At 73.5% G+C, this 53,499-nt stretch carries 61 protein-coding genes and 3 tRNA genes (1 of these 64 running past the window's edge); 36 read left to right on the forward strand and 28 right to left on the reverse strand.

All coding sequences use genetic code 11. The features are described from left to right. The 3 genes from M8C11_RS20265 to M8C11_RS20275 all read right to left on the reverse strand — a co-directional run. On the reverse strand, positions 1–70 hold the 5' end (the start) of the coding sequence (locus tag M8C11_RS20265; protein WP_252452001.1) for a hypothetical protein. It extends 230 nt beyond the left edge of the window; the window shows 70 of its 300 coding nt (coding positions 1–70); it begins with the start codon at positions 68–70; its stop codon lies off the left edge, out of view. A gap of 130 nt (positions 71–200) precedes the next feature. Beyond that, entirely contained in the window at positions 201–1,679 is a 1,479-nt protein-coding gene (locus M8C11_RS20270) for an endo-1,4-beta-xylanase (RefSeq protein WP_252452003.1), read from the reverse strand. Positions 1,680–1,968: 289 nt separating this feature from the next. After that, on the reverse strand, positions 1,969–2,400 hold the full coding sequence (locus tag M8C11_RS20275; RefSeq protein ID WP_252452006.1) for a helix-turn-helix domain-containing protein: 432 nt from the start codon (positions 2,398–2,400) through the stop codon (positions 1,969–1,971). Between the two features lie 116 nt (positions 2,401–2,516). Here M8C11_RS20275 and M8C11_RS20280 point away from each other — a divergent pair, with 116 nt between their 5' ends. Further along, complete coding sequence (locus tag M8C11_RS20280; protein WP_252452009.1) at positions 2,517–3,431, forward strand: NADP-dependent oxidoreductase; 915 nt, start codon at positions 2,517–2,519, stop codon at positions 3,429–3,431. Here M8C11_RS20280 and M8C11_RS20285 read toward each other — a convergent pair. The 8 genes from M8C11_RS20285 to M8C11_RS20320 form a co-directional block, all read right to left on the reverse strand. Next, positions 3,413–6,577, reverse strand: a complete 3,165-nt coding sequence (locus tag M8C11_RS20285) for an ATP-binding protein (protein WP_252452012.1) — start codon at positions 6,575–6,577, stop codon at positions 3,413–3,415. The two genes, M8C11_RS20280 and M8C11_RS20285, sit on opposite strands and share 19 nt — an antisense overlap. Next, entirely contained in the window at positions 6,577–7,218 is a 642-nt protein-coding gene (locus tag M8C11_RS20290) for a hypothetical protein (protein ID WP_252452015.1), read from the reverse strand. The genes M8C11_RS20285 and M8C11_RS20290 overlap by 1 nt, the downstream gene beginning before the upstream one ends. After that, the gene (locus M8C11_RS20295; RefSeq protein WP_252452017.1) at positions 7,205–8,197 is read right to left on the reverse strand and encodes an endonuclease domain-containing protein; all 993 of its coding nucleotides are present in this window, start codon (positions 8,195–8,197) and stop codon (positions 7,205–7,207) included. Before M8C11_RS20295 ends, M8C11_RS20290 begins: the two co-directional genes overlap by 14 nt. 111 nt (positions 8,198–8,308) lie before the next feature. Next, a complete protein-coding gene (locus M8C11_RS20300; protein ID WP_252452019.1) occupies positions 8,309–9,103 on the reverse strand; it encodes an ABC transporter permease in 795 nt (264 codons plus the stop codon). Then, positions 9,100–10,005: an ABC transporter ATP-binding protein gene (locus M8C11_RS20305; protein WP_252452022.1), complete on the reverse strand. Its 906-nt coding sequence runs from the start codon at positions 10,003–10,005 to the stop codon at positions 9,100–9,102. Before M8C11_RS20305 ends, M8C11_RS20300 begins: the two co-directional genes overlap by 4 nt. Then, the gene (locus tag M8C11_RS20310; protein ID WP_252452025.1) at positions 10,002–10,373 is read right to left on the reverse strand and encodes a hypothetical protein; all 372 of its coding nucleotides are present in this window, start codon (positions 10,371–10,373) and stop codon (positions 10,002–10,004) included. Before M8C11_RS20310 ends, M8C11_RS20305 begins: the two co-directional genes overlap by 4 nt. Further along, complete coding sequence (locus M8C11_RS20315) at positions 10,373–10,975, reverse strand: helix-turn-helix domain-containing protein (RefSeq protein ID WP_244933151.1); 603 nt, start codon at positions 10,973–10,975, stop codon at positions 10,373–10,375. The genes M8C11_RS20310 and M8C11_RS20315 overlap by 1 nt, the downstream gene beginning before the upstream one ends. Positions 10,976–11,046: 71 nt before the next feature. Continuing rightward, positions 11,047–11,508, reverse strand: a complete 462-nt coding sequence (locus tag M8C11_RS20320) for a MarR family transcriptional regulator (RefSeq protein WP_252452028.1) — start codon at positions 11,506–11,508, stop codon at positions 11,047–11,049. Positions 11,509–11,601: 93 nt separating this feature from the next. On the opposite strand from M8C11_RS20320, the gene M8C11_RS20325 reads away from it, so the two are divergent. Continuing rightward, positions 11,602–12,693, forward strand: coding sequence for an epoxide hydrolase family protein (locus tag M8C11_RS20325; RefSeq protein WP_252452031.1), 1,092 nt, complete (start codon positions 11,602–11,604; stop codon positions 12,691–12,693). A 9-nt stretch (positions 12,694–12,702) separates the two neighbouring features. Here the strand turns inward: M8C11_RS20325 and M8C11_RS20330 are convergent, their stop codons facing one another. Next, a complete protein-coding gene (locus M8C11_RS20330; RefSeq protein ID WP_047892877.1) occupies positions 12,703–13,188 on the reverse strand; it encodes a carboxymuconolactone decarboxylase family protein in 486 nt (161 codons plus the stop codon). Between the two features lie 167 nt (positions 13,189–13,355). On the opposite strand from M8C11_RS20330, the gene M8C11_RS20335 reads away from it, so the two are divergent. Together M8C11_RS20335 and M8C11_RS20340 are read left to right on the forward strand one after the other, a co-directional pair. Continuing rightward, positions 13,356–14,237 (forward strand): RNA polymerase sigma-70 factor, encoded by an 882-nt coding sequence (locus M8C11_RS20335; protein ID WP_252452033.1) that lies wholly within the window; start codon positions 13,356–13,358, stop codon positions 14,235–14,237. Positions 14,238–14,263: 26 nt separating this feature from the next. Then, on the forward strand, positions 14,264–14,557 hold the full coding sequence (locus tag M8C11_RS20340; RefSeq protein ID WP_252452035.1) for a hypothetical protein: 294 nt from the start codon (positions 14,264–14,266) through the stop codon (positions 14,555–14,557). Positions 14,558–14,567: 10 nt separating this feature from the next. Here M8C11_RS20340 and M8C11_RS20345 read toward each other — a convergent pair whose 3' ends face one another. Beyond that, entirely contained in the window at positions 14,568–15,341 is a 774-nt protein-coding gene (locus M8C11_RS20345; RefSeq protein WP_252452037.1) for an SAM-dependent methyltransferase, read from the reverse strand. Between the two features lie 115 nt (positions 15,342–15,456). Here M8C11_RS20345 and M8C11_RS20350 point away from each other — a divergent pair, with 115 nt between their 5' ends. Continuing rightward, the gene (locus M8C11_RS20350) at positions 15,457–15,939 is read left to right on the forward strand and encodes a hypothetical protein (protein WP_252452039.1); all 483 of its coding nucleotides are present in this window, start codon (positions 15,457–15,459) and stop codon (positions 15,937–15,939) included. On the opposite strand, the gene M8C11_RS20355 is transcribed toward M8C11_RS20350, so the two are convergent. Then, complete coding sequence (locus tag M8C11_RS20355; protein WP_252452041.1) at positions 15,912–18,287, reverse strand: glycoside hydrolase family 65 protein; 2,376 nt, start codon at positions 18,285–18,287, stop codon at positions 15,912–15,914. The two genes, M8C11_RS20350 and M8C11_RS20355, sit on opposite strands and share 28 nt — an antisense overlap. Positions 18,288–18,396: 109 nt before the next feature. After that, positions 18,397–19,173: an A24 family peptidase gene (locus tag M8C11_RS20360; RefSeq protein WP_252452043.1), complete on the reverse strand. Its 777-nt coding sequence runs from the start codon at positions 19,171–19,173 to the stop codon at positions 18,397–18,399. A gap of 570 nt (positions 19,174–19,743) precedes the next feature. Between M8C11_RS20360 and M8C11_RS20365 the strand changes: the two genes are divergently transcribed. The 12 genes from M8C11_RS20365 (at position 19,744) to M8C11_RS20420 (ending at position 28,795) form a co-directional block, all read left to right on the forward strand. Beyond that, on the forward strand, positions 19,744–20,310 hold the full coding sequence (locus M8C11_RS20365; protein WP_252452045.1) for a hypothetical protein: 567 nt from the start codon (positions 19,744–19,746) through the stop codon (positions 20,308–20,310). Continuing rightward, positions 20,304–21,257 carry a hypothetical protein gene (locus M8C11_RS20370; protein ID WP_252452048.1) on the forward strand — a complete coding sequence of 318 codons (954 nt, stop codon included), beginning with the start codon at positions 20,304–20,306 and terminating at the stop codon, positions 21,255–21,257. Before M8C11_RS20365 ends, M8C11_RS20370 begins: the two co-directional genes overlap by 7 nt. Continuing rightward, positions 21,254–21,922: an SAF domain-containing protein gene (locus M8C11_RS20375; RefSeq protein WP_252452051.1), complete on the forward strand. Its 669-nt coding sequence runs from the start codon at positions 21,254–21,256 to the stop codon at positions 21,920–21,922. The genes M8C11_RS20370 and M8C11_RS20375 overlap by 4 nt, the downstream gene beginning before the upstream one ends. Continuing rightward, complete coding sequence (locus M8C11_RS20380) at positions 21,922–22,755, forward strand: ParA family protein (RefSeq protein WP_252452054.1); 834 nt, start codon at positions 21,922–21,924, stop codon at positions 22,753–22,755. The genes M8C11_RS20375 and M8C11_RS20380 overlap by 1 nt, the downstream gene beginning before the upstream one ends. Further along, positions 22,745–24,283 (forward strand): CpaF family protein, encoded by a 1,539-nt coding sequence (locus M8C11_RS20385; RefSeq protein ID WP_120572241.1) that lies wholly within the window; start codon positions 22,745–22,747, stop codon positions 24,281–24,283. Before M8C11_RS20380 ends, M8C11_RS20385 begins: the two co-directional genes overlap by 11 nt. After that, a complete protein-coding gene (locus tag M8C11_RS20390) occupies positions 24,226–25,179 on the forward strand; it encodes a type II secretion system F family protein (RefSeq protein ID WP_374668778.1) in 954 nt (317 codons plus the stop codon). Before M8C11_RS20385 ends, M8C11_RS20390 begins: the two co-directional genes overlap by 58 nt. Before the next feature lie 108 nt (positions 25,180–25,287). Beyond that, positions 25,288–26,151 carry a type II secretion system F family protein gene (locus M8C11_RS20395; protein ID WP_252452056.1) on the forward strand — a complete coding sequence of 288 codons (864 nt, stop codon included), beginning with the start codon at positions 25,288–25,290 and terminating at the stop codon, positions 26,149–26,151. Positions 26,152–26,174: 23 nt separating this feature from the next. Beyond that, on the forward strand, positions 26,175–26,384 hold the full coding sequence (locus M8C11_RS20400) for a hypothetical protein (protein ID WP_013283462.1): 210 nt from the start codon (positions 26,175–26,177) through the stop codon (positions 26,382–26,384). Beyond that, on the forward strand, positions 26,384–26,866 hold the full coding sequence (locus M8C11_RS20405) for a TadE family protein (protein ID WP_120574049.1): 483 nt from the start codon (positions 26,384–26,386) through the stop codon (positions 26,864–26,866). The genes M8C11_RS20400 and M8C11_RS20405 overlap by 1 nt, the downstream gene beginning before the upstream one ends. Beyond that, the gene (locus M8C11_RS20410; protein WP_128136582.1) at positions 26,863–27,336 is read left to right on the forward strand and encodes a TadE/TadG family type IV pilus assembly protein; all 474 of its coding nucleotides are present in this window, start codon (positions 26,863–26,865) and stop codon (positions 27,334–27,336) included. The genes M8C11_RS20405 and M8C11_RS20410 overlap by 4 nt, the downstream gene beginning before the upstream one ends. Continuing rightward, positions 27,333–27,764 carry a pilus assembly protein TadG-related protein gene (locus tag M8C11_RS20415; RefSeq protein ID WP_120572243.1) on the forward strand — a complete coding sequence of 144 codons (432 nt, stop codon included), beginning with the start codon at positions 27,333–27,335 and terminating at the stop codon, positions 27,762–27,764. The genes M8C11_RS20410 and M8C11_RS20415 overlap by 4 nt, the downstream gene beginning before the upstream one ends. Positions 27,765–27,778: 14 nt before the next feature. Further along, positions 27,779–28,795, forward strand: a complete 1,017-nt coding sequence (locus tag M8C11_RS20420) for a LysM peptidoglycan-binding domain-containing protein (protein ID WP_252452059.1) — start codon at positions 27,779–27,781, stop codon at positions 28,793–28,795. A gap of 1 nt (position 28,796) precedes the next feature. Here the strand turns inward: M8C11_RS20420 and M8C11_RS20425 are convergent, their stop codons facing one another. Continuing rightward, positions 28,797–29,648 carry a Rieske 2Fe-2S domain-containing protein gene (locus tag M8C11_RS20425; protein WP_151499229.1) on the reverse strand — a complete coding sequence of 284 codons (852 nt, stop codon included), beginning with the start codon at positions 29,646–29,648 and terminating at the stop codon, positions 28,797–28,799. A 110-nt stretch (positions 29,649–29,758) separates the two neighbouring features. Between M8C11_RS20425 and M8C11_RS20430 the strand changes: the two genes are divergently transcribed. From M8C11_RS20430 to M8C11_RS20440, 3 genes are read left to right on the forward strand one after another with little or no spacing between them, the layout of a single operon-like run. After that, a complete protein-coding gene (locus M8C11_RS20430; protein ID WP_252452062.1) occupies positions 29,759–29,968 on the forward strand; it encodes a type II toxin-antitoxin system VapB family antitoxin in 210 nt (69 codons plus the stop codon). Continuing rightward, positions 29,965–30,390 carry a PIN domain nuclease gene (locus tag M8C11_RS20435; protein WP_252452065.1) on the forward strand — a complete coding sequence of 142 codons (426 nt, stop codon included), beginning with the start codon at positions 29,965–29,967 and terminating at the stop codon, positions 30,388–30,390. The genes M8C11_RS20430 and M8C11_RS20435 overlap by 4 nt, the downstream gene beginning before the upstream one ends. A gap of 40 nt (positions 30,391–30,430) precedes the next feature. Continuing rightward, positions 30,431–31,195: a crotonase/enoyl-CoA hydratase family protein gene (locus M8C11_RS20440; RefSeq protein ID WP_121685911.1), complete on the forward strand. Its 765-nt coding sequence runs from the start codon at positions 30,431–30,433 to the stop codon at positions 31,193–31,195. 4 nt (positions 31,196–31,199) lie between these two features. Here the strand turns inward: M8C11_RS20440 and M8C11_RS20445 are convergent, their stop codons facing one another. Further along, entirely contained in the window at positions 31,200–32,684 is a 1,485-nt protein-coding gene (locus M8C11_RS20445; RefSeq protein ID WP_252452068.1) for an NAD(P)/FAD-dependent oxidoreductase, read from the reverse strand. 92 nt (positions 32,685–32,776) lie between these two features. Here M8C11_RS20445 and M8C11_RS20450 point away from each other — a divergent pair, with 92 nt between their 5' ends. Next, positions 32,777–33,877 (forward strand): serine hydrolase, encoded by a 1,101-nt coding sequence (locus M8C11_RS20450; protein WP_252452071.1) that lies wholly within the window; start codon positions 32,777–32,779, stop codon positions 33,875–33,877. 295 nt (positions 33,878–34,172) lie between these two features. On the opposite strand, the gene M8C11_RS20455 is transcribed toward M8C11_RS20450, so the two are convergent. Both M8C11_RS20455 and M8C11_RS20460 read right to left on the reverse strand, forming a co-directional pair. Next, the gene (locus M8C11_RS20455; protein WP_252452074.1) at positions 34,173–35,495 is read right to left on the reverse strand and encodes a deoxyribodipyrimidine photo-lyase; all 1,323 of its coding nucleotides are present in this window, start codon (positions 35,493–35,495) and stop codon (positions 34,173–34,175) included. Next, the gene (locus tag M8C11_RS20460; RefSeq protein ID WP_252452077.1) at positions 35,492–36,418 is read right to left on the reverse strand and encodes a phytoene/squalene synthase family protein; all 927 of its coding nucleotides are present in this window, start codon (positions 36,416–36,418) and stop codon (positions 35,492–35,494) included. Before M8C11_RS20460 ends, M8C11_RS20455 begins: the two co-directional genes overlap by 4 nt. Before the next feature lie 64 nt (positions 36,419–36,482). On the opposite strand from M8C11_RS20460, the gene M8C11_RS20465 reads away from it, so the two are divergent. The 8 genes from M8C11_RS20465 to M8C11_RS20500 all read left to right on the forward strand — a co-directional run bounded on the left by M8C11_RS20465 (position 36,483) and on the right by M8C11_RS20500 (position 42,007). Continuing rightward, positions 36,483–37,637, forward strand: coding sequence for a polyprenyl synthetase family protein (locus M8C11_RS20465; RefSeq protein ID WP_252452081.1), 1,155 nt, complete (start codon positions 36,483–36,485; stop codon positions 37,635–37,637). 29 nt (positions 37,638–37,666) lie between these two features. Then, complete coding sequence (gene crtI, locus M8C11_RS20470; protein WP_252452084.1) at positions 37,667–39,148, forward strand: phytoene desaturase family protein; 1,482 nt, start codon at positions 37,667–37,669, stop codon at positions 39,146–39,148. Next, positions 39,145–39,738: an isopentenyl-diphosphate Delta-isomerase gene (gene idi / locus M8C11_RS20475; protein WP_252452087.1), complete on the forward strand. Its 594-nt coding sequence runs from the start codon at positions 39,145–39,147 to the stop codon at positions 39,736–39,738. The genes crtI and idi overlap by 4 nt, the downstream gene beginning before the upstream one ends. Further along, entirely contained in the window at positions 39,728–40,675 is a 948-nt protein-coding gene (locus M8C11_RS20480) for a MerR family transcriptional regulator (protein WP_252452090.1), read from the forward strand. Before idi ends, M8C11_RS20480 begins: the two co-directional genes overlap by 11 nt. A 76-nt stretch (positions 40,676–40,751) precedes the next feature. Further along, the gene (locus tag M8C11_RS20485) at positions 40,752–41,534 is read left to right on the forward strand and encodes a polysaccharide deacetylase family protein (protein ID WP_252452093.1); all 783 of its coding nucleotides are present in this window, start codon (positions 40,752–40,754) and stop codon (positions 41,532–41,534) included. Positions 41,535–41,677: 143 nt separating this feature from the next. Next, positions 41,678–41,750 (forward strand) — tRNA-Glu (locus M8C11_RS20490). Between the two features lie 33 nt (positions 41,751–41,783). Then, a tRNA-Asp gene (locus M8C11_RS20495) sits at positions 41,784–41,857 on the forward strand. 76 nt (positions 41,858–41,933) lie between these two features. Then, positions 41,934–42,007: transfer RNA gene (locus M8C11_RS20500), tRNA-Phe, on the forward strand. A gap of 114 nt (positions 42,008–42,121) precedes the next feature. Here M8C11_RS20500 and M8C11_RS20505 read toward each other — a convergent pair. Continuing rightward, on the reverse strand, positions 42,122–43,018 hold the full coding sequence (locus M8C11_RS20505; protein ID WP_252452096.1) for a LysR family transcriptional regulator: 897 nt from the start codon (positions 43,016–43,018) through the stop codon (positions 42,122–42,124). 79 nt (positions 43,019–43,097) lie between these two features. Here M8C11_RS20505 and M8C11_RS30590 point away from each other — a divergent pair, with 79 nt between their 5' ends. Genes M8C11_RS30590 through M8C11_RS20520 form a run of 3 tightly spaced genes read left to right on the forward strand, consistent with a single transcriptional unit; the run spans position 43,098 to position 44,527 of the window. Beyond that, a complete protein-coding gene (locus M8C11_RS30590; RefSeq protein ID WP_252452099.1) occupies positions 43,098–43,922 on the forward strand; it encodes an NAD(P)-binding domain-containing protein in 825 nt (274 codons plus the stop codon). Beyond that, complete coding sequence (locus M8C11_RS20515) at positions 43,922–44,332, forward strand: RidA family protein (protein ID WP_252452102.1); 411 nt, start codon at positions 43,922–43,924, stop codon at positions 44,330–44,332. The genes M8C11_RS30590 and M8C11_RS20515 overlap by 1 nt, the downstream gene beginning before the upstream one ends. A gap of 12 nt (positions 44,333–44,344) precedes the next feature. After that, positions 44,345–44,527 carry a hypothetical protein gene (locus tag M8C11_RS20520; RefSeq protein ID WP_252452105.1) on the forward strand — a complete coding sequence of 61 codons (183 nt, stop codon included), beginning with the start codon at positions 44,345–44,347 and terminating at the stop codon, positions 44,525–44,527. Between the two features lie 91 nt (positions 44,528–44,618). On the opposite strand, the gene M8C11_RS20525 is transcribed toward M8C11_RS20520, so the two are convergent. Then, the gene (locus M8C11_RS20525; protein WP_252452108.1) at positions 44,619–45,056 is read right to left on the reverse strand and encodes an ArsI/CadI family heavy metal resistance metalloenzyme; all 438 of its coding nucleotides are present in this window, start codon (positions 45,054–45,056) and stop codon (positions 44,619–44,621) included. 241 nt (positions 45,057–45,297) lie between these two features. Continuing rightward, a complete protein-coding gene (locus M8C11_RS20530) occupies positions 45,298–46,329 on the reverse strand; it encodes a hypothetical protein (RefSeq protein WP_252452110.1) in 1,032 nt (343 codons plus the stop codon). A 285-nt stretch (positions 46,330–46,614) separates the two neighbouring features. Between M8C11_RS20530 and M8C11_RS20535 the strand changes: the two genes are divergently transcribed. After that, positions 46,615–47,127 carry an SRPBCC family protein gene (locus M8C11_RS20535; protein ID WP_175438591.1) on the forward strand — a complete coding sequence of 171 codons (513 nt, stop codon included), beginning with the start codon at positions 46,615–46,617 and terminating at the stop codon, positions 47,125–47,127. A gap of 6 nt (positions 47,128–47,133) precedes the next feature. Here the strand turns inward: M8C11_RS20535 and M8C11_RS20540 are convergent, their stop codons facing one another. Further along, entirely contained in the window at positions 47,134–47,838 is a 705-nt protein-coding gene (locus M8C11_RS20540; protein ID WP_252452111.1) for a DUF2786 domain-containing protein, read from the reverse strand. Positions 47,839–47,883: 45 nt separating this feature from the next. Beyond that, positions 47,884–48,273: a hypothetical protein gene (locus M8C11_RS20545; protein ID WP_013283438.1), complete on the reverse strand. Its 390-nt coding sequence runs from the start codon at positions 48,271–48,273 to the stop codon at positions 47,884–47,886. 166 nt (positions 48,274–48,439) lie between these two features. Between M8C11_RS20545 and M8C11_RS20550 the strand changes: the two genes are divergently transcribed. After that, positions 48,440–49,777 carry an ABC transporter substrate-binding protein gene (locus tag M8C11_RS20550; protein WP_252452112.1) on the forward strand — a complete coding sequence of 446 codons (1,338 nt, stop codon included), beginning with the start codon at positions 48,440–48,442 and terminating at the stop codon, positions 49,775–49,777. A 58-nt stretch (positions 49,778–49,835) separates the two neighbouring features. Here M8C11_RS20550 and M8C11_RS20555 read toward each other — a convergent pair whose 3' ends face one another. Next, complete coding sequence (locus tag M8C11_RS20555) at positions 49,836–50,579, reverse strand: enoyl-CoA hydratase/isomerase family protein (protein WP_252452113.1); 744 nt, start codon at positions 50,577–50,579, stop codon at positions 49,836–49,838. Beyond that, positions 50,576–51,433 carry a 3-hydroxyacyl-CoA dehydrogenase family protein gene (locus M8C11_RS20560; RefSeq protein WP_252452114.1) on the reverse strand — a complete coding sequence of 286 codons (858 nt, stop codon included), beginning with the start codon at positions 51,431–51,433 and terminating at the stop codon, positions 50,576–50,578. The genes M8C11_RS20555 and M8C11_RS20560 overlap by 4 nt, the downstream gene beginning before the upstream one ends. 163 nt (positions 51,434–51,596) lie before the next feature. Between M8C11_RS20560 and M8C11_RS20565 the strand changes: the two genes are divergently transcribed. After that, positions 51,597–51,884, forward strand: coding sequence for a hypothetical protein (locus M8C11_RS20565; RefSeq protein WP_013283434.1), 288 nt, complete (start codon positions 51,597–51,599; stop codon positions 51,882–51,884). A gap of 42 nt (positions 51,885–51,926) precedes the next feature. Here the strand turns inward: M8C11_RS20565 and M8C11_RS20570 are convergent, their stop codons facing one another. Beyond that, the gene (locus M8C11_RS20570) at positions 51,927–52,703 is read right to left on the reverse strand and encodes a bifunctional 2-polyprenyl-6-hydroxyphenol methylase/3-demethylubiquinol 3-O-methyltransferase UbiG (RefSeq protein ID WP_252452115.1); all 777 of its coding nucleotides are present in this window, start codon (positions 52,701–52,703) and stop codon (positions 51,927–51,929) included. Positions 52,704–52,758: 55 nt separating this feature from the next. Here M8C11_RS20570 and M8C11_RS20575 point away from each other — a divergent pair, with 55 nt between their 5' ends. After that, entirely contained in the window at positions 52,759–53,157 is a 399-nt protein-coding gene (locus tag M8C11_RS20575) for a PPOX class F420-dependent oxidoreductase (RefSeq protein ID WP_120572276.1), read from the forward strand. A 55-nt stretch (positions 53,158–53,212) separates the two neighbouring features. Here M8C11_RS20575 and M8C11_RS20580 read toward each other — a convergent pair whose 3' ends face one another. Further along, on the reverse strand, positions 53,213–53,422 hold the full coding sequence (locus tag M8C11_RS20580; protein WP_007073996.1) for a BldC family transcriptional regulator: 210 nt from the start codon (positions 53,420–53,422) through the stop codon (positions 53,213–53,215). Positions 53,423–53,499 lie beyond the last annotated feature (77 nt).

Here is a 53,499-nt window from a genome sequence, read left to right on the forward strand (position 1 = left end):
CGATGATGTTCGCGTAGACGCGGCCCTGGATGTACCACTCCCGGTCGGCGTCGAAGACCACGATGACCACTGCCGTCTCCGCTCCCCCGCGCGCGGCCGCCGCACACACTCCGATCCAGCCTAATGCTCAGAGACGCGACGGGCGGACCCGATCGTGTTCAGACCGGGCCCGCCCGTCGCGCGCCTTCCGTACGAGGAGGTCAGCTCGCCGCGACGAGCTGGAACCGCTGGTTGGCCTGGCTGTTGCAGTCGTAGATCTGCACCTGCTGGCCGTTACCGGTGCCCCAGACGTCGAGGCAGCGGCCGGACTGGACTCCGGTGATGGTGCCGTTGGAGTTGACGTTCCACTGCTGGTTCGTCTGGCCGTTGCAGCTGTAGATCTGGACGGCCGAGCCGTTGCCGGAGCCGGCGGCGTCCAGGCACATCGTGCCGTACACGGTCAGTTGCCGGCTGGAGGTGTAGGTCCACCGCTGGTTGGTCTGGCCGTGGCAGTCGTAGAGCTGCACCCGGGTGCCGTTGCTCTGCGAGGAGTTCGGCACGTCGATGCACCGGCCGGACTGGTTGCCGACGATCCGGCTGGCGCCGGTGGTCGGCGGCGGCGTGGTCGGCCCGGCGGTCGGGGTCGGTCCGGCGGTCGGCGACGCCGTCCCGGTCGGCGTGGGGTTGGGCGTGGCGGCGTTGAGGGCGTTGAGGACCGAGTTGTACGCGGCCTTCTTGTTGCCGCTGCCGTCGAACAGCAGCGGGTTCTCGTTGGAACGCCACGAGTCGCTGTCGCGGACGCCCCAGACGGTGATGCCGATGCAGCGCGGCACGTTCAGGCACGCCTGGGTCAGCCCGGCGTACTGGCTGGTGGACGAGTTGGTGACGTCGACCTCGGTCAGCGCCACGTCGACGCCGAGGGCGGCGAAGTTCTGCAGCGTGGTCTGGAAGTTGCCCGGCAGCGAGCTGCCGCCGGTGAAGTGGGTCTGGAGGCCGACGCAGTCGATCGGGACGCCACGGGACTTGAAGTCCCGGATCATGTTGTAGACGCCCTGCGTCTTGCCGTACGACCAGTTCTCGATGTTGTAGTCGTTGTAGCAGAGCTTGGTCGACGGGTCGGCCGCCCGGGCGGTGCGGAACGCGACCTCGATCCAGTCGTTGCCGGTGCCCTGGAGGTTGGAGCTGCGGCGGCTGCCGTCCTCGTTGAACGCCTCGTTCACCACGTCCCACGCGGCGAGCTTGCCCCGGTAGTGGGCCATCACGCCGTTGATGTGGTCGATCATGGCCTGACGCAGGTTGCTCCCGTTCAGGCTCTGCATCCAGCCGGGCTGCTGCGCGTGCCAGGCCAGCGTGTGGCCGCGGACCTGGAGACCGCGCTGGGTCGCCCAGTTGTAGATCTGGTCGCCGGAGGAGAAGTTGAACTGGCCCCGCTGGGGCTGCAGCGCTTCCGGCTTCATCTCGTTCTCGGCCGTGATCATGTTGAATTCACGTGCCGCGATGGTGCTGTACGTGGAGTCGCCCAGCCGGTTCGCCGCGATGGCGGTGCCGAAGTAGCGGCCCGACTGTGCCGCGGCGGCACCGAGCGTGCTCGCCGCCGCCTGGGCCAGGCTGGGCACCACGAGCGCGGCACCGGCAAGTGCCAGCGCGCTGGTGACGGCGGCCAGCACCACGCGGTGGCTGCGCCTCGGTAGATGTTTCATGACACTCCTCTGCATATCGGACGATGATGCGCTGGCGATGCCCGGCTGGACGCGGGTGGGAGCCGGCGGTGCGCCCACCCCCGCGTCACTGCCCTGAAACTTTTCGAAGATGTACCGGTAACTTCCCTGGGAAGATATCCGCGACGGCACGATCGGTCAATGTCGATGTCAACGCGAACATGGACTCAACCGGCTGATCAGCGCGGGAGTCCACAGATGTCCGTGAGAACGAAGCGCGACGAGAGCCGCGGCGAGGACCGAAAGTTTCGGAAAATCCTGGCGCGACCGGTCAGCGATCGATCGCGGCGTCGTACCGCTCGCGGTTGGCGTGCACCTCGTCCATGTGCGCCTCGGCCCACACCTTGATGCCGTACGTCAGCCGGTGCAGCGACAGGCCCAGGTCGGTCAGTTCGTAGGTGACAGTCACCGGCACGCTCGGCGTCACGGTGCGGGTGACCAGGCCGTCGCGTTCCAGTGAGCGCAACGTCTGGGTGAGCATCTTCTGGCTGACCCCGGCCAGCCGGCGGGACAGCTCGGAGTAGCGCATGACCTGCGGCTCGACATTGTGATCGGGACCGTCGCGGCCGAGCGCGGCCAGGATCAGCGCCACCCACTTGTCGGAGATCCGGTCCAGGAGTTGCCGGCTCGGGCAGCCGGCGAGGAACGCGTCGTACTCGGCCCGCGCCTGTGCCCGCTTCTGCGCCGCCGTCTGCGTCGGCATCGTCCGCGCCTCCCACCCCGGGGTACCCAACGCACTCCGAAGTGCGTACTTCCCGAAAGAAAGTTACCCCTCCATCGTGGAGCAGGTCAGCCCTCAAGAACAAAGGAGACCCGACCATGGGTACGCGTACCTTCCGCACCGCCGTCGTCCGCACCCCGGGTGGACCCGACGCGATCGAGATCGTCGAAGTCCCGGAGCGCGAGCCGGGGCCCGGCGAGGTCCGGGTGACCGTCGCCGCGGCGGCGGTCAACCCCGTCGACCTCGGAGTGGCGGGCGGCTTCTTCCACTCGCTCGGGCTGATCGACCAGCCGCACCACACCGGTCTGGGCTGGGACTTCGCCGGCACCGTCGACGCCGTCGGCCCGGGCGTGGACCTGACCGCCGGCACCCGGGTCGCCGGTCTGGTGGTCGGGTTCGACCGCGACTACGGCACGTACGCCGAACAGCTCGTCGTGCCCGCGGCCGACCTCGCCGTCGTACCCGATGATCTGGACCTGGCGGCGGCGGCGACAGTGCCGCTCAACGGCCTGGCCGCGGCGCAGGTCGTCGATCTGCTCGGCGAGCCGCCCGCCGTCGGCCGGCTGCTGGTCACCGGCGCGGCCGGCGCGGTCGGCGGCTACGTCCTCGCGCTCGCCCCGGCCCGGGGATGGCGGGTGACCGGCCTGGCGCGGGCCGGGGACGAGAAGTTCGTCCGCAGCCTCGGCGCCGACTTCACCACCGCCGCCGAACCGGGCTGGGACGCGGTCGCCGACGCGGCCGCGTGGCAGGAGCGGGCGCTCGCCCTGGTCCGCGACGGCGGCGTGTTCGTCGGCGTGCGGCCCAACGCGCAGCCGGCCGCCGAGCGCGGCGTCACCGTCCGCGTGATCGAGACCCGCGCCGACGCGGTACGCCTCGCCGACCTGCTCGCCCGAACCGCGGCCGGTGAACTGCCGGCCCGGGTGCACGCGGTGCTGCCGCTGGACCGGGCCGCGGACGCGCACCGGGCGATGGCCGAGGGCGGGGTACGCGGGCGCTACGTGCTGCGCCCCTGAGCGCCGCGTGCCCGGTCCAGCACCTCCTCGACGGTGAGCGGGCTGCGCGGATGGTGGGTGAGCGACAGCGGGGTGCGGATCTTGCGGGGTGCGGCGCCCTCGGCGGCGAGGTAGAACTCGCCCACCGTGAGGCGGGAGATGTCCGGCACGTCGCCGCCCTTCGCCCGGGCCATCTCGCGGGCCGCCTCGATCTGGATCGGGCTGTTCATCAGACCGTAGAGCTGGGTCGCCGCGTTGCCGGGGATGCGGTTGTGCAGCCCTTTCGGCGCCTGGGTGGCGAAGATCAGCCCGAGTCCGTACTTGCGGGCCTGAGCGGCCAGCGCCAGCGTGCTCTGGGTGCACGCGGTCATCGCTCCGGACGGGGCGAACGTCTGCGCCTCGTCCATGATGAGCAGCCCGAGCAGCGGGCGGTCACCGGCCGGGTTCTTCTTGATCCAGGCGAACAACGCCATCTGGAGCTGGTTGACGAAGCTCTGCCGTACGTCGTCGGACGGCAGGCCCACCAGGCTGACCACGGAGACGCGGGCCCGCTTGCCGGGTGCGGGGGTGAGGAGCACGCCGGGGTCCATCGGCGTGCCCTCGCCGCCGAACAGCGGGTCGTTCACCATGGCGGCGGTCAGGGTCTGCGCCAGGCTGAGGCCGATCTTGTCGGCGTCGTCCAGGTCGATGATCCCGTCCGGCAGGTCGGCGAGCGTGTCGACGAGGCCCTGCAACCGCGAGCCGCCGCGTCGGCCGTAGTGCTCGACGGCCTTGCGCAGCACGGCCAGCCCGAGGTGCGCCCGGGTGGCCCGGCCGGTCACCATGGCGCGCGGCGCGAGCGACGCGACGGCCGCCTCGACGGCCTCGGCGAACTCGTCCGGGTCGTCGCGTACGCCGGTGAAGTCGGGCAGCGGCTGGAAGCTCAACGGACGGCCCGAGTTGCGGCGCGGCGTCCAGACGACGACGTCGGTGTGCGCGAGGTAGTCCCGGGCCCGGTCCGCGTCACCCGGTCGCCACTGCGCCGGCGGCTCGGGCCATCCCTCGCCGAGGCGGGCGAGGTCGTTGTTGGGGTCGAGCACGATGGCCGAGACGCCCGCCAGCGCGCACTCCTCGACGATGCGGCGGATGAGGACGGTCTTGCCGGAGCCGGACCCGGCGAAGATCGTGGTGTGCTTGCGCAGCGCCTCCAGCGCCAGCGGCACCGGTTCCCGGTCGTCGTACCCGTGCCCGACGACGAAGGAGGGATCGGCCGGGCCGGTGGCAGCGGTGGCGGGCGGCGCCGGCTCGGCGGGTTCCGGCGGCGGTCCGGCGTCGATGGTCCAGCGGTCCACATCGGCCAGCGCGTGCTGGAGGAACTTCAGCTCCCGGGTCGGCCGGCGCTCGGCCAGCCAGCCCTGAAGGTCCATGGTGGCCTCGGCGAGCATGACCCGCAGCGCGGACAGGATGCGCACGTCCTCGTCGTCGAGGCCGAGCGTCTGACCGCCCGCCTCGGTGAACGCGCCGACCGCCTTGCGGGTGGCCGCGCTCGCCGACCAGGCGCGGTTGCGCAGCAGGAACAGCTTCCGTCGGCCCGATCCGGTGTCGAGGGCGGCGGCCACGCTCGCCTTGCGGAGCCGGGCCAGCGCCGCGTTGCCGTGGTGGTCGTCGCCGATCGCCCGGAAACACCAGTGCACCTGGTCCTCGGTGCGCTCGTCGAGCGTGAGCCGCAGCCGGGCGTGCAGCGGCGGGTCGGTGCTCGGCGGCGGGTCGACGCTGAACGCCTCGCCCGCGTCGCCCCGCTCCAGGATCCAGGCGGTGAGCCCGGCGGCGAGCAGCGGCGGCATCGCCTCGTCCTCGGACGCGCGCCGGAGCGGGCCGGTGACGTCGGCGGCCTCCCGCAGCTCGGCGAACCGGGCGTCGTACCGGTCCATCTCCTCGCCGGTGGCGCTCACCGGGGCGGGCCGGGGCGCGCGCGGCTCGGCCGTGGGCGGCTCGCCGAGCGTGGTCATCTCCCGGACCTGGTCGTCGGCGATGCACTCGCGGATGTGCCGGTCGATCTCGATGAGCAGTTGGCGCGGGGTGAACGCACCGGCCTCGGCGAAGGCGCGCGGGGACACCGGCCACGACGGGTACGGCGGCACGAAACCCGCCTCCCGGTAGCGGAGGGTGAACCGCTTCTCGATGATCGCCCGGGCCAGGTCGGCGTCGTCGATCCGGCGCAGAGGCGAGGCTTCGCGGAACCGGTCGGCCACCGTGTCGGCCGCGGCGGACTTGATGACGGTCCACGAGTTCGGGATGCAGGCGAGCACGGTGAGCGTGCGCCGCGTCGTCTGCCGCAACGCCATCAGGCCGTCCGCCATCCGGGCCAGCATCAGCGCCTGTTCGGGACTCATGGCGGCGGCACCGGCCAGGGCCGGATCGCTCTGGATCGCCAACTGGGCGATGAGCGTGTCGATCTGGTCGATCGCCACGACCGACGGACCGGTGAGGGCGAGCAGCCAGGACAGGTCCTGCACGATCTGCTGGGCCGGGCGCGGAACCCGGCGCATGCCCCAGGCCGCGCGTTCCCCGGCGACCATCTCCTCACCGGAGAGGAAGTAGTTCTCCGCCACGTCGCGGTGGGAGATGTCCTCGGAGGCGCTGAGCGCGAGCGCGCGCGCCGTCTCCTGGCAGGTGCGGGCCGCGTGCCTGTCGAAGTCCCCGAGCCCTTCCAGGAAGGCGTCGAGCGCCGCCCTGGTCAGTTCGGTGTCGCCCATGACGGCCCGGCGCGCCGTGCGTGGTGCCCCCACCATCGCGGACAGCCGCCGCAGCAGCAGTTTGAGCTGCGTCTCGCGACTGCCGGGCACCGGACGGGACAGGCCGTCGAGCATCGCGGCGAGCACGCCGTCCCAGAAGCCACCGGCGTCGAGCAGGCCGACCAGGAAGAAGTAGCCGCCGCGCTCCTGCACCTGCTGGCGGACGACGCCCAGCAGGTGGGTCTTGCCGGATCCGCGCTGGCCCTGGACGACCAGGCCGAGCGGGCTGCCGTGCGGGTTCGACGCGGCCTCGTCCACCCCGGCGAGGACGTCCCGGACGACGGGTACATGCAGGCCGTCGACGTGGAAGGGCAGCGGGCGCCACACGTCGTCGGGCACCGGCGCCCAGTCGAACCGCAGGGCTGCCAGCGCGTTCCGTTCCGCCTCGTTCATCACACGCCGATCGCCAGCAGGTGGTTCTCCTGGCCGCCGAGGCGGAGTGCGGCAGCGGTGTCGGCCCCGGTGAGCGTCTTCTGGTTCGACTCCGGCGCGATGGTGACGCCCTCGGACCGGCTGAGCCGCCGCAGGGCCTCGTCCAGGTGGTCGCGCGGCACGTCGGCGAAGAACGGCCGCAGCCGCCGCAGGCTCACCCAGGCGCCCGGCTCGTCGGCGAGCGCCCGGTACGCGGCGACCACACGCGCCTCCAGCGACCCGGCCGGCTCGGCGGCGGGCGCGCGCACGTCGGTGAGCGCGAACAGTTCGGCGAGCGTCGCGCAGCCGCTGCGCGCCAGGACACGGTCACGCAGGCTCACCTGCAGAGCGGTGAGCGCGGCACCGAGCGCACTCGCGCCCCGCAGCGCGAAGTCCAGGTCGCTCTGCATCCGTACCCAGCCCTTGTCGTCCAGTTGCAGGGCGTACGTCGGCCCGCTCTTGCGGCTGGCGACGTAGTGCAGGCGGGTGAGCTTGTCGCGCTGCGGCTTGCGTACGACCAGGCCGTAGCGGTCCCGCAGTTCGGTGCTCAGCACCTCCCGCGCCTCGGCCATGAGCACGACGAGGATCGCGCTCTCGGATGCGGTCAGGTCATCGCCGGCCATGGTGCCGTCCTTCCGCCAGGTCTCGGCGACGTGCTCGCAGATAGGTGCCGATCTGCGTGACCACGGTGCCGACGTCGTGAATTACTCGGGCGTTGGTGAAACGCAGGACGGCGTAGCCGTCCAGTTGCAGCTGGACGTCACGTTGCCGGTCGGCCTCGAAGCGGACCGGGCGGCAGTGCTCCGGGCCGTCGATCTCCACCACGCACCGCTCGTCCGGCCACACTAGATCCAGGCGTACCGGCGCGGAAAGGCGGTGCGACTGGTAGTTCTGGTTCCATCTCCGCCCGGCCGACCAGCTCTGCGCGGCCAGCGCCGCCTCCAGGCGCTTCTCGGCGTCGCTGCCCGGATGCGGCCGGCCCGCCACCGGCGCGTACCCGGCGGGTCCGGCCGGCGGCGCGACGGGGAACGCCGGAACCCCCTCCAGCCCGGCCGCGCCGGCTCCGGCCAGCCAGACCGGCGGGCCGCCGTGCTGCACGAGCCACGCGCCCCCGGCCGCGACCACCGCGCCGTCGCCGTGGACCGGCTGGACGACCAGCACCACCTTCCGCCGCTCGAAGGCGTCGGCGACGAGACGCGCCAGCGCGGCGGCCCGGGCGCGCAACGGGAGCGTCGTGGCACTCGGCCGTCGCCCGCTCACCGCGAAGACGGCCAGGTCGGTCAGGAACGAGCCGGGGTAGCGGTCCCGGCGCGAACGCGCGCCGGCCGCGGCCCGCACGGCGGCGAGTCCGGAGGTGTCCGGGCGGACGTCGTGCGCGGCCTCGGGCAGCCAGGCAGGCAGCAGCTCGACGGCGACCTGTTCGAGCCGGTCCAGCGCGGCGTGCACGAAGTCCGCGGGCATGGCGTACGCCGAGGCCGGGCGGTGCACGACGGCGGCCAGCTCCGCGTGGTCGCGGGCGAGCGTCATGGCGACCGCGTCGATGTCCGCGCCGGGCAGGGCGACGACGCGGTCGGTCGGCAGACCGGCGAGGACCGGGTCCATGCAGCGTCGACCCTCCCCCACCGTCGCCCCTGAGCGTCGGAGGACCAGAGTACGAATCGTCTTCGGCCGGCGCCAGCCCTGATACGCCGGACGGCGACGAAGCGGCGACGCTCAGGTGATGTCGCGGCGCATCGGCACGACCACGGCGATCGCGGCGGCGGCGACCGCGTACCCGGTCAGCAGCAGGGCGCCCGCCGCCGGTGGCAGGAGTGCGACGGCGTCGCTGCCGAGCTGCGCGGACATCGCGTCGGCGACGTAGGTGAAGTCGGTGAGCGCGGCGGTGGCTCCGCCGGGCAGGAGCGGGTAGATCGCGTTGACGCCGGGGATCATCATCAGGACGGGCTCGGCCAGGTACAGGTAGCCGACCACGACGCACACGGCCGCGACCTGGTTGCGGAGCAGCGCGCCCACCCCGGTGCCGACGAGCAGGTAGACCGCCATCGCGACGCCGATGCGGCCGAGCAGCGCCAGCACTGTGGGAACGGGCAGGCCAAGCGACACGCCACGCGCGGCGGCGACCGCGAACAGGGCCGCCGCGGCGGAGCCGGCCAGGGCGATCCCGTAGCCGAGGCCGACGATCGCGTGGGTGGCGAGTTTGGCGGCGAGCACCCGCCCTCGGCGCGGCGCGAACAGGAACGTGACGGCGGCGGTGCCGTGCCGGTATTCCGACGTGGCCGCGAGGGCGCCGGCGGCGGCCGGCACGAAGGCGGTGAAGCCGAGGATGCCGAGGATCGACCGCAGGCCCTCCTCGGTGTGCAGTCCGGGCATCGGCGGGTCGAAGTTCTCCGGTCCGACGAGCGCCATCAGCCCGACCAGGCCGCCGCCGAGCGCGACGGCGGTGAGCAGCAGCCCGCCCCACATCCGGGTCGCCAGCACCCGGCGTAGTTCCGCTCTGAGCAGGTTCATCGGGCCTCCGCCGGGTCGGTGGTCAGGTCGAGGAAGAGCTGTTCGAGGCTTGTGGTCTCGGTGACCAGCTCGTGGATCCGCAGACGGTGGTCCGCGGCGAGGTCGGCGACGCGTGGCGCGTCCAGTCCGCGTACCCGCAGGCGGCCGGGCCCGGCGGCCTCGACGGACCCGGCGGCGGCCGTCAGTGCGGTGGCCAGGGCGTCCGCGTCCGGCGAGGTGACGAGCACCGTCGGCGGGCCGGTGAGCCGGGACCACGGCCCGGCTGCGACGAGTTCGCCGCGCCGGATCACCACCACGTCGTCCACCATCTGCTGGACCTCGTGCAGGACGTGGCTGGAGACCAGCACTGTGCGGCCCTCGTCGGCGAGCCGGCGCAGCAGGCCGCGCAGCCACGACATGCCTTCCGGGTCCAGGCCGTTCGACGGTTCGTCGAGCAGCAGGACGCGAGGATCGCCGAGCAGCGCCGTGGCGAGGCTGAGCCGTTGGCGCATGCCGGTGGAGAACCCCCGGGTACGACGGTCGGCGGCGTGCGCGAGGCCGAGCAGGTCCAGCAGCTCCGCGACGCGGCTGTCCGGGCAGCCGGCCATCGCGGCGTAGAGGCGCAGGTGGTCACGGGCGGTGTGGCCGGGGTGGAACGCGTTGCCGTCGAACACGGCGCCGACGGTCCGCGACGGCTGGGGCAGCCGGCCGTAGGGCTGTCCGCCGATCGTGGCGGTGCCGCTGGTCGGCGTCACCAGTCCGGTCAGCATGCGCAGCGTGGTGGTCTTGCCGGCGCCGTTCGGGCCGAGGAAGCCGGTGACCGCGCCGGGCCGCACGGTGAAGGTCAGATCGTGTACGGCGGTGACGTCGCCGTAGCGTTTGGTCAGGCCCGACGCCTCGATCGACAGGTGGTTGCCGGTCATGGCCGGCTCCTCGTCGCGCGCCCGATCGTCTCGGCGAGGCCCGCTGCGGCCGGGTCGGAGACGACGACCTCGTCGAACTCTCCGCCGGCCGCCACGCGGTCCAGCACCAGGTGCAGGCCGGGCTGACCCCGCCGGGCCGCCACGAGCTGCCGGGGGCCGCCGAAGATGCCCCAGACGCCGATCTTGGCGAAGCCGGACACCGCGTACCCGCGCCGGGCGCCACGGGCCAGCCGGATCGGCTCGTCCACCGGTGCGGCGTGCCGCACGGCGGCCAGGCGCAGCGCGAACCGCTCCCGCCCGACCCACATCCGTTCCCATCCGGTGAACCGGATGTCGATCACATCGCCGTCGAGGATTACGGAGGCCATCAGTCGTCGCCCTTCGTCGTGTCGGAGTCGTGCGCTGATGTGTGCGTGTCGCCGGGGGTCGCCTGGCGGTCGGCGGGCATCAGGATGGTCGCCAGCAGCCGGGGGATCCGTCCGTCGCCGGGCCCTCTGGCGAGCAACGGGCCGACCAGCGCGTTGAGCCCGGCCGCGAACTCGTGCAGCTCGGCGTCGGTCAGGTGCAGTACGAGCTGCTGGTATCCGACGCCGTCGGCGACGAAGTCGACGGAGTCCCGCGCCAGGTAGCGGGAGAACTCGGACAGCAGGCTCGACACGAACGCGGTGAAGTAGCGCGCGTGGTCCTCCGGCGTCGCCGCCGCCAGGGCCGCCGGGTCCAGCGCGGCGCCGTGCGCGGGCAGCGCGTACACCCGCTCGACGGCGCCGCGGACCTTGCGCTCCTCCACCACGTCGAGCATCCCGGTCTTCACGAGCGTCGCCAGGTGCCGGTAGAGCGTGGCCTGCGGGACGTCGGGCAGCAGCTCGACCAGGTCGTGAGTGGTCACCCGGGCACCCGCGGCCGCGCGCAGGATGCGGATCCGCACCGGGTGCAGTGCGGTCTCCGCCCACCGCTCCATCGACGTCGTCACGCCACAGACGTTATCACTATCGAGAACGATAATGGTAGGGCGTGGGCGAGAATCGCGCCGGAAGGTTGCGGTCAGGCGGGCGGGCGGGTGTGGTGGGCCAGCACTCGCGACAGGAGCCGGGTCAGGTCCGCGCGCTCGTCCGGCGACAGCGGCGCGAGCAGGTCGTCCTGGACGACGGCGAGCCGCTTCTCCAGCCGCCGCAACTGCCGCCGCCCGGCCGCGGTGATGGTGACGACGTTGCGCCGCCGGTCGGCCGGGTCCGGGCTCCGGGTGACGAACTCCCGCTCGGCGAGTTCGTTGAGCGCCGCCACCACGTCACTGACGTGGATGCCGCTGCGCCGGCCGAGCGCCGCCTGACTGGCCGGCCCGAACTCGTCGAGCGTGGCGAGCAGCCGGAAGTGGTAACCCCGCGCGTCGACAGCGGCGAGGCCGTCGGCGACCAGCCGACCGGCGCGTACGGCGGTCTGGGTGATCAGCCAGCTCGGCAGGCCGGCCAGACGGGTCGGTACGAGGTCCGGCTCCGGGTTCTCCACGTGCCCAGCCTAACCGTAAAACGTTGGCGTCCCCAACGATCTGCGTTATCGTTGGTCGCGCCAACATTAGTGACACCAACGATCGGAGCTACCGTGATCGAGCCGTTCCGCGTCCACATCCCCCAGGCCGACCTCGACGACCTGGCCGACCGCCTGGCCCGCACCCGCTGGCCCGACGAACTGCCCGGCGCCGGGTGGGACTACGGCATCCCGCTGGCCCGGGTACGGGAGCTGGCCGAGCACTGGCGCACCGCGTACGACTGGCGGGAGGCCGAGGCCGAGCTGAACCGGTATCCGCAGTTCACCACCACCATCGACGGGCAGAACATCCACTTCCTGCACGTACGCTCCGCCGACCCGGACGCGCTGCCGCTGATCCTCACGCACGGCTGGCCCGGCTCGGTCGTGGAGTTCCTCGACGTGCTCGGCCCGCTGTCCGAACAGTTCCACCTGGTCGTACCGTCGATCCCGGGGTTCGGTTTCTCCGGCCCGACCCGGGAACGCGGCTGGGACGTCGACCGGGTCGCCCGCGCCTGGGCCGAGCTGATGCGGCGGCTCGGCTACCGGCGGTACGGCGCACAGGGCGGCGACTGGGGTTCGGTCATCTCCACCCGGCTCGGCGGCATCGACCCGGAGCACGTCGTCGGCGTGCACCTCAACTACCTGCCCACGCCCCCGCCACCCGGCTGGACCGGGGAGGCCGGCCTGTCCGACGGGGACCGGGACCGGCTCGCCCGGATCATGCGGCTCAAGACGCAGCGGCACCCCCATCAGGTGCTGTACGCCAGCCGGCCGCAGACCGTGTCGTACGCGCTCAACGACTCGCCCGTCGGGCAGTTGGCGTGGATCGCGGAGAAGTTCACCGAGTGGACCGACCCCCGATCCAGCATCAGCGTGGACCGCGTCCTCACCGACGTCTCGGTCTACTGGTTCACCGGCACTGCCGCTTCGTCCGCGCGGCTGGTGCGGGAGAGCGCGTTCGGTGGCCCGCCCGCGCCCTGCCCGCCCCCGCTCGGCGTCGCCGTGTTCGCGCACGACATCACCCGGGCCGTACGGCCGATCGCCGAGCTGACGTACACGATCCGGCAGTGGAGCGAGTTCGACCGGGGTGGTCACTTCGCCGCCCTGGAGGTGCCGGAGCTGTTCGCCGACGACGTCCGGTCGTTCTTCTGGAACCTGAGGTGACAGCGGTGCTCAGCCCATGGCCGCCGCGAACATGCCCGGCTCGTACGAGCCGCCGCGCTGGTGCACGAGCACCGCGAACCGGTTCGCCGCGTTGATCAGCCCGAGCAGGCAGACCAGCGCGGCGACCTGGTCGTCGTCGTAGTGCTTGCGCACCTGCTCCCACGTCTCGTCGGACACGCCCTGGTGGGCGTCGGCGAGCCGGGTGCCCTCCTCGGCGAACGCCAGCGCCGCGCACTCGGCCTCGGTGAACACGGTCGACTCACGCCAGGCGGCGACCAGGTTCAGCCGGACTGCGCTCTCGCCCCCGGCCACCGCCTCCTTGGTGTGCATGTCGATGCACCAGCCGCAGCCGTTGATCTGGCTGGCCCGCAGCGACACCAGCTCCTGCACGGTGCGGGGCAGCGACGACTGGTGGATCATCAGGCCCGCGCCGGCGAAGCGCTTCATGAACGTCGCCGAGACCGGGTTCTCGAACAGGTTGAATCGGGTCTGCATGGTTGCGCCCTCTCTGCTGGGGTGGGTGTGGGACGAACACGAGATGCCGGGGACGCGTCCGGCGTGACGACAACGCCGGGTGAGGACCGCCACAGCGACCGGATGTCACACGGCGGCGGTGGCCGGCGTCTGGTGGGGAACGCAGCCGAGCAGCGAAGGAGCCAGCCATGGCGGACCCGGCCACCGAGGACTTCCTCGCGCACCGGAACCTGCTCTTCACAGTCGCGTACGAGATGCTCGGCTCCGCCGCCGACGCGGAGGACGTGGTGCAGGAGACCTGGCTGCGCTGGGCCGGCGTGGACCTCGACGAGATTCGGGACCGCCGCGCCTACCTGGTCCGGATCACCACCCGGCAGGCGCTGTCCCGGCTGCGCACGCTGGGCCGGCGCAAGGAGTCGTACGTCGGCTCGTGGCTGCCCGAGCCGCTGCTCACCGCGCCCGACGTGGCCGACGACGTGGCGCTCGCGGAGAGCGTGTCGATGGCGATGCTGCTGGTGCTGGAGACGCTGACGCCGACCGAGCGGGCCGTGTTCGTGCTGCGGGAGGTGTTCGACGTCGGCTACGACGAGATCGCCGAGACGGTCGAGCGGAGTCCCGTCGCCGTGCGGCAGATTGCGCACCGGGCGCGGGCCCACGTGGCGGCGCGCCGCCCCCGGCGTACGGTCCCGGCGGCCGAGGCCCGCAACGCCTTGGACGCGTTCCGGCGGGCGGTCGAGACCGGTGACCTGGACGGGCTGCTCCGCGTCCTGTCGGCGGACGCGGTGCTCGTCGGCGACGGCGGCGGGATCAAGCAGGCGATCGCCCGGCCGGTCACCGGCGGAGACAAGGTGGCCCGGCTGCTCGCGGGCGGCTGGCGCCGGGTCGCCGCCGTGGCGTCGATCGAGCCGGCGCAGGTCAACGGCTACCCGGCGCTGCTGGTACGCCTCGACGGCGAGCTGGACACCGTCGTCGCGGTACGCCTCGACGACGGCCTGATCAGCGGGCTCTACGCGGTGCGCAACCCGGAGAAGCTGTCCCACATGACCCGGGAGACCACGCTGCGCCGGTGAGCACGCGATCGTGCGACGATCGCCGGATGAGCAGCCCCGCCTCCCCCGACGTCAGCGCCCTCGCCATCAACGTGACGGTGCCGGAGGAGTTGCGCTGGACCGACACCCGGCGCGGCGAGGAGTTCACGCTGACCACGCTCAACATCCGGCTGCTGCCGGACGGGCGCCTCGCCGCGAAGGCGTACGGCCGGCCCACGGCGGGCGGACGCGGCGCGTACGTGTCGTTCCGGGTACCCGACCGGCCGGAGCTGGCCGCGCTCGTGGCGGCGGCGGCCGACCGGGCCGCCGCGCTGTGGGCCGCGCACGGCGGCCTGGACTGACGACGACGGGTCAGCGGCGGACGCCCACCCCGCCGTACCCGTGCGACACCGCGGCCTGCGGTTCCCCGTCGGGCCGCCAGTCCGCCACCTTGACCAGGCCCGGTTCGACCGGCTCGTATCCGTCGAGGAAGCGGGCCACCTCGTCGCGGCTGCGCGGCACCAGCGGGGAGCTGCTGCGGCGGTAGATCGCCGTGCCCTGCTCGGTGGGCAGCGTCGGCAGGCCGTCCAGGGTGAGGTGGGACAGCGCGAGCACACTGCCCGGCACCGTGGCGTCGCGCAGCTTCGCCACCGCCGCGTACGGGTCGTCGGCGTCCGGCACGAAGTGCAGCACCGCGAGCAGCAGCACCGCGACCGGCTCACTCAGGTCGATGGTGGCCCGCAGCGTCGGGTCGGCCAGCAGCTCGCCGGGACGCCGCAGGTCGCCCTGGAGCACCACGGTGCGGCCGTCGGTGGGCAGCAACCGCCGGGCGTACGCGACCGCGACCTCGTCGTGGTCGACGTAGACCACCCGGGCGTCGGGGCGGATCGCGCGGACCACCTCGTGCACGTTGCCCTGGGTCGGCAGGCCGGCGCCGATGTCGAGGAACTGGCGTACGCCCTGCTCGGCCGCCCAGCGCACGACCCGGCGCAGGAACGCGCGGTTGCTCTGCGCGGCGACGCCGGTGTCCGGAAAGATCTTCAGGATCTCCTCGGCGGCGGCCCGGTCGGCGGCGAAGTTGTGGCAGCCGCCGAGGTAGTAGTCGTACATGCGGGCGACATTGGGTCGGTTCTCAGCCTCCGTCACCCCTCGATGTCTAGCACTCTGGGCGACACACCGCTGACCCGTCGTGTCGACGATCCGGCCGATCCCGGCCTCCACCTGGTACGACGGTGGGACACACCGGCGCGAGGAGGTACCGATGACAGGTGGACGGGAGACCGTGGAGGTCGAGCCGGTGGTGTTCCGCGCCGTCTACGACTCGCCCGCGTCACTGCCCGGGCGGCACCGGTGGACCACCCCGGAGGCGGACGTGCGACGGCTGGAGAAGCTGCTGAACATGCCGGCGCGCAGCATCGGCGCGCCGCTGTGGGTCAGCGGCGACGAGCCGGACTGCCCGAAGTGCGGGCGGCGGGTCACCTGGTACGACATCGTCGCGTCCGCGCTGCACGGCGTGCACGACCACACGATGATCGCGCGGGTGATCCTCGGCGAGCGCAAGTACGTGAACACCGAGGTGCCGGACGCGATCCCCGGTGTCCACTGTGCCGACTGCCGCACCCCGATCACCGGGCTGCGCAGCTTCAAGTGCCACAACTGGGCGTACGCGTTCGAGGCGCTGGAGGAGGTCGTCGCCCGGATGTCCGGCCTGCCGGTTCAGTCGTCGCCGCCGGCTGTTTCCTGAGCGCGCCGTTCCGGACGGCGGCCGGGCGGGGCCTGCGGCTCGGGGCCGGGATCGGGCACCGGCGGCATCGGCCGGGTGACCGGCCCGTCGCCGGTGACCCGGAGCTGTTCGCCGTGGTGCCACAGCTCCACCGCGTCGCCCGGCCCGGCGTCCGGCAGCTCGTAGCGGGCCTCCCGCCCGGTGAGCGTGACCCGTAGCCGGTGCCCGTGCCGGCGCAGGTGGAACACCAGCCGGGTGATCGGCCGGGGCAGGCGCGGCTCGAACGCGAGCACGCCCCGGTCGTCGCGCAGCCCGCCGAAGCCCTGCGCCACCACCAGCCAGGCGCCGGCCAGGGACGCCAGGTGCAGCCCGTCGGCGGTCTTGTCGCCGAGGTCCGCGAGGTCCTGGAGCGCCGTCTCGGCGAACAGGTCGTACGCCAGGTCGAGGTGCCCGACCTCGGCGGCGAGGATCGCCTGCGCGGACGCCGACAGCGACGAGTCCCGGACGGTCCGCGCCTCGTAGTAGGCGACGTTGCGCGTCTTCTCCTCGGCGGTGAACTCCCCCGGGCAGCGCAGCATGGCCAGCACCAGGTCGGCCTGCTTGGCCACCTGCTTGCGGTACAGCTCCTGATAGGGGAAGTGCAGCAGCAGCGGGTAGTCGTCCTCGCCGGTGCCGGCGAAGTCCCACTCCGGCTGCGCGGTGAATCCGGCCGACTGCTCGTGCACGCCGCGCTTGCCGTCGTACGGGACGGACATCGCGTCGGCGGCGGCCCGCCAGCCGGCCACCTCGGCGGCGTCGACGCCGAGCCGCGCGGCCACCTCCGGGCACTGTGCCGCGGCGTCGGCGGCGCCGCGCAGGTTGCGCCGGGCCATCAGGTTGGTGAAGACGTTGTCGTCGACCAGCGCGGAGTACTCGTCCGGGCCGGTGACGCCGGTCAGGTGGAACGCGCCGCCGTCGTCGAAGTGGCCGTATCCGTGCCACAGCCGGGCGGTCTCGATCAGCACCTCGGCGCCGCACTCGGCGAGGAACGCGGTGTCACCGGTGGTCGCCACGTACCGCAGCACCGCGTCGGCGATGTCCGCGTTGACGTGCTGGCCCGCGCTGCCCGCAGGCCAGTAGCCGGAGCACTCCCGGCCGCTGAGCGTCCGCCACGGGTAGGTGGCGCCGGTCAGGCGCAGCTCCGCCGCACGGTCCCGGGCCTCGGGCAGGTGGGCGTGCCGCCAGCGCAGCGCCGAGCGGGCCAGCTCCGGCGCCAGGTACGTCAGCACCGGCAGCACGTAGCCCTCGGTGTCCCAGAGCACGTGCCCGTCGTAGCCGTTGCCGGTCAGCCCCTTGGCCGGGATGGTCCGGTCGCCGTCGGCGCGGCCGGACTGGAGCAGGTGGAACACCGAGAACCGCACCGCGAGCTGCAGCTCGGGGTCGCCGTCCAGCTCGACGTCGGCGGTGGCCCAGGCGGCGTCCAGCGCGGCGCGCTGCTCGGCGAGCAGTGCGTCGAACCCGTCGCTCCGGGCCGTGTCCGCCTCCGCGACGACCAGGTCGGCCAGCTCACCGGCCGGGGTGCCGTCGACGTCGGCGCACTCGTACGCGGCGAACCGGGTGACCCGGATGCGGTCGCCGGGGCGTACCGGACCGGACAGCGCCAGCCGGAACCGGTCGGCGGTCAGTTCGGTGTCGGTGGCGACCTCGTCGGGTGCCTCGACCCGGTGCGCGACGGCGACGGCGACCCGCTGGCCGCTGCGCCCGGTGCGGTGCACGAGCACGCCGTCGAGGCCGTCGTCGCGGCGGAGTTCACCGGTGAGCGGATCGTGGATCACCGAGGCGGCGCGGGGGTCGTCGGCGCGTTCCGGCACCCGCTGGTTGGCGAGCAGGTCGGCGCCGATCCGCAGCCGGACCGGCTCGTCCAGCGGCTCGACCACCCAGTCGACGGCGGCGACCGGACGCCGGGTCAGCGAGACCAGGCGGGTGCTGCGGATCCGTACGCCCCGGCCGCCCGGCGAGACCCACTCGGTCTCCCGGCGGACCACCCCGGCACGCAGGTCCAGTTCCTGGTGGTGCCGCCGGATCGTGCCGGTCCGCAGGTCCAGCGGCTCGTCGTCGACCCAGAGCCGGATCAGGGCGGCGTTCGGCGCGCTGATCACGGTGTCGCTGCGTTCCGGGAACGCGTACCCGCTCTCCGGGTAGGTCAGGTCGTGCTGCTCGTGGAACCCGTTGAGGTAGCTGCCCGGCATCCCGCAGGGCTCGCCCTCGTCGAGCGTCCCGCGCCAGCCCACCCAGCCGTTGGCGAGCGCGAAGACGGACTCGGTCTCGCCCAGCCGGTCCAGGTCCGCGCTCGTGCGCCGGATCCGCCAACCGTCGTCGCCGTGCGGCACGTGCCCTCCCGAGTCCGAAGCCTGGACCGCCACCGAACCAGACCCGGCTGGGAGGTGGCTGGGACTCCGATACCCGTGGCGACGCCCACCCGCACCTGCGGGTGGCCGATCACACGGTGACGAGCACCAGCGCGGCGGCGGTGCCGAGCACCAGGAACGGCCCGAACGGCAGATGCCCGGACCAGCGGACCCGTCGGGCGGCGAGCAGCACGACCCCGGCCAGCCCGGCGAGGACGAGCGCGAGCACCAGCCCGGCCACCAGCACCGGCCATCCGTACCAGCCGAGCAGCGCGCCCGCCCCCAGCGCCAGCTTGGCGTCGCCGAGGCCGAAGCCACGTCGCCCGAGCAGCAGCGTGGTGGCGGCGAACCCGCCGCCGAGCACCAGCCCGGCCAGGACCGCGCGGATCCACGGGTCCGCGCCCGGACCGGTCAGTGCGGCCACCCCGAGCAGCACCCAGGCGCCGGCCGCCGCCGGCCAGGTGAGCCGGTCGGGCAGCCGGTGCGCCATCGCGTCCACGATCGTCATCGGCACCGCCCAGACCAGCCACCAGGCCAGTGCCAGGCGCGCGGCGGGCGCGCCGCCGGCGAGCACCGGCACCGCCACCGCGAGCAGCAGTGCCACCTCCACCACTGCGGGCGCCGCGCCGACCCGGGCCCGGCAGGCCGGGCAGCGGGCGGCGGGGCCGAGCGCCGGCAGCGGCCGGTCCAGCCCGATCGGGGCGCCGCAGCCGTCGCACCCCGTCCGGTCCGGAGACCCCGGGGGTACGGCGTAGCGCGCCACCGCCAGCCGGAGCAGGGGTACGACCGTCAGGGCGGCGATCAGCCGGGCGCTCGGACGGCGGGCATCGGTCACCCGTCCGGTACGCCGTACCCGTTCAGCCGTCATGCCGGCTCCCCCGTCCGGTGGCCGTGCGTTCCATCGTGGAGCACGCAGAGTGATTTCTCGCTCGCGCGGTTGTGACGGGCGGGGCGCACCGGGGCGTCTGATGCGACGCGGCGGCGGCCGGGGCGGGTCGTGGCGTGACCCTCGGCGAACCGGCGGGACGGATCGGACGAGCGGCATGCTCCCCACCCATACCGGCGGTGCCCCGACGGCTCGTCACCGCCGTCGCGGCGCGTACGGGTGAGCACACGCCCGCCGGCCCGGAGCCCCGCGGAAGCCCGCTCGCCATCGTGACGACACACACCGGTCACCACCTCCCGTCTTCACTCACCGTGTTCACGTGAATTACCTCTGTTGCATCGGCGGACGTGAGCCTATGCTCGCCCCTTGGGTACGACGCAACCCCCGATCAATTGGCGTCGGAGGCACCAGAGCACAGAATCCGCAGCGATCAGTACAGGTCAATACAAGTGGCGGCGACGGGGGCCCGGAGTGACAGTTCCGGGCGCGCTTCCGCATGCCCGGAGCGGGTCGGCGTGATCGCCCCGGGCCGGCACCGAGGAGGGATCGGCGTTGCGCACACGGCAATCCCGCCGATGGGAAATCTTCCTGCTCAGCGTCGTGCTGGTGGTCGGCTCGGCCGGCTGCGGCACCGAGCCGGAGGCGGCCACCCGTCCGCTGACCGGCCGCGCCGCCGCACCCGCAGCCCATTCCAGCGCCGAGGAGGACGCCGCCGGAAAAGCGGCCCTGGCCGCCTATTCCGGCTATCTCGACGCGTCCCGGGCAGCCAGTGCGCGCAGCGATCCGTCCCATCCCGCTCTGACCCGATTTCTGGCTGATCCGCTGCTGACTCGGGTGCGAATGGCGATTCTCGACGCGAAGGAGCACGGCGCGATGCGTACCGGGAAACTGCTCTCCGACCCCGAGGTCGTGTCGGTCGACCTGACCGCCCGCCCGCCCACGGTCGAGATCCAGGACTGCCTGGACTCCAGCGGCTACCGGCTCGTCTACGCCAAGAACCGCAAGGCCGTGCCCGGCACCCGCGGCGGGCGCTACCTGGCCACCGCCACAGCGGTCCGTTTCCCGGACGGCCGGTGGCTGGTCAACGGCGGCGCCGCGCACCAGGACCAGCCGTGCTGACCTGGGGAGGAAGGGGTGTCCCGGCCCGCCCGACCCGGGCCGGGACGCCCCGCCGGCTGCTGCTCGCCGCCGGCCTGGCCGCGCTGCTGACGCTCACCGGCGCACCCGCCCGCGCCGCCGACCCGGGCGGCTCCTGCCCGCCGGAACAGACCGACTGCGACGTCTGGGACGACGACCCCGGCACGCCGGGCGGGCCGGGCGGGCCGGGTGGCGGCGGAGACAACGGCGGCGGGGGCGGCAACGGCGGCGGCACGCCGAAGTGCCAGTGGAACGGCCGGGCCATCCCCTGCTACCACCCGGTTCTCGGCTGGTTCAACAACGCCGACGGCTGCTACTACAAGCTCGAAGAGCCGCAGGGCGAGGCGCCTCCCGGCCAGCAGTGGTACCAGCTCACCTGCAACGGCGGTGACCTGGGCAGCCTGCGGCGGGCGCTTCTCGACGCCCCGCCGCCCGGCTACGGCGCGCCGCCGGACCCGGAGGAACTAGCCCGCCGCGCGCTGGCCTCGATCTCGCTGCTCCCGCCCCGGGCGTCGGTGGCGCCCCGGCGCAGCCAGGGCCCCGGCCTGGTCGGGCTGCCGGTCTGGATGTGGGCCAGCCCGGGCGCCTCGTACTTCGGTCCGCTGAGCGCGTCCGCCTCGGACCGGGGGCTGACCGTGGAGATCACCGCGAAGGTGGACCGGATCGTCTGGCACATGTCCGACGACATCGACGTCACCTGCGACGGGCCGGGCACGCCGTACCGGGCGAACGGGCCGAGGGCCGGGTCCACCTCGCCCGACTGCGGCCTCGACCAGGGCTATCCGGAGGCCGGCACCTACCAGGTGAGCGCCACGACGTTCTGGACCGTCGAATGGTCCGGCGGCGGGGAGAGCGGCGTGATCGCCCAGAGCCGGTCCAGCGGCGTCATCTCGGTACAGATCAACGAGCTTCAGGTGGTGACCCGATGAGTGTCGTGGCAGCCCGCAACGGAACCCCGGTGGAGGCACCCGTCGCACCGCCGAAGGTGGTCCGGCAACGACGCGTCCGCCCCGGCCTGCTCGGCCTGGCGGTCCTGCTGATCGCGCTCGGCGGGCTGGGCGCGGCGTTCGCTGTCACGTCGGTCCGCTCCACCGGCACGTACCTGGCCGTGGCCCGGCCCGTCGACGTGGGACAGCAGCTCACCGCCGACGACCTGGTGCCGGTACGCGTATCCGGCGGACGGGAACTCCAGCCGGTGTCCGCCGACCGGATGGACGACGTGCTCGGGCTGCGGGCGGCCGTCCGGCTCACCCCGGGCACGCTGCTGACCCCGGCGCAGCTCACCGAGGCCCCGCTGCTCGGCGCCGGTCAGCAGCAGATCGCGCTGGGGCTGGAACCCGAGCAGGTGCCGGCCCGCAAGCTGCACCCCGGCGACAAGGTGCTGCTGGTCAGCACGCCCTCGAACGCCACCGGCGGCGGCTCCGAGGCGTCCCGTGGCGGCGGCACCCGATTCGAGGGCACCGTGATCGACACCGCCACGCCGCAGAACGGTGACGTGGTGGTCTACCTGGCGCTGGCCGTACGGGACGTGCCGGCGGTCGTGGCGCTCGCCGCCGACGACCGGATCGCGCTCGTGCTCACCGAGGCGGCCTGATGGCGATCATCGCCCTGGTCTCGGCGAAGGGGTCGCCGGGCGTCACCACCGCCGCGCTCGCCGCCGCGCTGAGCTGGCACCGGCGGCTCGTGCTGGCCGAGTGCGACCCGGCGGGCGGCTCGATCCTCGCCGGTTACCTCGGCGGGGCGCTGGACGGGCCGCGCGGCATCGGCGAGCTGGCGGTGGGAGAGCTGCGCGACGGCAGCCTGGAACACGCGTTCTGGTCCCAGCTGGTCGACCTGGACGCGCCCCGCCGCGAACGGCTGCTGCTGCCCGGTGTGGTGGACCCGGCCCAGGCCGGCAGCGTGATCCCGCTCTGGCAGCGCTTCGCCGACTACTTCACCGGGCTGGAGCGGGGCGAACCGCCGTACGACGTGCTGGTCGACTGCGGCCGGCTGGCGGTCGGCGGTCCACCGTGGCCACTGCTGCGGGCCGCCGCTGTGGTGCTGCTGGTCACGCGCGCGCACCTGCCCGACCTCTCCGCCACCCGGGCCACCGCCCGCGCCGTCGAACGGGATCTCACCGAGCACCGCGTACCGCCGGGCACGCTGCGGCTGCTCGTGGTCGGGGACGGGCACGGCACCAGCGAGATCAGCAAGGCGCTGCGGCTGCCGGTGATCGCCCGCCTGCCACACGACCCGCGTACCGCCGAGGTGCTCGCCCACGGCGGCACCGTACGCGCGAACCGGCCGCTGATGCGCGCGGCCGGCGCCCTGGAGGTGCCGGTCCGGGCGCTGCTGGACCGGCGGCGCGCCCGGCTGGCCTGGCCCGGGACGACCGCACCGCGCGCGGTGACCGCGCCGAGCGTGCCGGGGGTGTCCGGTGCGGTTTGAGCCGGTCTCGCACGACCCACGCGGGCAGCAGCCGGGCGTCGTCTCCACCGTGCCGCCGCTCGCCCCGCCGAACGGGCGGCACCACGTCCCCGGACCCGTGCCCGCCGCGCCCCCGCCACCGCCGCGCCCACGGGTCGACTTTGCGGTGGTCCGCGAACTGCGCCGGGAGCTGAGCGAACGGCTCACCCAGTGGCAGCGCGGACGCGAGTTCGACGCCGACGCCGAGGAGGTCGAACGCGCCCGGCTGGCGGTCGCCGTGGTGTCCGCGTACGCCGACTCGGTACGCCGGGCCGGCACGCCGATGGCCGCCGACTCGGAACGGGTGCTGCTCGACCAGGTCACCGCCGAACTCGTCGGGCTGGGCCGCCTCCAGACGCTGCTCGTCGACGACAGCATCGAGGAGGTGCACATCCTCGGCTGCGACCAGGTGCGCATCACCCGGCACGGCGGCGGCGTCGACTGGGCCGAGCCGATCGCCGAGACCGACGACGAGCTGGTGGAGATCCTCCAGGCGGCGGCCCGCCGGGCCGGGGCCACCGAACGGTCGCTGTCCACGTCGAAGCCCACGCTCGACCTGCAACTGCCCGACGGCAGCCGGCTCGCCGCGGTGTTCCTGGTCAGCCACCGCCCGTACGCGGTGATCCGCAAGCACAACACGCTCGAGGTGAGCCTGGAGGACATCGCCGGCGGCCGGCCCGACCTGGACGAGATGATCGACCCGCTGCTGCGCGACTTCCTCCGCGCGTCCATGCGCGCCGGGCTGAACATCATGGTCGCCGGGCTCGCCGGGGCCGGGAAGACCACTGTGATCCGCGCGCTGATGGACGAGATCCCGGCCGACGAGCCGTACGTGCTGCTGGAGGAGAGCCGGGAACTCCTGCCCGCCCGGCGCGGGCACAAGCACCGTGCGGTGATGAGCTTCGAGTCCCGGGAGGGGCACGGCGAGCGCGGCGCGGACGGGCGGCCGGCGGGTGAGGTCAGCATCGCCGACCTGATCCCGGTGTCGCTGCGGATGGGCGTGCTGCGGATCATCGTCGGCGAGGTGCGGTCCCGGGAGATCGTGCCGATGCTCCAGGCGATGACCACGAGCCGCGGGTCGATGTGCACCATCCACGCCCGTACCCCCTCGGGGGTGAGCGAGCGCATCATCGAGCTGGCGCTGTCGCACGGCCGGGAGATGACAGTCGACCAGGCCCGCCGGATGGCCGGCAACGCGCTCGACCTGATCGTCTACGTCACGGTCGAGGACGAGACCGCGATCGGCGGACGCAAGCACCGCTTCGTCTCGCACGTCGAGGAGGTCATCGGCGTCGGCGAGGGCAACCGGATCACCACGACGACCGTCTTCGGCCCCGGGCCGGACGGCCGCGCGGTCCCCCGCCACCTGCCCGAACGCATCCGCGACCAGCTGCTGCGCGTCGGCTACGACGCCCGCCTGCTCACCCGGTTCGTCGAGGCCGGTGTGGGCGCGTGGCGGCGCCCCCGGCACACCCGCCTCGGGGCGCGGCCGAGCGGAGGCCCGGCGTGACGCAGATCGAACTGATCGCCCTGGTCTCCGGCGCTGCCTGCGTGGCCGGGCTGGTGCTGACCGTCGTCGCGCTCGTCGGCACCCGCCGCCCGCCCGGTCCGGCGCCCGGTGCCGGGCCGAGCCTGAGCCGGCTCTGGACCGGTTCCGGCGCGAGCCGCGCCGACCAGCGCCGCTACCAGCTCCTGCTCGGCGCCGCGGTGGTCGCCGGCGCGGTGGCGTTCCTGCTCACCGGGCTGCCGGTGGTCGGCCTGCTGGTGGCGCTCGCGGTGCCGGGCGTGCCGTGGCTGTTCGCGGTCGGCCGGGCCGAGCAGCGGGCCATCGCCCGGGTCGAAGCCGTAGGCGAGTGGACCCGCCGGCTCAAGGACATCTCGGCCACGGGCCAGGGACTCCAGCAGGCGATCATCGGCACCATCGCCACCGCGCCGGAGGAGATCCAGGAGGAGGTGCGCACGCTCGCCGCCCGCCTCCAGGCCGGCTGGCTGGCCCGCTCCGCGCTGCTCGCCTTCGCCGACGAGATCGCCGACCCGGTCGCCGACCAGGTGGTGGCCGCGCTGATCCTGCACCTCACCGACCGGGGCGAGCGCCTCGGCGACGTGCTCGGGTCGATCGCCACCGCCGCCTCGGCCGAGGTGGCGACCCGGCGCGAGGTCGAGGCGAAGCGCACCCAGCCCCGGTTCGCGGTCCGCTTCCTCACCGGCATGACGCTGGCGACGCTCGCGTACGGGCTGGTGAACAGCGAATACATCCGTCCGTACGGGACGGTGACGGGTCAGCTCGTGATGGCGGTGCTCGGCGCGGCGTTCGTCGGGCTGCTGGTCTGGGTGCGCTCGATGAGCCAGCCGCCCCGGCCGGCGCGCTTCCTGCCGGCGCCCGACCCGGAGGAGGCGATCGCGTGAGCGCGAGGAGTGAGCTTGCGAGCCCCGCAGTCGCGAACGAAAGGCGGGCACCGTGAGCGCGAGGAGTGAGCTTGCGAGCCCCGCAGTCGCGAACGAAAGGCGGGCTCGATGATCCTCAACTGGCAGATGGCGATCGGGGTGCTCGGCGGGTGCGCGGTCGGGCTCGGGCTGTTCCTGGTCGTACGCGAGGCGCTGCCGGCCACCCCGGCGCTCGGCCCGGCGCTGCGCCGGCTGCACCAGCCACCCGGCCAGGCCCCGGCCGCCGGCGCCGGGCCGGACTGGCTCGGCGGGTTCGCCCGCTGGCTGCGCCCGCCGCACCGGCAGCTCGCGCTGCTCGACCGCACGCCCGAGCAGTACGCCCTGTCCGTGCTGCTGTCGGCGCTCGTCGGGTTCGCCACCCCGGCGGTCGCCTCGGCGGTGCTCTTCGTCGGCGGGGTGGCGCTGCCGGTGGCCGTACCGGTGGTGGCCAGCCTGGGCCTGGCGCTCGGCGCCGGTCTGCTCGCGCACCGCGCGGTGCTGGCCAAGGCGGACGCCGCCCGGGACGAGTTCCGGCAGGCGGTCTGCACCTACCTCGACCTGGTGGCGTTGCAGCTCTCCGCCGCGCACGGCCCGGTGCAGTCGCTGGAGCGCGCGGCGGCGGTCTGCGACGGCTGGGTCTTCGACCGGATCCGGGAGGCGCTGCGGCTCGCCCAGCTCCAGATGCACTCGCCCTGGGACGAGTTGCAGGAGCTGGCCGAGCGGATCGGCATCCCGGAGCTGGGCGACGTGGGCGCCATCATGCGCTCCTCCGGCAGCGAGGGCGCCCAGGTGCACGAGACGTTGCGGTCCCGCGCCGACTCGCTGCGCGACCAGATCCGTACCGACAACCTGGCCCGGGCCGAGGGGGTCACCAGCAAGTTGGACATCCCCGGCTCGCTGCTGGTGTTCGTCCTGCTCGGCTTCGCCGTCTATCCGTTCCTCGCCCGCCTGTGAACCCACCCGAGAAGGAGACGACCATGCACCTCTACGCCTACCTGTACGTGGCGGTGAGCACCCGCCTCGCCGAGCTGCGCCGGGACTCCGAGCGCGGCGACAGCCCGGTGCCGACCGCGGTGATCATCTTCGGCCTGGTCGCGGTGGCCATGGCGGTCACCGGGCTCGCCCTGGCCAAGGCGAACAACTGGATGAACGCCATCCCGAACAACACGGCGCCGCAGGCCCCGTGATGCCCAGCCCCGCCCGTACGGTCCGGAGCCGGCCGGCGTCTGCCGGCCGGCCCGCCGGCCCGCCCGGTCCGGGGCGGTTCGCCGCTGCCCTGCGCGCCCGCCTGGCCGAGGGTGAGCGGGGCGCCAACCCGGTCGAGCTGGCCGTGGTGATGCCGGTGATCCTGGTGATGCTGTTCGGCTCGATCCAGGTCGCCGTCTGGTTCGTGGCCCGGTCCACCGCGCTGAACGCCGCGCAGACCGCTGTGAACGCCCAGCGCACGATCGACGCCGGGCCGGACGCCGGACGGCAGCGGGCGATCAGCTTCCTGCAACAGTCCGGGGACTGGCTCGTCGGCTGGGAGCAGACCGGCCCGACCTGCGTCGAGACCGCCACCGGCGTCACGTGCACGGTGCAGGGACGCTCCCTGTCGGTCATCCCGGGCGTCTCGTTCGAGGTCACGCAGACCGCACACGGCCCGGCCGAACGCTGGACCACCGGATGAGCGCCGGGCCGCGACGGGACCGGGGTTCCGTGTCGATCGAGGTGGCGGTGCTCGCGCCCGCCTTCATCGGACTGATGGTGCTGGCCGGCGTGGCCGGGCGGACCGCGGTCGCGGACGAGGCGGTGGAGTCGGCCGCCCACGACGCCGCCCGGGCCGCCTCGCTGGCCCGCAACGCCGACGACGGTGCGGAGGCCGCCGAGGAGGCGGCCCATGACCAGCTCGGCTGGGCGGGGCTGAACTGCACCGGCCCACCCCAGATCGATCTCGCGGGCTCGGTGGCCGGGACGACGACGAGCTTCGCCGCCGCTTACCAGAGCGCCGCAGGCGTGCCGGCGACCGTGACGGTCACGGTGACCTGCACCGTCTCCTTCGACGACCTGAGCGCGCCCGGCCTGCCCGGCGTGCCGGGCGGCAAGACCGTCTCGGCGAGGTTCACCTCGCCGCTGGACACCTACCGGAGTCGCGGATGACCGGGCGGCGCGAGGCGGAGAGCGGCCGGGTGAGCCTGTTCCTGGCCGTGGCGATGACCGGCGTACTGGCGATCATCGGCCTGGCCTACGACGGCGCCGGTCAACTGCGCACACTTCAGCGCGCGGACAACCTGGCGGCCGAGGCGGCCCGCGCCGGCGGCCAGATGATCGACCGGGCGCGGGCCATCGAGGGCGGCCCGAAGCGGATCGACCAGGTCGCCGCCCGCGCCGCGGTCGCCGCCTACCTCGGCGCCGCGGGCGGCGTCCAGGACCACGAGGTCGACTTCCCGGTGGTCGGCACCGAGACCCAGATCCGGGTACGCGTGCAGATCACCTACAGCCGGGACCTGCTGAGTCTGTTCGGCGCACAGAAGACCGCCACCGTCACCGGTGAGGCCACCGCTCGGGCACTCACCGGCCCACCGTAGGAAGGAAGGCCGCCATGGGCGCACCCCGACGCTCCCCCGTCCGCCGCGCCGGCCAGGTTCTCACCGGCCTCGGCGCCCTCGTCGTGCTCGTCGGCGTGCTGGCCGGCGGGCCGGTCGCGTTGCTGGCGTTCGCCGGCAACCCGCTGCCGGATCATCTGCCCACGCTGGCCGAGGTCGGTACGGCGTTGACCAGCCGTGACGACGGTCAACTGTTCCTGCGCGCGCTGGCGGTGGTGGGCTGGTTCGGCTGGGCCACTTTCGCGTTCTCCGTCGTGGTGGAGCTGCTCGCGGCGGCGGTACGCCGGCCGGCTCCGAAGCTGCCCGGCATGCACCGCCAGCAGAAGGCGGCCGCCGCGCTGGTCGGTTCGGTCGCGCTGATCCTGGTCGCGAGCCCGGCCGCGGCGAGCGCCGCCGCACTGACCGCCCCACAACCGGTGGTCGCCGCCGTCACCTCGCCGGCCGTGACCGCGAGCCAGGTCACCCCGTCGACCCCGGTCGCGTCGAAGGCGGACGACCCGGCCGTGTACCGGGTGGCCAAGGGCGACTACCTGGGCGAGGTGGCCGACCGCTACCTGGACGACTTCGACAGATACAAGGAGCTGGCCCGGCTGAACCGGCTCGCCGACCCGGACCGAATCCGCCCGGGTCAGCTCATCACGCTGCCGGACGGCGCGACGGATTCGGGTGCCCGGCGGCACGCCACCGGACGGATCGTGGTCACCGAGCCGGCCGAGACGGCACCCGTCAAGCCCGGTGGCGGCGGTGCCTCCTCGACCACCCCGAAGGCGAAGCCCAAGCCCACGCCGCGGGACGCGACGCCCACCGTCGAGGCACCTGTCGGTCAGCCGCCGGCCATGTCGGCGGGCGCGTCCCGGGCCACCGCCGAGGAGGGCATCAACCGTCCGCTGGCCATCTCGGCGGTGCTGGCCGTGGCGAGCATCGTGGGTGCGCAGATCGGCGCGCTGCTCGGGTTGCGCAAGCGGCCGGTGCCCGCCCGCGCGCTGTCGAGCGGACGGCACCGGCGGGACTGACTCAGGGCAGCCGGGCCTCGACCTGGCCGGACACCACGCGGCTGGGCAGCACGATCTGGTCGTTGGCGGCCGGGCCGTGCACCACCTCGCCGCCGTCGAGCCGGAACGCGCTGCCGTGCCAGGGGCAGACCACGCAGGCGTGGCCGTCGATCTGCTCCACCTTGCCCTCGCCGAGCGGGCCGCTCTGGTGGGGGCAGCGCTCCAGCATCACGCTGACGTCGTCGCCGTCCCGGTAGAGGATCACCGGGACGTCGTCGATCTTCTTGGTGACCAGTTCGTGCCGGGGCAGGCTGCCCAGGTCGCCGACCCGGTGCCACCCGTCGCTGATCAGGTGCATCTCGGAGACGCTCTGGCTGGCCTGGGCGCCCTGCTTGTACGCGAGGTGCCCACCCAGGTACGCCCCACCGCTCGCGGCGGACAGCCCCAGATAGGACAGCGTCCGGCCGAGTCCGTGGCGCCCGTTGAGCCGGGCCGCCAGCGAGCCGGCGTACAGCGCCAGGCCGACGGTGTTGGCGGCGGCATGCACCAGCCCGATCCGGCGCTGGTCGCGGGTGAGCGTGGCCCAGTCGTTGAGCCCGGCGACCGCCGCGGGCACCGCGCTGACCGTACCGAGACCCACCAGCGCGGTGGCGGCCCGGCGCTGGCCGGGCAGCAGGTCCACCACGGCGGCGGAGATCCAGGCGCCGACCGGCACCTGCACCATCGCGGGGTGCAGCGGATGGCCGAGCCACACCCCGTGCAGCGCGTCGCGCACCCGTTGCGAGCGCAGCGTGCCCTGGACGGCGCGCTGCAACCGGTCACCCACCCGGTCGAGACCGGTGGCCTGTTCGATCTTCGTCAGTAGTTCGCGCACCCGTTCCGACTTCCCGGCAGGAGAGCCCCCAAACCGGACGCCCCGGAATTCCCTCGCACGGAACCCCTGCTGGATATACTCAGACGGCCGACCGTATATAGGGAGCTGCGATGACCAAGATCCTGGTGGACGTCGACGACGAGGCGCTGGCGGATGCCGCCGAAGCGTTCGGCACGAAGACCAAGAAGGACACGGTGAACGTCGCGCTCCGCGAGGGCGCGGCGAGACTGGGTCGCGCCCGCGCGCTGGCGGCACTGGCCGAGCGCGGGCAGGCCGGTGACTTCGACGAACTGCTCGACAAGGGCGCCTACCGCTCGTGAAGCTGGCCGACTACCTGATCGACACCAGTGCCCTCGTCCGGCTCCTGCGTGATCCGGACGTGCTGGCGCGCTGGGAGCAGCAGGTGACAGCGGGCCTGCTCGCCGTGTGCCCCCTGGTCGAGCTGGAGTTCCTCTACACCGCCCGGTCCGTCGCCGACCGGACGCGCCTGGCGGAGCAGCTCCGGGCCGCCTTCGGCTGGGTGGTGATGCCGGACCGGGTCTACGAGCGCGCCGCCGAGATCCAGAGCGAGCTGACCGCGCGGGGCACCCACCGCTCGGCGGGCGCCGTCGACCTGCTCATCGCCGCCACCGCCGAATACCACGGGCTCTCGCTGCTGCACTACGACCGGGACTTCGACCAGGTCGGCGCCGTCACCGGCCAGCCGATGCGCTGGCTGACCCGGCCCGGCACGATCAAATAGGCCGTAGCCACGACGGTGCCGTCGCGGGCATGCTGAGCCCATGGGGGTACGCGTCGAGCACGCCGGTGCCGTGACCACTGTGATCCTGGACCGGCCCGAGGCACGTAACGCCGTGGACGGACCGACCGCGCGAGCCTTGGCCGACGCGTTCCGCGCGTTCGACGCCGACCCGGACGCGGCGGTCGCGGTGCTCTGGGGCGCGGGCGGCACGTTCTGCTCGGGCGCCGACCTCAAGGCCGTCGGCACTCCGCGCGGCAACCGGGTCGAGCCCGACGGCGACGGGCCGATGGGTCCGACCCGGATGCGACTGTCCAAGCCGGTGATCGCCGCGATCTCCGGGTACGCGGTGGCGGGCGGGCTGGAGCTGGCGCTCTGGTGCGATCTACGGGTCGCCGAGTCGGACGCGACGCTCGGCGTGTTCTGCCGACGCTGGGGCGTACCGCTGATCGACGGCGGGACGGTTCGGCTGCCCCGGCTGATCGGCGAGAGCCGCGCGATGGACCTGATCCTCACCGGCCGTCCGGTGCGCGCCGACGAGGCGTACGCGATGGGTCTGGTCAACCGGCTGGTCGCGCCGGGTGAGGCTCGCGCGGCGGCCGAGGAGCTGGCCGCCGGGATCGCCCGGTCCCCGCAGACGTGCCTGCGCAACGACCGGGCGGCGGTGCTGGCCGGCGCGGGGCTGCCGGAGCCGGAGGCGATGGCGGCCGAGCTGACCTACGGCCTGGAGTCGCTCGCGGTGGACGGGGTGCGCGGCGCCGGCCGGTTCGCCGACGGTGCCGGCCGGCACGGCGCGCCGGCCGGCTGAGGCGTCACTTCAGCGCGCGCAGCGCGTCCTCGATGGCCCTGTGGAACGTCGGGTACGCGTAGATCATGTGCCGGAGCTGGCTGATCGGCACCGCCGCGTGCACCGCCACGACGAGCGCGGAGAGCACCTCGCCACCGGCCGGTCCGGCCGACGTGGCGCCGACGAGGACGCCCTGGTCGGCGTCGGCGATCAGCTTGATGAACCCGGCGTTGCCGGTCTTGTGGATCCAGCCCCGGGCCGAAGAGGTGAGGTCGGCGTACCCGACCTGGACGTTGACGCCGCGCTCGCGGGCCTGCTGCTCGGTGAGGCCGACCGCGCCGACCTCCGGGTCGGTGAACGTGACCCGGGGCAGCGCCCGGTAGTCGGCGACCGGGACGCTGCCCGGCGCGGCAGTCGATCCGCCCGCGCTCATCGCGCCGCCGACCGCGCTGACCACCCCGGCCGCGCCGCCGACCACACTCGCGGTGCCGCTGGCGTCCGGGCCTCCCTTGGTACGCCGCATGTGGTCCAGCACGTCCGCCACCACGATGCCGGCCTGGTACATGGCGATGTGGGTGAACGCGCCCTCGCCGGTGAGGTCGCCGACGGCCCAGATCCCGTCGGTGACGTGCATCCGGTCGTTCACCGGCAGGTAGCGCTGCCCGGCGTCCACCCCGACGGTGTCCAGGCCCAGCTCCTCCAGGTGCGCCTTGCGGCCGGTCACCACGAGCAGCTTCTCGCCGGTGAACTCGGCGCCGTCGGCGTGCACGGTGAACGTGTCGCCGTCGTGGTCGACCCGGCCGGCCTTGACCCCGGTGTGGATCTCCACCCCGTCGGCGCGCAGCGCGTCGGCGGCGAGCGCGGACGCCTCCGGCTCCTCGACGGCCAGCACCCGGTCGGCCGCCTCGATCACAGTCACCCGGACGCCGAACCGGGCGAAGACCTGCGCGAGTTCCAGCCCGATCGCGCCGCCGCCGAGTACCAGCAGCGACCCGGGCAGTTCCTCCACCTCGATGGCCTGGTGGTTCGTCCAGTACGGCGTGTCGGCCAGCCCGTCGATCGGCGGGACCGAGGGCCGGGTGCCGGTTCCGAGGACCACGCCGTAGCGGGCCTGGAACACCTGGTCGCCGACGCGTACGCGGTTAGGGCCGTCGAGCCGCCCGCTGCCCCGGACGAACCGGCCGCCCTTGCCGGTGAACCGGTCCACCGCCACCTTGTCGTCCCAGGTGTCGGTGGCCTCGGCCCGGATCCGCTTCGCCACCGGCGCCCAGTCGGGCCGCACCTGGGCGGACCCGGCCAGCTCGTTGACCCGGTGCGCCTCGGCCAGCGCGTTCGCCGCCCGGATCATCATCTTGCTCGGCACGCACCCCCAGTAGGGGCACTCGCCGCCGACCAGGTCCCGTTCGATGCCGACCACGGTGAGGCCGGCCTCGGCGAGCCGCCCGGCCACCTCCTCGCCGCCGACGCCGAGCCCGACCACTACTACGTCCACCAGTTCCGGCTCCGCCATTCCGCAAGCATTCCGCACCTGCGGGGCACCGGCCACCGCACCGGCCCGGAATTCCCGCGCCGGTAACGCACGCGACCACCTACCGTGGCCGCATGCACGCGCGCTTCGCCCCGGTCCGGGACTGCTTCCACGACCTGTTCTCGACCGGCCGCGAGACCGGCGCGTCGATATCGGTGTGGCGCGACGGCGTACCGGTGATCGAACTGGTGGGTGGCACCACCGCCGCAGTGCCGCCCGTCACCGTCGTACCGGCCGCCGGGGCGGACCGGCCGTGGCGGCCGGACACGCTCGTCGACGTCTACTCGGTCGGCAAGCCGATGGTCGCGCTCTGTCTGCTTCTGCTCGTCGATCGAGGGCGGGTCGACCTGGACGCGCCGGTGTCGGCGTACTGGCCGGGGTTCCGCGCCCCGGCCACCGTGCGGCAGGTGCTCGCCCACACCGCCGGGCTGCCCGCCTTCCCGGTGCCCCGGCCCGCCGCCGCGATCGCCGACTGGGACCTGCTCTGCGCCGACCTGGCCGCCGCCGACCCCGAGTGGACGCCGGGCGCCGTCGCGGGCGAGCACGCCTGGACGTACGGGCACCTGGTGGGCGAGCTGGTCCGCCGGGTGGACGGGCGGTCCGTGGGCCGGTTCCTGGCCGAGGAGATCGCCGGTCCGTGGCGCCTGGACCTGGCCTTCGGGCTGGACGAGGCGGACCGGCGGCGGTGCGCCGACCTGTCGTACGCCGATCCGGCCTGGCCGGACGCGATGCGCGGCGAGCCGGGCTCGTTGCGGGCGCGGGCGCTGGACAATCCGCCGGGCGGGCGCGACGTCACGATGGTGAACAGCGACCTGTGGCGCGCCGCCGAGATCCCGGCGGTGAACCTGCACGCCACCGCCGCCGGGCTCGCCCGGCTGTACGCGGGCCTGCTCGCCGGCGGCACCCTCGACGGGGTACGGCTGTTCAGCCCGGAGCTGGTCGCGGAGGCGACGCGGGTGCAGTACTCCGGCCCGGACCTGCTGCTGGACCGGCCGGTGGACTGGACGCTCGGCATGCAGTGGGAGCCGGACGGCAGTTGGGGCATGGGCGGGATCGGCGGCAGCAGCGCCTGGGCCGACCCGGAGCGCGGCTACACCTTCGCGTACGCGACAGCCCGGCTGGCCGACCACGACCGGGTGGAGGACCTGGTGGAGGCGCTGCACTCCTGCCTCTGACCTCCCATCACTTTCTGTGATTCCGGAGCGTCGTCACGCAGCGCATTCGGCCGGCCGGGCGGCGGTGTCTTCCCTTTTCCGCCTTTGCTCTGCAGCCATCGGCGCAGCACCGCGCCGAGCAGGGGTTTCCTCGCAGGTCCGAAAACCACTCAAGGCCGAGACGGTCACTTTCCGCAACCGATGCGGATATGGCTGCAGAGCAAAGGGGACCGGAGGTGGAATGCCGCGGCAGGCGGGAAAACACGGAGCGTGACCCCGGTAGCGGGCGACCGGCGCCCGGTCCGGCGGGCGACGGTCAGCGGAGCCAGACCGGGTCGGTGCCGGGCACCTCCAACGGCGGCGGGTAGTCGATCGTGCGGCGCACCTCGTCGGGCAGCCGCCACGGCTGGTGGACCGCCTTGCCGGCCACCGACGCAAGCTCCGGCACCCAGCGCCGCACGTACGCGCCGTCGGGGTCGTAGCGCTCGGCCTGCCGTACCGGGTTGAAGCCCCGGTACGGCCGGGTGTCGTTGCCGGTGCCGGCCACCCACTGCCAGTTGCCCGAGTTGTTGACCCGGTCGCCGTCGAGCAGCCACCGGAAGAAGACCTCCAGGCCGGGCCGCCAGTCCAGCCCGAGGTGCTTGGTCAGGTAGCCGGCGGTGATCAGGCGGGCCCGGTTGTGCATCCAGCCCTCGGCGCGCAACTGGCGCATGCCGGCGTCCACGATCGGCATGCCGGTCCGCCCCTCGGCCCAGGCGTCGAGCGCGTGCGGGTCGTCGCGCCAGTCCTCGCGCGCACCGCGCCGGTAGGCGACCGTGGACAGGTCGGGGAAACCGGCGACCACCTGGTGGTAGAAGTCGCGCCAGCAGAGCTGCCGGACGAAGGGTCCGTCCCGGTCACCCGCCCGGTTCGCCACCGCCAGCGGCGACACGCACCCGAAGCGCAGGTACGGGCTGAGCCGCGAGGTCTCGTCGCCGGCCATGTCGTCGTGGATGTCGTCGTACCTGTCGAGCGTCGGCAGCCAGGCGGTGAGCCGGCGCCTGGCGACTGCCTCGCCACCGACGGCGGCATCCGGGCTGTCGCCCCTCGGCGGGTCGGGCAGCCGGCCGGGGTCGACGCCGTCGGGCAGCCGGACCCGCTTCGGCGCGGCCAACTCGTCCCGCCACCGCACGTCCTGCCAGGCCCGGAAGTAGGGGCTGAAGACGCGGTAGTGGTCGCCACCACCGGGGCGTAGCGCACCGGGTTCGACGATCGTGAGGCCGGGGAACACGCGCAGGAACATCCGGTGCCGCTCGCACTCGGCACGCAGGCGGCGTTCCCGGCGGTGCGCGTAGCGGCTCACGTCGGCGGAGAGCCCGATGCCCTCGGCGCCTACCTTCCGCGCCAGCGCGACCGTCTCGGCCACCGGATCGCCGCGCCTGATCACCAGGTCACCGCCGCGCTTGCGGAGTGCCTCGCGCAGGTCGGCCAGGCTCTGGTGCAGGAATCGGGTGCGGTTGGGCGAGAGCTTCTGCAACGCCGGGTCGAGCACGTAGAGCGGCACCACCCGGTCGAACGCGGAGCAGGCGGCGGCGAGCGCCGGATGGTCGTGCACCCGCAGGTCGCGGGTGAACAGCACCACCGCCGTCCGGCCGGTCATCCGGCCAGGGCCGGTTCCAGTGCCGGGCCGGGCACCCGCACCGGCGTGCCCGACGGGGTGAGCAGCGCCTGCGCGGCCACCGCCATCCGGCGCCGCCGCGGCACCAGGGCACGGCGGACGAAGACGTCGTAGTCCTGCGCGGCCACCTCGTCGAGGATGCCGCCGTAGAGCGCGTACGCGGTGCGCATGCACGCCTGCGAGGCGGGATCGAGCAGCGGGATGCCCGGCGCGGCGGCGACGTAGTGGGCCTGGGCGCGGGTCACCTCGTACTCGATCAGCTCGCGGATGCGCGGCGTGGTGCGGCCGGCGGCCTTGGCGGCGAGCAGGTCGTCACGGGTCAGGTCGAACTTGGCCAGGTCCTCGTCGGGCAGGTAGGTCCGGCCCCGGTCCAGGTCCTCGGAGACGTCGCGGATGAAGTTGGTGAGCTGGAACGCGAAGCCGAGCTGGCGGGCGGGCTCGCGGGCGGCGGCCGGGTCGGAGCTGCCGAGGATCGGCAGCATCATGGTGCCGATGACCGCGGCCGAGCCCTCCATGTAGTCGAGCAGGTCGTCGTAGGTCGGGTACGACATGACCGTCAGGTCCATCGCCATGCTGCGCAGGAACGACGCGAAGTCGTCGCGGTCCAGGTCGAACACGGCGATGGTGTGCAGCACGGCCGGCAGCAACGGGTCGTCGACCGACGCACCGTGCAGCCCGGCGACGAATCGATCCGACCACTCGCGCAGCCGGGCGGCGCGCTCGGCCGGCGGCAGCTCCTCGGTGCGGTCGACGATCTCGTCCGCGTAGCGGGTGAAGCCGTACAAGGCGTGCACATGCCGCCGTTTCCAGGCGGGAAGCAGCCGGGTGGCGAGATAGTAGGTACGGCCGTGACGCCGGTGCAGCTCGCGGCAACGGTCATAGGCAGCGGTCAGATCCGTGTCCATCGGCCCTCCTCAGTTTCGACGCAGCAATCGACGCAACTCGTAACCCTAGGGTACGCTCGCTCACATGGCCAACGACGCAGTTGCGGGTAATGCGCTCCGCGTCGCGCCGGCTCAGCCCGGGGCGACGGACGATCCGGTCCGCGGCGTACTGGCCGCGTTCACGAAAGACCTGATCAAAGGGATCGATGAGACGCTCGCGGCGTTCCTGGCCGCGGAAGTCGAATCGCTCACCGAGATCGACGCAGCGATGGGTGGTTTCGCCGCGACGGCGCGCGACTGCGTGCTGGCCGGCGGCAAGCGGGTCCGCCCCACGTTCGCGTACTGGGGATGGCGGGGCGTGGTCGGCGGGGAGGAACCGCTGTGCTCGGTGCTCCCGGCCCTGTCCGCGCTCGAACTGCTGCACACGTTCGCGCTGGTGCACGACGACGTGATGGACGCCTCCGACACCCGGCGAGGACTGCCCACCGCGCACCGGGCCGCCGCCGCCCGGCACCGGGCCGCCGGACACACGGGCGACCCCGACCGGTACGGCGAAGCCGTCGCCGTCCTCATCGGCGACCTCTGCATGGTGTGGGCCGACCGGCTGATGGCACACGCGGCGGTCCCGGCGGACCGGCTGCTCGACGTGCGCCGCTGCTACGACCAGATGCGGGTCGAGACGGTCGCCGGGCAGTTCCTCGACGTGCTCGGCGAGAACGACTCGGCGAACTGGACCGTCGACCGGGCGCTGCGGGTGGCCCGGTACAAGACCGCCAGCTACACCGTCCAGCGTCCGCTGCTGTTCGGCGCCTGCCTGGCCGGCGCCGACGCGGACGACCCGCTCATCGCCGCGTACACCCGGTACGGGCTGGCCGTCGGCGAGGCGTTCCAGCTCCGCGACGACCTGCTGGGCGTCTACGGCGACCCGCAGACCACCGGCAAGCCGGCCGGGGACGACCTGCGTACCGGCAAGCCGACCGCGCTGCTGATGCTGGCCCGGCAGCTCGCCGACCCGGCGCAGCGCCGCGCCCTGGAGCGGGCCGGCTCGGTCACCTCGGCACGCGAGGTGGACCGGCTGGCCGACGTGGTCCGGGACACCGGGGCCACGGCCCGGGTGGAGCGGATGATCTCCGACCGGGTGACCGAGGCGCTCGCCGCGCTCGGCACCGCACCGATCGACGAGACGGCGCGCACCGCGCTGACCGGCCTCGCCACCGCCGCCACGGCGCGGCGGGCATGATGAGCAACTTCGTGAACAAGGGGGCCGGAATGCGTACCGTCAAGGGACGGACCGACCGGGTGGTCGTGGTCGGCGCCGGGCTGGGTGGGCTGGCCTGCGCGCTGCACCTGGCCGGCAGCGGCCGGCAGGTGACGGTGCTGGAACGCGAGCCGGTGCCCGGCGGGCGCGCCGGGCGACTGAGCGTCGACGGGTACGAGTTCGACACCGGCCCGACGGTCCTCACCATGCCCGACCTGATCGCCGAGGCGCTCGGCGCGGTGGGCGAGGAGCTGACCGACTGGCTCGACCTGAGCCCGCTCGACCCGGCGTACCGCGCCTACTACCCGGACGGGTCGACGCTCGACGTCATCACCGACACCACCCGGATGGCCGCCGAGATCGCCCGCGTCTGCGGCCCCCGGGAGGCCGACGGCTACCTGCGTTTCGTCGACTACGCGCGCAACCTGTGGCAGTGGGAACGGGCCGACTTCATCGAGCGCAACCTCGACGCGCCGACCGACCTGCTCACCGGCAACCTGCTGAAGCTGTTCGCCAACGGCGCCTTCCGGCGACTCCAGACGAAGATCAACCAGTTCTTCCGCGACCCGCGTACCCAGCGGATCTTCTCCTTCCAGGCCATGTACGCGGGCCTGTCGCCGCACGACGCGCTGGCGATCTACACGGTCATCGCGTACCTCGACTCGGTGGCCGGGGTGTGCTTCCCGCGCGGCGGCATCCACGCGGTCTCGCGTGGGATGGCCGGCGCGGCGGAGAAGCACGGCGTGCAGATCCGGTACGGCACCACGGTGACCCGGGTGGAGACCGCCAACGGCCGCGCCACCGGCGTCGTCACCGCGGACGGCGACTTCGTCCCCGCCGACACGGTCGTGCTCAACCCGGACCTGCCGGTCGCCTACCAGGATCTGCTGCCGCCCAGCCGGCAGCGCAAGCTGACCTACTCGCCGTCCTGCGTGGTGCTGCACATCGGTTCGACGCAGGGCTATGGCAAGATCGCCCACCACAACATTCACTTCGGGCGGTCCTGGAAGGGCACGTTCGACGAGGTGATCCGCCGAGGCGAGCTGATGACCGACCCGTCGCTGCTGGTGACGAACCCGAGCCGCACCGACCCGTCGGTGGCGCCGGCCGGGAAGCACACCTACTACGTGCTCGCACCGGTGCCGAACCTCGAACGCGCGCCGTTCGACTGGACGGGTGACCTTGCGCAGCGGTACGCCGAGCAGCTCGTGACCACGCTCGAGGAGCGCGGCTACGTCGGCTTCGGCGACGGCATCGAGGTGATGGAGGCCGTCACCCCGGCCGACTGGGCGGCGCAGGGCATGGCCGCCGGCACCCCGTTCGCCGCCGCGCACAGCCTCTTCCAGACCGGCCCGTTCCGCCCCTCCAACCTGCACCGCACGCTCGACAACGTGGTGTTCGTCGGCTCCGGCACCCAGCCGGGCGTCGGCGTGCCGATGGTGCTGATCAGCGGCAAGCTCGCCGCCGCCCGGATCACCGGGACGATGTCGTGAGCGAACGGGAGACCCACCTGGTCGAGCTGGTCGACGACGACGGCCGGGTGGTCGGCGAGACCACCGTGGCGACCGCCCACCAGCCACCCGGACGGCTGCACCGCGCCTTCTCGGTGCTCCTCGTCGACCCCGAGGGGCGGGTGCTGTTGCAGCAGCGGGCCGCGGTCAAGACGCGGTTCCCGCTGCGCTGGGCGAACTCCTGCTGCGGCCATCCGCTGCCCGGCCAGTCGCCGGCCGAGGCCGCCAACCGGCGGCTCGCCGAGGAACTCGGCGTCGACCCGGTCGACCTCACCGAGGTGGGCGTCTACCTCTACTACGCGGAGGACCCGGCGACCGGACGCGTCGAGTTCGAGTACGACCACGTGCTGCGCGCCGACGTACCGGCCCACCTGGTCACGCGGCCCGATCCGGACGAGGTGGCCGACCTGCGCTGGGTCGACCCCGGCGCGGTGGTGGCCGACCTGGACGCCCACCCCCGCGAGTACGCCCCGTGGCTCGGCGGCGTGGTCAACCGGCTGCTGCACCCGACCGACGCGTCCCGGCCGGTCGTACCGGCCACCGAGGCACCGGAGCGGTCGGGTGGCCGATGAGGCGCTGAGCGCGGGGGCCGTCGCACGCCGACTGGGCGTGGCGGTCACCACGCTGCGTACCTGGCACCAGCGCTACGGTCTCGGCCCCAGCGAGCACGTGCCGGGCCACCACCGGCGCTACACGCCGGCCGACCTCGCCCGGCTGGAGATCATGCGCCGGTTGACCGCCGAGGGGGTGGCGCCCGCCGAGGCCGCCCGCTGGGCCCGGCAGGCGCCGGCCGTGCTGCCTCCGGAGCGGCTCGGCCTCAAGGCGAGGGCCTCGGCGGTACGCGACGGCGGCGGCACCACCATCCCGGTCGGGCGGGCCGGTCCGGCGGCGCGCGGGCTGGCCCGTGCCGCCATGCGACTGGACTCGGTGACCATCGGCCGGACCATCGCCGACGCGCTGGCCACCGACGGGGTGGTGGCGACCTGGGAGGGGCTGCTGCGGCCGGTGCTCGCCGGCATCGGGGAGCGGCACGCCGCCACCTCCGCGCTGATCGAGGTGGAACACCTCATGTCCCGGTGCGTCTCGGTGGCGTTCGCCACTGTGGCCCGGGCCCACCCGACCACGGGGCCGCCCCGGATCCTGCTCTCCTGCGCCGACGAGGAGCAGCACTCGCTGCCGCTGGAGGCGCTCGCCGCCGCACTGGCCGAGGCCGGTGTGAGTTATCGCATGCTCGGTGCCCGGGTGCCGGTACCCGCCCTGGTGGAGGCGGTCAACCGAACCGGTCCGGCGGCCGTGGTGCTCTGGTCGCACACCCGCGCGACGGCCGACCCGTGCCAGCTCACCGCGCTGCTGACCGTCCCGCGCCGGCCGCTGCTGGTGCTCGCCGCCGGGCCCGGCTGGCGGGCCGACTCGCTGCCGGCCGGGGTGGTCCGGCCGGTGGACCTGGCCGAGGCGTTGTCGCTGGCCGTGGCGGTACGGGACTCGCTGGACCAGTCGACGACGAGCTGAGCCCCTCTCCCGTTCCGGGTCGGCGTCCACTACGGTCGGAAAGTCCGTCTGACCCCGACCCCTCCGGGAGCGACGAATGCGTCCACGCGCCCTGTCGGCGCTCGCCCTGGGCCTGGTGCTCCTCGTCACCGGCTGCGGCGAAGCCGGCAAGTCACCCGAAAAGGCCGCCGCACCGGCCTCGGCGTCGCCGTCACCGACGCCGGTGACGAAGCCCTCACCGACCCACACCACTCCCGCGAAGCCGAAGCTGCGCCCGGTGCCGAAGAAGCTGCCGGCGGGCCTGCACCGGGCCAGCGGGAGCAACGGCGTGGCGCTCACCTTCGACGACGGGCCGGATCCCCGCTACACCCCGCAGATCCTGGCCCAGCTCCGGGCAGCCCGCGTGAAGGCCACCTTCTGCGTCGTCGGCCAGCAGGCCAAGCGCTACCCGGAGCTGGTCGCCCGGATCGTCCGCGAGGGGCACCAGCTCTGCAACCACAGCTGGCACCACGACGTGAACCTGGGCCGGCGCCCCGCCGCCGAGATCCGGGCCGACCTGGAACGGACGAACGAGGCCATCCACGCCGCCGCGCCCAAGGCGCCGATCACCTGGTTCCGCCAGCCCGGCGGCCGCTGGACGGCCGAGGAGGTCACGATCGCCAAGCAGATGGGCCTGCGCCCGCTGCACTGGAGCGTGGACCCGCAGGACTGGGACCACCCACCGGCGAAGACGATCATCAAGCGGGTGAAGGGCGCCACCCGGCACGGCTCGGTCGTGCTGATGCACGACGCGGGCGGCGACCGGGCCCAGACGATGGCCGCCTGCCGGCACCTGATTCCGGACCTGAAGCGGAGATTCGGCATCGCCCTACCGCGCTGACCTGCGGTTTTACCCGGCTCCACGGCCAGGCCCATACCGGTTTGGTCGTCCGCGCAGGCATGACATATGCTTCTCCTGCCTCCGGCGGGGCCGGATGGGAGCAAGTCCGCTTGAAGTTGCGAGTGTGCAATGATGGCGGGGCCGCCCTCATCGTCTAGCGGCCCAGGACGCCGCCCTTTCAAGGCGGTAGCACGGGTTCGAATCCCGTTGGGGGCACGGTCCGGCTCGCGCCGGATGCAACACCAGCCAGGTCCTGTGGAGCAGTTGGAGTGCTCGCCGCCCTGTCAAGGCGGAGGTCGCGGGTTCAAGTCCCGTCAGGACCGCAAGCGCTGACGCCGCGCAGCTCGATGCGCGGCGTTCTGCGTATCGGCCCGTGCGGTAGCATGTGCCGAGCACCACGGCCAGGTAGCTCAGTTGGTACGAGCGTCCGACTGAAAATCGGAAGGTCGGCGGTTCGACCCCGCCCCTGGCCACATAGCCTTTCGCCGGGCTACAGGAACGCCGATCAGCGGAGACGCAGGTCGGCGTTCTGCTTTTCCCCTCGGCAGGCCCGTCCGTCCGGTCCGGGCGTGGACGACGCGAGGTGGTCAGCCCAGGTGGGCCGCCTCCGCCCGCAGATGCTCGAGAAAGTGCGTGACGGCCGGCGACGGCGTCCTGCCCCGCACGGTCGCCGCGAATATCTGCCGTACCGACTCGTCGTCCGGATGCAGGCGTAGCAGGGCGATGTCCGGCGGGGTTCCGCGTACCGCCAGGGCCGGGACCAGAGCCACCCCCAGCCCGGCGGCGACGCATCCCAGCTTGCCGGTCCACTCGGCGGCGACGATGTCGATGCGCGGTGAGAAGCCGCTGGGCAGGCTTGCCCGGAGCAGGCTGTTCTCCGCGGTGGCGGAGCCCACGACGAACGCGTCCTGGGCGAGGTCCGCCAGGCGCACCGAGCGACGGCGCGCGAGCCGGTGGTCGCGCGCGACCGCGACCAGGAGCCGCTCGTCGAGCAGATGTCGCAGGTCGAATCGTTCGCGATCCAGCTCGCCCGTGGGCGAGGTGCTGACCACTGCCACATCCGCCTCGTCCGCGAGCAGGCGTTCCAGCAGCCGCGGCGTCACGCCCTCGACCAGCGACAGCGAGATCTCTGGGTGAGCCGAGCGGAACGACGCCATCGCCCGGGGTACGAGAGCCGCGACAGCGGTCGGGAAGGCACCCACACGCAGCCGCCCTCGGCCGAGCCCGCGCAGGTCGTCGAGGTCACGCCGGGCCGCGTCGAGCCGGTCGAGGACCGCCTCGGCGTGCGGGAGCAACTCTCGCCCCTCCTCGGTGAGGGCGACGCCGCGGGGCAGCCGGTCGAAGAGCCGAGCGCCGATGTCGGCCTCGAGCGCGGCGATCTGCCGGGAGACAGCCGACTGGGTGAAGCTGAGGGCGCGCGCGGCGGTAGTGATCGAGCCGTGCCGCGCGACGGTGCGGAACACCTCCAGCAGCTGAGTCTCCATGGCAGGCATGGTAATCACGCATGGCAGGCATGCGAGACATTCGTTGGTCGCATTGCTCTCCCCCGCCTAGCGTTACGGCGTGAAGATCATCGCGGTCCTCGGGACAGGACACATGGGTACGCCGATAGCGCGCCGCCTCCTGGCCGGCGGCAACCGGGTCAGAGTGTGGAACCGCAGCCCGGAGCGTTCGGAGCCGCTGGGCGCGGCCGGCGCGACGGTGGCCGCGAGCCCGTCCGCCGCGGTCGACGGAGCCGACGTCGCCGTCGTCATGCTCGCCGACGCCGGCGCGGTCGAGACGGTGCTGTTCGGGCCGGACGGCGCCGCCGCCGCGCTCCGGCCCGGAACGGTCGTGGTGCAGATGTCGACGATCGGGCCGGACGAAGTCCGAGCAGTGGCCGGCCGGCTTCCGGCGGGCGTCTCACTCCTCGACGCCCCCGTCGGCGGCAGCGTCGACGCCGCCCGGGCCGGCACGCTGACGATCTTCGTGGGCGGCCCCGCCGATGCCGTGGAGAGAGCGGCCCCGGTGCTGGAACAACTCGGTTCGGTCCGTCACTGCGGGCCGATCGGCGCAGGCGCCGCCGTCAAACTCGTCGCGAACACGGGCCTGGTGACGGCTGTCGCCGCGCTGCACGACGCGCTGGCTGTCGCCGCAGCGCTCGGTGTCGACAGGCAGACCGCCCTCGACGTGCTCGGCCGAGGGGCCCTCGGCGGCGCGGTCGGGCGGGTCACCGCGCCGGGCGCCTCGTTCGCAGTCGCGTTGGCGGCGAAGGATGCGCGGCTGGCGCTGCGCCGCCCGGTGCCGGCTCCCGTGCTGGAGGCCGCCCTCGACCTGATGCGGGCCGCGCCGGACCAGGACGCGGATCTCTCCTCCCTCGTCTCAGCCGACTTCCTGAAGGGATGCTGATGCACCTCACCCTGGACAACCCCGCATCCGTCGCGGCTCCGTTCGGCGACCGCTTCGCGCACGTCGCCCGGATCGATGTCGGCGGCGGCGCGCTGCTGATGCTCGCCGGACAGGTCGCCGTCGACGACGACGGCGAGGTGGTGGCCCCCGGAGACCCTGGCGCCCAGGCCGAACGGATCTTCGAGATCGTGGGCGGCGTGCTCGCGGCGCACGGCGCGAGCTTCGACGACGTGCTGCACATCCGCACGTTCATGACGGACCTGGCTGACCTTCCGGCGTACGCGGCCGTCCGGCGCCGTCTCTTCCCGGGGACACCGCCGCCGGCGAGCACGACTGTCGAGATCAGCAAGCTCTTCCTGCCGGGCGCTGTGCTCGAGGTCGAGGTCACGGCCGTGGTCCGGTCCCGCTAGGGGTCGCGACGGTTGCGCTTCCCGGTCGACGGGCCGGACCACGTGGGCGAGGGCTGGACGGTCGACGTCGGCACCGGAAAGAAGACGAGGATCGCCGACGGCGCCCGCGCGCACGACCCGAGCTTCTCTCCGGACGGCAAGCGGTTCGTCTACGTCGAGGGCTTCAAACGGCTGAGGTTCGCCAAAGCGCGATAGTCGACGTGCGCGGTGGGCACGCTGAGGCGGCTCAACGACGACAGAGGTCCCCACCGGCAGACGAGCCGGTGGGGACCTCGCGGTATGCGGCTCAGACAGCGGCGGGCTGCGCCGCCGTGTCCGAGGCGCAGCAGGCGCTCTCGGTCACCTTCTCCAGCTGCGGCGAGTCGGCCTTGACCGTGTAGACCTCCCACGGCTCGTCGCCGGGGCCGCGCACCCAGACCTTGTCCTGGAGCGCGTAGCAGCACTCGGTGTCGTTCTCCTCCAGGGTGATCAGGCCGGACTCGGTGAGCCGGCTGGTCGCGGCGTTGACCTCCTCGGTGGTGGACACCTCGACCCCGAGGTGGTCCATCACCGTCGGCAGGCCGGGCTCACCTTCGAGGAGTACGAGCTTCAGCGGCGGGTTCTCCACCGCGAAGTTGGCGTAGCCGGGGCGGCGCTTGGCCGGCTCGACGCCGAACAGCTTGCTGTAGAAGGCCACGGAGCCTTCGAGGTCGGACACGCGCAGGGCGAGCTGGACGCGGGACATGTGGACTCCCTGCCTAGATGTTTATCGAAGCAGGACCAACTTTGCCTTCTGTTTTGACGCGTGTCAACCTAGAGGAATGTCGAAACAAGCGCTGCCGCGACTGAAGCCCTCGCCTGCCTGACCCCGACGGCTGATCAAGGAGTTTGTGTCATCCAGAGCCGGTGAGCCGGACACAAACTCCTTGATCAACGGCGTGCGGGTGGGGCGGGGCGAGGGCCGGGGCGGGGCGAGGGGTGAGCGGTCAGGGTTTGGGAGGGCGGCGGTTCTGGCCGGGGCTGCCCTGGATCGCCTCCCAGACGCTTCGGCCCGCCTGCCGGAGTGCCTGTCCGGCCTGCCCCGCCAGCTGCGCCGCCTCGGCGGCGGCGCTCGCCGGCTGGCCGGTTCGCTCCGAGCCGCGCTTCTTCTCCCCGGACCGGTCGGCCGACGAGCCCTCGCCGGCGCCCGGCCCCGATCCGGCGGCACGCTCGGACTGCGCCTTTCCCTCCCGCCCGGCGCCGGACGACGGTGACGGCTCCGCCCGTCCGGCACTGGGCGGCTCGGTCCGCCCGGCATTGGGCGGCGGCTCGGTCCGCCCGGCACCGGGCGCCGGTGACGGCTTCGGCCGGTCGCCGCTGGACGACGGTGGCGGTTCCGGGCGCCGGGCGCCGGCTGCCGGCGAGGACTTATCGCGATCACCACCGGCCGCCGGTGGCGACTCCGTCCGGGCCGGGCGCTGGGGCGGTTCGGGTGCCTCGATCGGGCCGGACACCGCAGGGCCAGCCCGGTCGACCACCTCACCGGCCGCCGGCGCCGCCCGGTCGACCACCGCCGGAGCGGTGCGCCCGACCACCTCGCCGGCCGCGGCCACCGTACGTCCGGTCTGGTCCACCACCGGCGCGGCGACACGGTGCACGTCCTCCAGGGCGACCCCGGCCGAGCGGGCCAGCGCGTCGATCAGCTGGGGGTTGCGGTCGATGGTGGTCAGCGCCCGGTCCAGGATCTGCACCAGCTTCTCCAGCCGTACCTTGAGCAGCGCCTCGGCGCGCACCCCGGTGATGTCCAGCTCGACGCCCTCCAGGTGCACCCGGACTCCGGCGTCGAGCTGGAGCAGGTTGGCCAGCCGGGCGCGCAGCGACAGGTCGGCGTCGAGCCCGTCGACCGTGAGCCGGATCTCGTCGACGGTCAGCTCCGGCACGTCCAGCAGGACGTCCGGCTCCGGCTCCGCGCCGGCCGGCGAGGTGGGCCGCTCGTAGCCGGGGTCCGGCACTGGTTCGGTCGCTCGGCTGTCGCTCATGCTCCCCGCTCTCCCATCGGTCCGGTCGGCGGCGCTTACCCGCTTTCCGGTGCGGCATCCGTCGCGCCCCGGCCATCGACGACACCCGCTCCGTCCGCGCCCGCACGGAAGCGCCGCCGGCACCTCACGGAAGCCCTCTCAGCGCCGCGCGGATGCGCCGAACGGCGCCTCCCGTGGGCCGTCGATCCCGCCGGATGCCGCTGTCGGGAACCGGAGTTCCCGGTGTCCGGAAGCGGGCGGTACGGAAGCTGCACACCGAGACATGAGCCGGTATGGTCCGGACCTATGGGACAGGAGATGGCCGATCCGGATGAGGTCCGGCAGGAATCCGACCGCTTCTCCCTCCGCAGCAGCCTGCTCGTCCCGGCGTCCGCCGAGCGGGCGTACGCCGTCTTCACCGGCGCGCTCGCCGACTGGTGGGTGCGTGAATACACCTGGTCCGGCCCGGATGCGCTCGCCGCGATCGGCATCGAGCCGCGGGCCGGCGGCATGCTCTACGAGATCGGCCCGTACGGCTTCCGCAACGACTGGGGCCGCGTGCTGACCTGGGATCCGCCTCGGCGCCTGGTCTTCACCTGGCAGATCGGCCCGGACCGGGTGCCGGTGCCGGATCCGGCGCGGGCCAGCGAGGTGGAGGTCCTGTTCCACGCCGACGGTCCGGAGCGGACCCGGGTGGACGTCGAGCACCGCTACTTCGACCGGCACGGCAGTGCGGCCGAGGGCTACCGCGAGGCGCTCACCGCGGGCTGGCACGAACTGCTCTGCCGCTACCTGGCGACCGTCGCCCGCACCGCCTGAGATCGGTCAGCCGGCGATACCGGGCGCCGCGCCGCTGCCGGCCACGCCGGTGCCGCCCAGGTCGGCCCGGCGGCCGGCGTCCGCGCCGGAACCGAAGCCACCGCCCGCCAGCCGCCGTCGCGGGGCGGTGCGCAACCGGGGGTACGCCTCGGCGACCCGCCGCTGGACGCGATCGGAGCGGTCGGCGAGCACCAGTGCCGTCGAGGGTCCACCCGCCTCCGCCACCGCTTTGCTCTCGGCCGCGCGCAGTCGTTCCGCCACGACGTACGCGAACCCGGCCAGCCAGGTACGCCGGAACGCCGCCGGATGGTTCCCGGCCGGTACGACGGCACCCGCCAGCCCGTGTGCGGCCTGCACCAGCAGCGAGGTGAACAGCAGCTCGACCCGTTCCAGGTCGCTGGCGAAGCCGAACAGGTGCATGACGAAGCCGTTGCCCTGCCGGCGGCGTACGCATCGGCAGCGCAGCGGTTCGGCGACCGCCGCGAGCAGGCCGGCCTTGTCCCGGGCGTACGGCGCGACCACCTCGACGGTCCGGTCACCGACCGGGTCGACGGCCGGGTCGCGGGCGGCGAGCAGCGCCCGGTCGACGCCGTAGCGGGCGATCAGCTCGGTGGCCTTGGCCATGAAGGCGGCCGACTCGGCGGGCGTGCACGCCGGGTCCTCTGCTTGGGCGAGCAGCTTGCGCACCTTGCTGAGCATCGCCTCGGACATGCACCCAGAGCTACCACAGCCGGGGCGCGGGGCGGCGCGCCGGGCTCAGTCCGACCGGCTGCGCAGCGTGGCGATGGTCGAGCCGGCGAGGGTGAGCAGGCAGTCGGGCAGCAGCCCGTCGGCCGCGGCCGCCCCGAACAGGGCCTCGCCGGTGTCCGCGTCGTCGTTGGCGCAGGCGCTGACGAAGCGGGCCACCCAGCGGGTGTCGTAGTCGGCCTGGTCGATGCCGGGGAAGTCGAGGGCGGCACCGCCGCCCGGGGTGTCGTCGCCGAGCATGGTGGCGGCGAGGCACCACGCCACTCCGTACGCCCCGGCGAGGCCGGAGCGGTCCACCACCGCGTCGAACGTGCCCACCACGCCGGCACCGTCACCGGCGAGGGCGGAACGGAGCACGGCGGTCGCGTCGTCGAGCGTCTGCTGTGCTTCGTCGTTCACCCGCGGAACAGTATCGCCGGGGGTCAAGCGGTGACCAGGAAACGGCCCGTCGACCACGCAGAGTGATACCCGCAGTCGGGGTGCCGACGGAGGCGACTCCACAGTCCCGCACGCTGCGCGAGCACGCTAAGGTGCGCAGCGGACCTTCGCCGGAGGAAGGACGACCATGCTGAGAACACGCACGTCGCGCGCGGCCCTGTCCATGGCCTGCGCGGCGCTCCTGCTCGCCACGAGCGCCTGCGGGAGCGACGAGCCGGAGGAAACGCCTGCCACCCAGGTACGCCTCTACGGCACCGACGGCAACATGCTCAATTCGTACCCCGCGGAGCTCAAGGACCGGGCGGACCTGGTGAACGGGATGAAGGGCACCACGCCCCTTACTCCGCTGGCCGAGAGCTTCAAGGAACGACTACTCGCCGTAGACCCGAAGCTGGGTGACTTCCTCTACTCCGCCGAGTCGTACGACGCGGTCGTGATCAGCGCGCTGGCCGCCCAGCTCGCCGGTTCCACGGCGCCGGCCGAGATCGCCGAGCAGATCGTCGGGGTGACCACCGGCGGCGAGCGCTGCGACGAGGTGGCGGCCTGCCTCCAGCTCGCCCGCGCGGGCCGGGACATCGAGTACCGGGGTGTGTCGCTGACCCGCGCCGGGTTCACCGACAACGGCGAGCCGGCGACCGCGAGCTACGGCACCATGCACTTCGACAACCAGAAGATCGACGACAGCAAGACCGAGTTCGTCGGCGCCGGTGAGGAGTCGGGGGCGAGCACCAAGACGCCGCCGCGTGGCCGCAAGCTGCGGGACGGGAAGGCGAAGGACGCCCCGCTGGTCCTCGGCGGCCTGCTGCCGAAGACCGGTGACCTGGCGCTGGCGTACCCGCCGCTGGCCGCCGGTGCCGCGCTGGCGCTCCGCGAGGTCAACGCCGCCGGTGGGGTGCTCGGCGAGCCGGTGAAGTGGATCGAGGGCGATGACGGCACCAACCCGGAGGTCGCCAAGGCCACGGTCGCCTCGCACGTCACCAAGGGCGTCCAGGTCTTCATCGGCGCGGGCGGCTCCGGCATCTCGCGCGCGGTGCTGCCGGACGTGGTGGCCGCCGGCCGGATCCTGTTCTCCCCGTCGAACACCGACGCGGGGCTGAGCGCTGTGGACGACAAGGGCCTCTACTTCCGTACCGCCCCGCCGGACAGCCTCCAGGGTCGCGCGCTGGCCGACGTGATGCTCCGGGACGGGCCGCGCAAGATCGCGATCCTGGCCCGTAAGGACTCCTACGGCGAGGGCCTCCAGGAGAACGTCCGCTCGGAGCTGGAGAAGGCCGGGATCGGCGCGGACCGGATCAAGCTGCTCACCTACGATCCGCCGGCCGACCCGAAGACGCCTGTCGACTTCACCGGCACCGCCAAGGAGATCAAGGCGTTCGGACCGGAGGCGCTGCTGCTCATCGGCTTCGCCGAGTCCGCGCCGGCGATCACCGCGCTGGACGACGCGGGAGTCGACATCAAGCACTGAGCCGCACCGACGCGAAGGGCCGCACCGGAGGACACCGGTGCGGCCCTCGTCGTTCGGCTCAGCGTGCCCGGCGCCGGTCCAGGAACTCGGTCATCCGCCGGTGCTTCTCCTCGTCCTCGAAGAGCACCGCCTGGCTGAGCAGGTCGAGCTGCGGGTGCGCGGCCGCCGGGGCGTCCACCGCCATCTTGGTCAGCCGCAGCGCCAGCGCGGAGCCCTTGGCCATCTCGTCGAGCAGGCCGTGCGCGGTGGGCAGCAGTTCGTCCGGGTCGGCCACCACCCGGTTCACCAGCCCGATCCGCAGCGCCTCCTCGGCGTCCACCCGCCGGCCGGTGAACAGCAGTTCCTTGGCCCGGGCCTCACCGATCAGCGCCGGCAGCCGGTAGGTCGCGCCGGCGCCGGCCAGGATGCCCAGCCGCACCTCGGGCTGGCCGAACACCGCGCGGTCCGTGCACACCCGGAGATCGCAGGCGTACGCCAGCTCGGCGCCGCCGCCCAGCGCCGGCCCGTCGACGGCGGCCACAGTGGGCATCGGCAGCGCCCGGATGCGGGCGAAGACGCCCTGGTTGATGGCGGCCAGCGCGTCCAGCCGGCCGCGTTCGCGGAGCTGGGCGATGTCGGCGCCGCCGGCGAAGATGCCCGCCGTCCCGCCGGTGAGCAGCAGCAGCCGGGGACGCACCTCCAGGTCGGCGCAGACCGCGTGCAGCTCGCCCACCAGGTCGACGTCGATGGCGTTGCGCTTCTCCGGCCGGTCCAGCGTCACCACGAGCCGGTCCGGCCGTTCCTCGATCCGCAGCCCGCTCATTTCTTCACGCCGTCCTTCCACGTGTAGAAGCCCTGACCCGACTTCTTGCCCAGCTTCCCGGCGGCGACCATCTCGACGAGCAGCGGCGGCGGCGCGAAGCGGTCCCCGTACGCGGCCTGGAGCGTGCGCGCGATGTCGAGCCGCACGTCCAGCCCGACGAGGTCGGTCAGCTCCAGCGGGCCGATCGGGTGCCGGTAGCCGAGCACCATCGCCTTGTCGATGTCGGCCGGGCTCGCGACCTCGTCGGCCACCATCCGGATCGCCTCCAGGCCGAGCGTGACGCCGAGCCGGGAGGTGGCGAAGCCGGGCATGTCGCGTACGACGACTGGGTCCTTGCCCAGCCGGGCGGCGAGCGCGACGGCCGCCTCGGTGGTCGGCGGCGCGGTGGCCGGGCCGACCACGACCTCGAGCAGCGCCATCGCCCACACCGGATTGAAGAAGTGCAACCCGACGAAGTCGGCGGGACGTTCCAGCCCGGCGGCCAGCTCGGCGATCGGGATGCTGGACGTGTTGCTGCCCAGCAGCGCGGGCCGGCGGCTCTCCGCCTCACGCAGCACGGCGCGCTTGAGGTCGAGCCGCTCGGGCACCGCCTCCACGATCACGTCGGCGCCCTCGGCCACCTCGGCGAGCCCGGCCCGGAGCGTGACGCGCTCACGGTTGGCGGTGGCGGCCTCCTCGGTCAGCTTGCCGCGCTGCACGCCCCGGTCCCACAGCTCGCCGAGCCGGCGCAGCGCCTCGGCGCCCCGGGCGGGGTCGACCTCGACCAGTTCGACCGCGTACCCGGCGCCGGCCGCCACGTACGCGATGCCGAGGCCCATGGTGCCGGCCCCGACGACCACAAAACGACCACTCATCGACGTCCCCTCGCCGCGGCGGGGGCGCGCGGGGTGTCCGCCGCCGGGCCCGTCCGCTCGCTCGTTCCTGCATGCGACCCTATGCATGGCCGGGCCGCCGGGGATGCGTGGGGGCGGAGCGGACGGGGTAAGGACGGCCGTCAACGCCGAAGGAAGGAACGAGATGAGCCAGGCACCGGAGAGCGCGGAGAGCACCGAGACGGTCGAGACCCGCGGCGACGAGCGGGTGGACCTGCTCCGTGCGGACACCAACAACGACGGCAAGACCGACGTCTGGGTGGTGGACACCGACGGCGACGGCAAGGCCGACCTGTTCCAGTTCGACACCGACGGTGACGGCAAGGTGGACATCACCATGGTGGACATCGACGAGGACGGCACGCCGGACGAGGTGGTCGACGGCGACGGCGGGCTGCCCCCGGAGCAGACCACCCCCACCGTCCAGGTCTGAGTGGTGCGCCGGAGCCGCCGGGGATCCCGGCGGCTCCGCCGCTCACCGCAGGGTCAGCGTGGCGAGGTAGTAGGGGTGGTCGGTGTCGTCCACGTCGGTCAGTCGCCACGGTGAGCCGTGGACCAGCTCGGCGAACTCGTCGGGCGAGCAGACCAGGTAGTCGAACCACTCGGTGCCGAGCAGCCGGTAGCGCAGCCGCAGGCGCAGTTGCCCGCCGATCCGGCCCCGCCGGCGGTTGCGCTCGTGGTAGGCGGTGTGCACCGGGTCGGTGGTGCCGTACGGGTCGGTGCCGTGGGCGATCACCCGGGCGCCGGGTCGGGCCAGCGCGGCGAGCGCGGCCAGCATCGCCGGGGCGCGTTCCCGCCCCTCGAACAGCCCGAGATTGTTGCCCAGCAGCAGGAACGTGTCGTAGCGCGGCCCGTCGGCGGCGTGCTCGTCGACGGTGCCGTGCACCAGGTCGCGTACGCCCCGGTGGCGGCTGACCCGCAGCGCGCCGAGCGAGGTGTCCAGCCCGGTGACCGGCACGCCGCGCTCCTGGAGGTGCAGCGCGATCCGGCCGGCGCCGACGCCGACGTCGAGCACGTGCCCGCGTACCCGGTCCACGGCCCGGTGGTCGTGCGGCTGCCACCGCTGCGGCGGGTCCAGGTAGTGCTCGGCCGGTGCCCCGTTGACGAGCCCGTCGTCGCGCTCGATGATCTCGATGACCGGGCGGGGCAGACGGCCGCCGGCCATCGGGCGCGGTCCGATCCCGGTGGCGACCGCGTACGCGTCGCGGATCATCTCGCCGAACACGTCGCCGATCTCGGGTTCCCCGGTCATGCCCGCAACGCTATCCGGGGGTCGGCGGCGCCGTCGCCGCCGTATCCTTGGCGGCGTGACCGACCTGGACCGCCTGGCGGCGGAGAAGTACGTCCTGCTCACCACGTTCCGCAAGGACGGCCGGGCGGTGCCGACTCCGGTGTGGGCGGTGCGCGACGGTGACGGGCTGGCGGTGTGGACGGTGGCCGACTCCGGCAAGGTGAAGCGCATCCGGCGCGACGGTCGTGTGACCGTGGCGCCGTGCGACGTGCGCGGCCGGCCGCACGGTGAGGCGGTGCCGGGCCACGCGACGATCGCCGACCCGGAGAGCACGAACCGGGTCCGGGGGCTGCTCAAGCAGAAGTACCGGCTGATCGGGCGGCTGAGCCTGCTGGGCAGCCGGCTGCGCCGGGGTGAGCGCGGCACCGTGGGGCTGCGGATCGTGCTGGACGGCCCCGGCCCCGGACGCGATTAAGGGCGGCGCCGCGACGGCACCGCCCTTGATCGGAACGCCGGAGAACGCCGGTTCGTCAGTCTCCCTGGCGCTGCTGGGGGATCTGCCCCTGCAGCAGGGCCCGAACCTCCGACTCGCGGTAGCGGCGGTGGCCGCCGAGGGTCCGGATGGCACTGAGCTTGCCAGCCTTCGCCCACCGGGTCACCGTCTTCGGGTCGACACGGAACATCGACGCCACCTCGGCCGGTGTGAGTAGCGGCTCAGGTTCGTGCGTTCGCGATGCCATCGGGGTCACTCCTCCACATGTATAGACATCGGCCGGGGTCCCGCCGGCCGACGCGTCTCCCATGGTCCGGCTAGTCC

This window comes from Micromonospora sp. CPM1, assembly GCF_023896895.1.
In the GTDB taxonomy this organism is placed as follows: Bacteria; Actinomycetota; Actinomycetes; order Mycobacteriales; family Micromonosporaceae; genus Micromonospora; species Micromonospora tulbaghiae.

Bases quoted from the DNA above. Each gene is read 5' to 3' on its own strand.
- M8C11_RS20270 (WP_252452003.1), bottom strand. From the start codon at position 1,679: ATGAAACATCTACCGAGGCGCAGCCACCGCGTGGTGCTGGCCGCCGTC.
- M8C11_RS20275 (WP_252452006.1), bottom strand. From the start codon at position 2,400: ATGCCGACGCAGACGGCGGCGCAGAAGCGGGCACAGGCGCGGGCCGAG.
- M8C11_RS20280 (WP_252452009.1), top strand. From the start codon at position 2,517: ATGGGTACGCGTACCTTCCGCACCGCCGTCGTCCGCACCCCGGGTGGA.
- M8C11_RS20285 (WP_252452012.1), bottom strand. From the start codon at position 6,577: ATGAACGAGGCGGAACGGAACGCGCTGGCAGCCCTGCGGTTCGACTGG.
- M8C11_RS20290 (WP_252452015.1), bottom strand. From the start codon at position 7,218: ATGGCCGGCGATGACCTGACCGCATCCGAGAGCGCGATCCTCGTCGTG.
- M8C11_RS20295 (WP_252452017.1), bottom strand. From the start codon at position 8,197: ATGGACCCGGTCCTCGCCGGTCTGCCGACCGACCGCGTCGTCGCCCTG.
- M8C11_RS20300 (WP_252452019.1), bottom strand. From the start codon at position 9,103: ATGAACCTGCTCAGAGCGGAACTACGCCGGGTGCTGGCGACCCGGATG.
- M8C11_RS20305 (WP_252452022.1), bottom strand. From the start codon at position 10,005: ATGACCGGCAACCACCTGTCGATCGAGGCGTCGGGCCTGACCAAACGC.
- M8C11_RS20310 (WP_252452025.1), bottom strand. From the start codon at position 10,373: ATGGCCTCCGTAATCCTCGACGGCGATGTGATCGACATCCGGTTCACC.
- M8C11_RS20330 (WP_047892877.1), bottom strand. From the start codon at position 13,188: ATGCAGACCCGATTCAACCTGTTCGAGAACCCGGTCTCGGCGACGTTC.
- M8C11_RS20335 (WP_252452033.1), top strand. From the start codon at position 13,356: ATGGCGGACCCGGCCACCGAGGACTTCCTCGCGCACCGGAACCTGCTC.
- M8C11_RS20340 (WP_252452035.1), top strand. From the start codon at position 14,264: ATGAGCAGCCCCGCCTCCCCCGACGTCAGCGCCCTCGCCATCAACGTG.
- M8C11_RS20350 (WP_252452039.1), top strand. From the start codon at position 15,457: ATGACAGGTGGACGGGAGACCGTGGAGGTCGAGCCGGTGGTGTTCCGC.
- M8C11_RS20360 (WP_252452043.1), bottom strand. From the start codon at position 19,173: ATGACGGCTGAACGGGTACGGCGTACCGGACGGGTGACCGATGCCCGC.
- M8C11_RS20375 (WP_252452051.1), top strand. From the start codon at position 21,254: ATGAGTGTCGTGGCAGCCCGCAACGGAACCCCGGTGGAGGCACCCGTC.
- M8C11_RS20380 (WP_252452054.1), top strand. From the start codon at position 21,922: ATGGCGATCATCGCCCTGGTCTCGGCGAAGGGGTCGCCGGGCGTCACC.
- M8C11_RS20395 (WP_252452056.1), top strand. From the start codon at position 25,288: ATGATCCTCAACTGGCAGATGGCGATCGGGGTGCTCGGCGGGTGCGCG.
- M8C11_RS20400 (WP_013283462.1), top strand. From the start codon at position 26,175: ATGCACCTCTACGCCTACCTGTACGTGGCGGTGAGCACCCGCCTCGCC.
- M8C11_RS20405 (WP_120574049.1), top strand. From the start codon at position 26,384: ATGCCCAGCCCCGCCCGTACGGTCCGGAGCCGGCCGGCGTCTGCCGGC.
- M8C11_RS20410 (WP_128136582.1), top strand. From the start codon at position 26,863: ATGAGCGCCGGGCCGCGACGGGACCGGGGTTCCGTGTCGATCGAGGTG.
- M8C11_RS20415 (WP_120572243.1), top strand. From the start codon at position 27,333: ATGACCGGGCGGCGCGAGGCGGAGAGCGGCCGGGTGAGCCTGTTCCTG.
- M8C11_RS20420 (WP_252452059.1), top strand. From the start codon at position 27,779: ATGGGCGCACCCCGACGCTCCCCCGTCCGCCGCGCCGGCCAGGTTCTC.
- M8C11_RS20430 (WP_252452062.1), top strand. From the start codon at position 29,759: ATGACCAAGATCCTGGTGGACGTCGACGACGAGGCGCTGGCGGATGCC.
- M8C11_RS20440 (WP_121685911.1), top strand. From the start codon at position 30,431: ATGGGGGTACGCGTCGAGCACGCCGGTGCCGTGACCACTGTGATCCTG.
- M8C11_RS20445 (WP_252452068.1), bottom strand. From the start codon at position 32,684: ATGGCGGAGCCGGAACTGGTGGACGTAGTAGTGGTCGGGCTCGGCGTC.
- M8C11_RS20450 (WP_252452071.1), top strand. From the start codon at position 32,777: ATGCACGCGCGCTTCGCCCCGGTCCGGGACTGCTTCCACGACCTGTTC.
- M8C11_RS20455 (WP_252452074.1), bottom strand. From the start codon at position 35,495: ATGACCGGCCGGACGGCGGTGGTGCTGTTCACCCGCGACCTGCGGGTG.
- M8C11_RS20460 (WP_252452077.1), bottom strand. From the start codon at position 36,418: ATGGACACGGATCTGACCGCTGCCTATGACCGTTGCCGCGAGCTGCAC.
- M8C11_RS20465 (WP_252452081.1), top strand. From the start codon at position 36,483: ATGGCCAACGACGCAGTTGCGGGTAATGCGCTCCGCGTCGCGCCGGCT.
- crtI (WP_252452084.1), top strand. From the start codon at position 37,667: ATGCGTACCGTCAAGGGACGGACCGACCGGGTGGTCGTGGTCGGCGCC.
- M8C11_RS20485 (WP_252452093.1), top strand. From the start codon at position 40,752: ATGCGTCCACGCGCCCTGTCGGCGCTCGCCCTGGGCCTGGTGCTCCTC.
- M8C11_RS20505 (WP_252452096.1), bottom strand. From the start codon at position 43,018: ATGGAGACTCAGCTGCTGGAGGTGTTCCGCACCGTCGCGCGGCACGGC.
- M8C11_RS20515 (WP_252452102.1), top strand. From the start codon at position 43,922: ATGCACCTCACCCTGGACAACCCCGCATCCGTCGCGGCTCCGTTCGGC.
- M8C11_RS20525 (WP_252452108.1), bottom strand. From the start codon at position 45,056: ATGTCCCGCGTCCAGCTCGCCCTGCGCGTGTCCGACCTCGAAGGCTCC.
- M8C11_RS20530 (WP_252452110.1), bottom strand. From the start codon at position 46,329: ATGAGCGACAGCCGAGCGACCGAACCAGTGCCGGACCCCGGCTACGAG.
- M8C11_RS20535 (WP_175438591.1), top strand. From the start codon at position 46,615: ATGGGACAGGAGATGGCCGATCCGGATGAGGTCCGGCAGGAATCCGAC.
- M8C11_RS20540 (WP_252452111.1), bottom strand. From the start codon at position 47,838: ATGTCCGAGGCGATGCTCAGCAAGGTGCGCAAGCTGCTCGCCCAAGCA.
- M8C11_RS20550 (WP_252452112.1), top strand. From the start codon at position 48,440: ATGCTGAGAACACGCACGTCGCGCGCGGCCCTGTCCATGGCCTGCGCG.
- M8C11_RS20555 (WP_252452113.1), bottom strand. From the start codon at position 50,579: ATGAGCGGGCTGCGGATCGAGGAACGGCCGGACCGGCTCGTGGTGACG.
- M8C11_RS20560 (WP_252452114.1), bottom strand. From the start codon at position 51,433: ATGAGTGGTCGTTTTGTGGTCGTCGGGGCCGGCACCATGGGCCTCGGC.
- M8C11_RS20565 (WP_013283434.1), top strand. From the start codon at position 51,597: ATGAGCCAGGCACCGGAGAGCGCGGAGAGCACCGAGACGGTCGAGACC.
- M8C11_RS20570 (WP_252452115.1), bottom strand. From the start codon at position 52,703: ATGACCGGGGAACCCGAGATCGGCGACGTGTTCGGCGAGATGATCCGC.
- M8C11_RS20580 (WP_007073996.1), bottom strand. From the start codon at position 53,422: ATGGCATCGCGAACGCACGAACCTGAGCCGCTACTCACACCGGCCGAG.